The organism is Streptomyces sp. NPDC052301 (assembly GCF_044593395.1).
Classification (GTDB): domain Bacteria; phylum Actinomycetota; class Actinomycetes; order Streptomycetales; family Streptomycetaceae; genus Streptomyces.
The window spans coordinates 173,681-229,202 of the sequence record NZ_JBIUBE010000013.1; the positions used below are offsets into that span (position 1 = coordinate 173,681).

Here is a 55,522-nt window from a genome sequence, read left to right on the forward strand (position 1 = left end):
CTCGCCAACGGCAACGAGATCAAGGTGATCTACGCCGACGACCCGTCGCACGTGGACTACACCGAGTACGGCATCCGCGACGCCATCCTCATCGACAACACGGGCAAGTGGCGTGACCGCGAGGGCCTGTCGAAGCACCTGCGCCCCGGCATCGAGAAGGTCGTCCTGACCGCGCCGGGCAAGGGCGACGTCCCGAACATCGTGCACGGCGTCAACCACGACACCATCAAGCCGGACGAGCAGATCCTGTCCTGCGCCTCCTGCACCACCAACGCGATCGTGCCCCCGCTGAAGGCGATGGACGACGAGTACGGCGTGCTGCGCGGCCACGTGGAGACCGTCCACTCGTTCACCAACGACCAGAACCTGCTGGACAATTACCACAAGTCCGAGCGCCGTGGCCGTTCCGCGCCGCTCAACATGGTCATCACCGAGACCGGTGCCGCGTCCGCCGTGGCGAAGGCGCTGCCCGACCTGAAGGCGAAGATCAGCGGCAGCTCGATCCGCGTCCCGGTGCCGGACGTCTCGATCGCGATCCTCAATCTGCAGCTGGCCCGTGAGGCCACCCGCGAGGAGGTCCACGACTACCTCCGTGAGGTGTCGCTGACCTCGCCGCTCAAGCGCCAGATCGACTTCATCACGACGCCCGACGCGGTCTCCAGCGACTTCATCGGCTCGCGCCACGCCTCGATCGTGGACGCCGGCGCGCTGAAGGTCGACGGCGACAACGCGATCCTCTACCTCTGGTACGACAACGAGTTCGGCTACTCCTGCCAGGTCGTCCGGGTCGTCCAGCACGTCTCGGGCGTGGAGTACCCGACGTTCCCGGCCACGGCGGTCTGACGCCGGCCACGGGCACGAGGACGGCCGCCGACCGGGGTTCCGGTCGGCGGCCGTCTCGTCGGGCGCGTGCGGTCAGGCCCTGGCAGGCCTGGCGCAGGCGCCCGCGGCGCACGCCGTGAGCCACTGGTCGAAGTCGGCGTCGTAGCGGGAGCCGATGCCGTCGTGGTAGACGGCGTATCCGCCGGCGTAGTCACCGGCGCGGAAGCGGGCGAGCATGCGCTGGACGTCGTCGGGGTGGCGCTCGGTCATGTAGCGCACGGCGAGGTAGCCCCACGGGTAGGTGCGGGTCGTGTCGCTGTTGTCGTAGGTGTTCTCGAAGAGAGTGCTCAGTCTGTACGTGTGCCGGGCCGCCTCCTGGACCGCCTGGCCGTCGGCGAGGCCGCGGTAGCTGTAGGAGACGTACTCGGCCACGCCCTCGATCCACCACACGTCGGGCACGGTCATCTCCTGGGCGAAGTCGCCCTTCATGTCGTCCCGGCCGTCGAGGAAGTGCGTGTACTCGTGGTTGAGGTTCCAGATCCGGGCCGGGAAGCCGTCGTCCGCGGGCTTCTGGTACATGATCGACGTGACGTGGTTCGCCGGGTCGGAGGGGTCGCCGTCCAGGGTCATGCCACCGTTGTCGGTGTCGATGCCGTAGATCGGGCCGGCGTACGTCTGGTAGTCGCTGCGGGCGGCGAAGACCACCAGCTGGATCGTGGACACGTACTGGCCGGGTATCGGTCCGCCGGCCTTGACCAGGCCGCGGAACCAGGAACTCTGGTTCAGCACGCTGGCGCAGGCGGCGTCGAGGTCGGCGGCGGTGAGGGCCTGGGCCCGGACGGTGACGTTCGCGTCGCACTGGCGGGTGACGGGCAGCACCGCCCTGGTGAGCTTGCCGGGCAGGTCACAGACGTCGTAGTAGGAGCAGTCGGCGCCGTCGTAGGCGCTCGCCTGCGTGGCCACCGCGACCCACAGTCCGGCCGTCGGGCCGGTCATCGCGGTCTCGTCCAGCAGCTCCTTGGCCAACGGCCGTACCATGTCCTGGAGTTCGGGGTGCTCCACGTAACGGGCCAGGTTCATGCCGGCGTTGGAGTCCAGGAAGGCCAGATCGGTGCCGAGCTGGTCGGTGTTGGCCAGCGCGAAGTCGTACAGGGTGTCGATGATGCGCGGGTCGGCCTCGACCGCCCGCACGTAGTCGGGGTTCCAGTTGCCGCGCCACAGCGGGGTGTAGACGTCGTTGACGGCGCCGACCATGCTGGGGATCGGGTCGTAGGAGCTGTCGTAGGCGTCGAGCAGCCGCCGGTAGACGGACAGGTAGCGGCCCTGCTGGTCGGCGCTGTCGGTGAGTATGACCGTCTCGCCGAGGATGTCGCCGTTGGCCGCGGTGACGTCGCGGGAGTGGGAGCGGGCGAAGAAGGTGTCGAGGCCGGCCGTGACGGCGGAGGTGAGGCGGGAGGTGTACGACCCCACGTCTCCCGGGTGGTTGAACTGCACGTAGTAGCCGGCCCGCAGGAAGAGGACCAGCTGCTCCAGGCCGGCGGAGTTGTCGCCGCGGTACTGGCCCGCGGTGGTCCGGTACGCGTTCGCGACGGTGAGCATCTGGGACTGGCGGAAGACGTCGTACGCGTCCTTGCCGGTGACCGCGAAGAGGGTGTTGACGCAGTCCGTGGACGCCGCCTTCAGATACGCGACCAGGGCGGACCCGGTGCGCGAGCCGAAGTCGGCCGGGGTGCAGGAGGCCGCTCGTCTCTCTCGCTGAATGAACGCGGGCTTTTGCGGCGGGAGTTGGGCCGGGCTGAGCCGGTGAGGCCGGGTCGCGGGGCGCTCGGTGGCGGCGGTGGTCGCTCCGGTGGGCGACGGCGTGGGCACCTGGGCGTGGGGGGCGGCGACCGTACCGGTGCGCGGTGGCGGTGCGGCCAGGGCCGGTGTGGACAGCAGGCCGGCCACGGTGACGCAGACGGCCGCGGCGCCGGCCAGGCGTCCGGGCAGCGCGAAGCGATAGCGCATCTGGGATTCCTCCACGAAGGGATGCGCCTCTGTGGGGAGTTGAGGCGTGTGAGGCACTGTCTCAGCGGGTCATCCACGCCCACAATGCCGTGTGACATAGCACATGACACCGGCCGCTCATAACATCGCGGCACGCCGTCGGCCTGCGGCTACGCCCCCGCGACGCTCCAGGTCCGCGAGGCCCAGGCCCGCAGGTGCGGTGCCTGGGCGACGAGGTCACGGTAGGCGGCCGTGGCGGACTGGACCAGGGTGTCCACCATGTCGTCGGTGACGGTGTCCGGCCGCCACGCCAGCACGTAGCGGCACCACAGCGGGGAGCCGGCCAGCGGCTTGACGACGACGTGCGGGGTCGGCCGCAGCGTCGGCTGCACGAGCGACACCCCGAGCCCGTCCGCGATCATGCTCTGCAGCTGGGTCTGGTCGCCGAGGAACTCGTGGACGGTGACCGGTGTGAAGCCGGCCGCCGCGCAGGCGTCGTAGAACACCCCGGGCCAGCCGGCCCCGTCGTCCGGGGTGACGAACCACGCGTCATCGGCCAGTTCGGCGAGCTGGACCTGGGCGCACTGCCGCAGCCGGTGCCGGGAGGGCAGGGCGACGAACGTCGGCTCGGTGACGATCCCGCGGTGCCGCACCGCGCCCGAGTGGCGCAGCTCCATGCCCGGGTAGTCGGCGGCGATGGCGGCGTCCACCGCCCCTTCCTCCAGCAACTCCACGATCCGCGAGGAGGCGTAGACGCTGGTGACCGCCACGGACAGCTCGGGCAGCCGGGAGCGGACGCGGGAGACCGTGCCGGAGAGCATGGGCGAGTTGGTCGCCGCCACGCGCAGCGGACGGCCGGGTCGCGCTGCGGGCCTGCGGTGGCCGATGGCGTCCGCGCGGGCCAGTACGTCGCGGGCCTGGGCGACGACCTCGGCGCCGTACCGCGTCGGCCGTACTCCGCTCGCCCCGCGCTCGAAGAGCGGCTCCCCCAGGTGCCGCTCTATGCGCCGCAGCTGGGTGCTGACGGCGGGCTGGGAGTAACCGAGCTGAGCCGCGGCGCGGCCCACACTGCCCGCGTCCGCGATCGCGCACAGCACTCTCAGGTGCCGCAGCTCCAGCTCCATCGCTCCACTCCCCGTCCCACCGCCCGCACCGGCCCTGGTCCCGACCGGCGGACCGAAGCGTTCCATTCTGCGGCGACCTGCACAAGTCACAGACCCGCCGACCGCGCGGCCCCTGTCCGGGAGCGGCTTGGAGGGCCGGGAGAGGTGGAGCGCCCGGGACGGGCTCCGCCGCCTGACTCCTGCGGCTCCACCGACAGCCCCCTACAGCTCATTCTCATTTGCCTAAAACATTTAGGAAGCTGCATAATCCGTTACGGCAGATGGGAGAAGGCTGATGGTTCGCGCAGGGCTCACGACCGAGCGCCTGGTCCGTGCGGGCGCGGAGCTCGCCGACGAGGTCGGCTTCGAGCAGGTGACGGTGTCCGCACTGGCCCGGCGGTTCGACGTCAAGGTCGCGAGCCTCTACTCGCACCTGAAGAACTCCCAGGACCTCAAGACCCGGATCGCGCTGCTCGCCCTGGAGGAGCTGGCCGACCGCGCCGCCGAGGCGCTCGCCGGCCGGGCGGGCCACGACGCGCTGCGGGCCTTCGCCGACGTCTACCGCGACTACGCCCGCGCGCACCCCGGCCGCTGGGCGGCGACCCGCCACCCGCTGGACCCCGAGGCGGCGGCCCGCAGCGCGGGGGGCCGGCATGCGCAGATGACCCGGGCGATCCTGCGCGGCTACGACCTGTCCGAACCCGACCAGACCCATGCGGTCCGGCTGCTCGGCAGCGTCTTCCACGGCTACGTCGGCCTGGAGCTCGCCGGCGGGTTCAGCCACAGCGCCCCCGACTCGCAGGAGTCCTGGACACGGATCCTGGACGCCCTCGACTCCCTGCTGCGCCACTGGCCCACCCCCTGACCTTCCGACCTCCCTGACCGCGTACCGCGCAGGGACTCTTCCGAGACACAGGCCCGACCATGCAGACCATCCCCCTCGTCCCCGCCCTCGTACGCGGCGCCCTCGACCTGGAACGCACCGCCCACGGCCTGCTGCCGCACCGGCTGCCCGCCCGGGCCCGCGCCCAGTGCGCCGACCCGCAGCTGCGCATGGCCGAGTCGCAGCCCTCCGGCGTACGGCTGGCCCTCCGCACCCGCGCCACCACGGTCGAACTGGACACCCTGCCGACCAAGCGGGTCTACGCGGGGGCACCGCCGCGCCCGGACGGGGTGTACGACCTGCTCGTCGACGGGCGTCCGGCCGGCAGCGCCACGGTCACCGGCGGCAACACGCTGACCATCGACATGCGCACCGGTTCGGTCGAGCACCGGCCCGGTCCCGTCGGCACCGTGCGCTTCGCCGGCCTGTCCGACGCGGTCAAGGACGTCGAGATATGGCTGCCGCACAACGAGACGACGGAACTCGTCGCGCTGCGCACCGACGCCCCTGTGGAAGCCGTACCGGACGCGGGCCGCAGGGTGTGGCTGCACCACGGCAGTTCGATCAGCCACGGCTCCGACGCCGCGTCCCCGACCACCACCTGGCCGGCGCTCGCCGCGGCCCTCGGCGGGGTGGAGCTGATCAACCTGGGGCTGGGCGGCAGCGCGCTGCTCGACCCGTTCACCGCCCGGGCGCTGCGCGACACGCCCGCCGACGTGATCAGCGTCAAACTCGGAATCAACCTGGTCAACGCCGACCTGATGCGGCTGCGCGCCTTCGGCCCCGCCGTCCACGGCTTCCTCGATACCGTCCGCGACGGCCACCCGGACATCCCGCTGCTCGTCGTCTCGCCGATCCTGTGCCCCATCCATGAGGACACACCGGGCCCCAGCGCCCCGGACCTCTCCGCCCTGGGTGAGGGCCGGCTGCGGTTCCGGGCCGTCGGGGACCCGGCGGAGAAGGCCGCGGGGAAGCTCACCCTGGGAGTGATCCGGGAGGAGCTGGCCCGGATCGTGCGCGAGCGGGCCGCCGAGGACCCGCACCTGCATCTGCTCGACGGCCGCGAGCTGTACGGCGAGGCCGACTTCGACGAACTGCCGCTGCCCGACGGCCTCCACCCGGACGCGGCCACGCACCGCCGGATCGGTGAGCGGTTCGCGGCGCTGGCGTTCCCCGCAGGCGGCCCCTTCGCGGACCGCGCCGCCTGACCCGTACCGTCCGGGTCACACCAGGTGGGCGAAGACCACCAGGTTGTCGGTGTAGTCCCGCACCGAGTGGTCATAGTCCCCGGCACAGGTGATCAGGCGGACCTCGGGGCGCGAGGCGTCGGCGTAGACGCGCTCGCTGGGGAAGTCGTCCTTGGCGAAGGTGTCGGCGCTGTCCACGACGAAGTCCGCCGTGCGGCCGTCGACGCGCTCCACGCTGAACCGGTCACCGCTCTGCAACTCGCCGAGGTTCGCGAAGACGGCGGCCGAGGTCACCGTGTCGACGTGCCCGGCGATGATCGCGGTGCCCTTCTCGCCGGGCGAGACGCCCCCCGGGTACCAGCCGACGAGGTTGGTGTCGGCCGCCGGCGGGGGCTGGAGCTCGCCGGTGTCGGCGAGTGTGAGGGTGGTGAAGGGCGCGTCCACGCCGATCTTCGGGATGAGCAGGCGGGTCGGGGTGGACCGGGGCAGCGCGATGTCGTCGGACTGCTGCGGATCGGCCGGCGCGGGGGTGCTCGCGCGCGCCGCACGCGACGTCGGCCTCGCGTCGTCCGACCCGTGGTGGCCACCGAACACGCTCATGGTGAGGAGGACGATCGCCACGCCCCAGAGGGTCAGCCGTCCGCCGCGGCCGTGGTTCTGCTCACGTGCCGCCGGTTCCGCGGGGGGCGAGGAGGACGGGTCTGCTGCCATCGGTCACCACCTCGCTCGGGCACGGCAGCACGGGGATCGGAACAGGAGCACCGGTGCACGAGAACCGGTGGACGGGGTCTGCGGGGGCGTGGGCCGCCGACACGCCGGGCGCGTCGGCGGCGGCCGCGTCCGTGGGTCGTACCGAAGCGTCAGGCCGCCGCCCCCGAGGCCCTTCTGCGGCGGAGCATGTACGCCCCGGCGGCACCCACGCCCAGCACGGCCAGTCCGCCCGCGGTGACACCGGGAGCGGCGAGCGCGCCGCCGCCGGTGTGCATGCCCCCGCGAGGCTTGTCGCGGCCCCCGTCGCCGCCGCCCTGACCACGGCCGCCGCTGTCCTCGTCCTCACCCCGGTCGCTCTGGCCACGGCCGCCGCCGTCCTGGTCCTTGCCGCCCTCGCCCTTCTCCCCGCCCTGGCCCTTGTCCCGGGAGCTCTCGGGGTCGAAGCCACCGTCGTCGCGGCCCGAATCCGAACCGGAGCTCCAGGCGTCGCCGCGCACCAGCGTGGCGAGCGCTCCGCCACCCGTGTGCATTCCGCCGCGCGGCCTGTCGTGTCCTCCCCCGCTGTCCCGCTCGTTGCCGTAGTCCTTGTCGTGGTCACCGCCGGACTCTTCGCCCCCGTCCCGGTCGGAGCCTTTGCCGTGGTCACCGCCGGAGCTCCCGCCCTGGCTGCTGTAGGAAGAGCCGCCGTGGCCACCGCCGTCGCCGCCCGCGGGGACGGCGAGGGCGGCGCCGGGTGTGGCGAAGGCGAGGGCGGCGCCGGCGGCCGCCGTGGCCAGAAGCATGCGCGCAGAACGCATAGTGATGTCCTTCCGCCGTGGCCGGGCAGCGGATACCTCATCAGCTGGATGGACCCGGCTCCGACATGAACCACCGTCAATGAGGGCTCCGGCTCTCACCATCCGGGCCGCCCAGCCGGGTCACCCCGCCACCCGTCTGCCCCAGTGATTCCGCCGCATGGACCCTCGTCCGGGTCAATCGGCCGGTGTCTCGGCCGCCGGCAGGCGGCCGAGCACCACGCGTCCCGCCCTCCCCCCGGGGGCAGCCGGCCAGGCAGCCCCACAGGTGGCGACGACCCAGGGTGGGGGGAAGCGGTCGGCGGGTGCGCCCGGTGCCGGTACCGGCGGAGACAGCCGTACGGCCAACGGGTGACAGCCGCACCGCAGTTGGCCGACCCAGCCGCCCGGCACCGGGCGCAGCGGCAGGCCGGCTCCTCGGCCCGTGCGACGCAACCCCTCAGCCCAATCCGACAAACCATCACATTCGGGCGGTACCCTCGTGGCTCAGCCTGCCGAGAAGGGGCCGCCCCATGCTCGAGACCACCCTGCTCGCACGCGGAGTCCGTCGACTGATCACGGCGTCGGCGGGTGCGCTGATCGGCGTCGCCGCCGTCGCCGCACCGGCCCGGGCCGACGTCGGCCAGGTGACGGAGTATCCGGTCACCACCGCTGCCGACAGTGTCCCCGCCGGCATCACCGGCGGACCGGACCGCGCGCTGTGGTTCGCTGAGAACGGCGCGGGCCGGATCGGGCGGATCGCGCTCGACGGCTCCGTGACCGACTTCCCCACCTCCGGTCCGGACACCGGTCCCACCGAGATCGTCACCGGTCCCGACGGCGCCCTGTGGTTCACCGAGACCAGCACGGGCAGGATCGGCCGCATGACCACCTCCGGCCGCTACCGCACGTTCCGGGTGCCCACGGCCGACAGCGCGCCGTCCGGGATCACGGTCGGACCGGACCGGGCCCTGTGGTTCACCGAGGGGAACACGAACAAGATCGGCAGGCTCACCACCTCCGGCCGGTTCACGGAGTACCGCGTGCCGACGCCGCTGGCAGGGCCGTACTCCATCACGCCGGGCGCGGACGGGGCCCTGTGGTTCACCGAGATCGACAGCGGCAAGGTCGGGCGCATCACCCTCTCGGGCCGGATCACCGAGTACGCGCTGGGCGGCGCGTCCGACTTCCCCGACGACATCGTCGCCGGTCCGGGCGGCCTGTGGGTCACCGCGTCCGGCTCGAACTCGGTGGACCGGATCACGTACGCCGGACGCGTCACCCGCTTCCCGCTGCCCGATCCGGGCAGCGGCCCGAGCGGCATCACGCGCGGGCCCGACGGCCGGATCTGGTACGCCGACCAGGCCGGGCGCATCGGCCGGGTCGCCGCGGACGGCAGGATCACCACCTTCACGGTGCCCGGCGGCGCCGACAAGGTGCCGTTCCGGCTGACGACGGGTGCCGACCGGGCCGTGTGGTTCACGGAGCTGATCGGCAACGCGATCGGCCGGATCCAGGCACTCCCCCACTGACCTCTGCCCCGGGCGGATCCCGCCGCCGCCTTGTTATGACGGCGGTCATAACGCAGGCTGGTGCCGACAGCACGGCAGGCCGACGCGGTGGGAGGAAGCAGTGGCGGACGGGATGGCGCGGGCCCTGTGGGAGCGGTACGAGCCGGTGCACGATCTCGTGTACTTCGCCCCCGAGGCACACCGGGCGGCGGACGCGCTCGGCATGCGCGGTTTCTGGATGGGGTACTTCGCGCTGCGCGCCGCGCCGCTCGGCCCCGTGGCACCGTCGGTGGTGACCGGCTGCTTCCACGTCTTCCACCCGGCCCGGGTGGCCCGGGCGCTGCCCGACGCCTGGGGGCACGCGGCTCCCGCGGAGGTGCTGGCAGCCCGTGCGGAGGCCATGGACGCGGCGATGACGCGGCTGTTCGGCCAGGACGTCACCGGCTCGGCCGAGTTCGCGGAGGCCGCGGACCTCGCCTGGGAGGCGGCGGCAGCGGCGGACACCGCGGGCCGGGTGCTGGCCGCCGCCAACCAGGCGCTCCGGCGCCCGGACCGGCCCGCCGCGCGCCTGTGGCAGGCGCTGACGACCCTGCGCGAGCACCGGGGCGACGGACATGTCGCGGTACTGGTGAGTCAGGGGATCGGGCCGGTCGAGGCCATGGTGCTCAAGGCGGCGGCCGGCGAGTCCGACGGACCGTTCCTGCGGGAGACACGGAAGTGGGACCCGGTGGACTGGGCGGCGGCCGGCGCACGGCTGCGGGAACACGGACTGCTCGCGTCCGACGGGACGCTCACCCCGGCCGGGACGGCCCTGCGCGCGGAGGTCGAGGCGCTGACCGACGCGGCGGCCGAACGACCGTGGACCGCGCTCGGCACCGACCGTGCCGGGCGCCTCGCGGGTTTGCTGGAGCCGCTGGCCCGTACGGTGGAGGGGTCGGGGCTGCTGCCGGCCGGCAATCCGGTGGGACTGACCCGGGGCGCGCAGCCCGTCGGCGGCTGACGCCCCCGGGCACGCCCGTACGGCGCCCCGCCCCTGGGCGCCGTACGGCGGGCGGAGGCGGGCGCCGGGCTACCAGGTCACCGGCAGCCGCTCCGGGATCCGTTTCATGAAGCCGGTACGCCACACCAGTTGCCCGGACGGCACGGCGAGCGCGAGATCCGGCAGGCGCTCGAGCAGGACTTCCAGGGCGATCCGGGCGTGGGCGCGGCCGAGCCCGGTCGCGGGGCAGTAGTGGGCGCCGCCGCCGAAGGAGAGGTGGTCGGCGGCGTTGTCGCGGTGGACGTCGAAGCGGTGCGGGTCGGGGAACTTCTCCGGGTCGAGGTTGGCTCCCTCGACCAGGACCAGCACGAGTTCTCCCTCGCGCACCTCCACGTCGCCGAGCCGGACGTCCTCCAGGGCGAGCCGGGGCAGGGCGTCGCCGATGGACAGGTTCACCCGCAGCAGCTCCTCCACGCCCGGACCGATCAGGTCCGGGCGGTCCCTGAGCAGGTCCCGGGCGATGGGGTGGGTGAGCAGGTGGACCAGGGCCATGGTGAGGAAGCCGGAGGTGGAGATCACGCCGGCGCCGAACATCGTGACACCGACGGTCGCCAGCATCTCGTCGGTGAGGTGGGCGTAGTCCGGGTCGCCGCGCAGGGCGGCGAGTTCGCCCATCAGGCCGTGCGTCGCGGGGTCGTCGAGCAGGGCCGTCATGCGGGAGATGTCCCGGTCCCAGTTGATCTTCGCACCGGCGATCGGGCAGGGCGCGTTCATGAAGGCGATGTCGAGGCTGCGCAGGAAGGCCGGGGCCTCGGTCTGCGGGATGCCGAGGATGCGGCAGTGCATGCCCGCCGAGTACGGGTCGCAGAACGCGCCGCGCAGATCGCCGATCGGGCCGTCGGCCGCCATCCGGTCCACCAGCCGGTGCGCCTCCTCGCGCAGCCAGTCCGTCAGGCCCGGTGACTTCGGGTTGAGCGCCTTCAGCACCGCGCGGCGCAGCCCGGCCCCGGTGATGTTGCCCATGTTGTTCACCACCTCGGGCGGGATCGTGAGCGCGTACTGCCGGGGCGCCCCGGGGGCGGAGGTGTCCTTGAGGGAGAACCGGTCGTCCTTCAGGACCTGCGCGCACAGGTCGTACGACGAGACCAGCCAGGCCTCATCGCCGGCGATGGTCCGCACACGCCGCACGGGGGTGGCGGCACGCAGGGCCTCGACCTCGGCGGGCACCCGGGTGCCGTCCCAGGAGAACGGGAAGTCGAGCAAGGGCGGGTGGTCGGTGCGGGTGTCGGGCACGGTGGTCATGCGACGGCTCCTTCCAGGGCTACGGGGGTGACGATGGCGTGGCCCTGGTTGCGCGAGGCGCGCAGGCCGGCACCGCGGGAGTACAACAGCTCGGCCATCGGAAGCAGTTGGTGGTAGCAGTTGAGCGAGGACGGCACCTTGAGGACGGCCGGGGTGTCCAGGAACAGCGGAGCCTCGGCGCACACGTACTCCAGGCACACGGCGCGCTGCCGCTCGGTCGGAGTCTCCCCGCGCGCACTGAGGAAACGATTCACCAGAGAGTTGCAGACGGTCCGGAAGGCGCTGTCGCCCTCCAGGCGCGCCTGCAGGTGCCGGTGGATCTCCTGGTAGGCGGGGTTGGTGCGGAATTCCGACATCGGGTGCCAGTCCAGCCGCAGACCCTCGGGATCGGCCGCCGACACCGCGTCACGGACCTTGGCGCGGACCCCGCGCAGGTTCTTCACGGCCTTGCGGCGGGCCTCGTCCGGCGGATAGCCGGACGCCTCGTACATCTCGGCGACGTACAGGTCGGTGTAGACGAAGTCGACCCTCTCGAAGTGGTCCAGTCCCCAGCGGGCGAGGTCGTGCAGGCGTCGGGCGGAAAAGTAGCTGTTGCCCGGGGACACGCCGATCACGGCGTGAGCGCCCTCGCCGAGAATGACTTCGCAGTGGGAGGTGTAGGGCTGGACTTCGAAGACGTCGGCCATCAGCACGGATGCTGTGGTCACGGGGGTGATCCTCCGCCGCGCGCTAGTCCCTGCGGGGCCCAGTGCCCCCGGTGTGGCGACGCGACGCCCTCACGCTAGCGGTACGGAATCAGCACGGGTAGTAACCGCCGAGGTTTGGCCGGAAACAGTCGTAGTAACGGTCGAAGTGCCGTACTGAGGGCCTGCGTTGCGGGTCGTACCCTGAGGTCGTGACCAACCGAGACGAGGATCCGGGACAGGTGGCGTCCCGGCTCACCGGGCGCCGGGTCGCCGGGGCGCGTGCGGCGTCCGGGTCGCCCGCTGAAGTGACGCTGGACGGCGGGACGCCGGTCATGGTCAAGCGCGGCGACGCCCCCGGGGCCGTACACGCCGAGGTGGCCGGCCTGCGCTGGCTGGCCGCGGCCGACGCGGTCCGGGTGCCGGCGGTGCTCGGTCACGACGAGCACTGGATGGTGACCGAGCGGGTCCCGACCGGGCGTCCCGACCCCGAGGGGGCACTGCGTTTCGGCCACGCGCTGGCGGCCCTCCACGCAGCAGGCGCACCCCACTTCGGCGCTCCGCCGCCCGGCGGCCCCGAGGACGCGTACATCGGCCTCGCCCCCATGCGCAACGCGCCGGGCACCGACTGGGCCGCCTGGTACGCCGAGCACCGCGTGCTGCCGTACGTACGCGGCGCGGTGGACCGCGGCACCCTGCGGCCGGCCGAGGCGGCCCTGTTCGAACGGGTCTGCGCCCGGCTGCCCGACCTGGCGGGGCCGGCCGAGCCGCCCGCCCGGCTGCACGGCGACCTGTGGAGCGGGAACGTGCTGTGGGGCGCCGACGGCGAGGTCCGGCTCATCGACCCGGCCGCGCACGGCGGACACCGCGAGACCGATCTGGCGATGCTCCAGCTCTTCGGCTGCCCCCATCTGGACCGGGTGCTCGCCGGGTACGAGGAGGCGGCACCGACGGCCGACGGGCGGCGGGAACGGGTGGGCGTGCACCAACTCTTCCCGCTCCTGGTGCACGCGGTGCTGTTCGGACGCGGGTACGCGGAGCAGGCCCTCTCCGTGGCCCGCGGCGCCCTGGCGGGATGAGAACCGCCGGCCTCGCCACGCAGCCGCCCGGGCCCTTTCGGCGTCCTCCTACCTGACACCGAACGGCCCTGCTCCGGACCCCGGTTACGCAGCGTAAGGAAACCAATCACCCGTTCGATTCGTATAAGGACGTGAAAGCCGAATCAGGGAGAGAACCATGCAACCGTTCACGCTCAACTACGCGCGCCCAGCTGTGCAGTTGGACGTCACCACTCCGTACGCGTACGACTCCGGACTGCAGTTGAACGTCCTCCCGGACGGACGGATCGCCGCGACGGACCACGGAGTGCTCAGGGCGCTGGGGACCACGACCTCGACCGCCGGCTCCAAGACGCACTTCGACGACTGAACCACGGGCTTCGAAAGATGACCGTGCTCATTCTGACCAGTGAAGAGGACGTGACGGCGGACATGGTGGTCCTCCGGCTGGGCGAGACGGGCGTGCCCGTGGTCCGGCTCGATCCCGCCGATCTCACCCGAGGGGTGGCGCTTTCGGGCGAGTACATCCAGGGCGACCGCCGTGGACATCTGTCCGTCGGCGGGCGCCTGGTGAGCATGAACGGCCTGCGCTCCGTCTGGGTGCGCAGGCCCGGGGCGCCGGCCTCGCGCGCCCCGCAGCCGTCCGCCTGGCTGACGGAGGAGTCGTCGCAGGCGCTGTACGGCATGCTACGCTGCACGGACGCACGCTGGATGAACCATCCGGACGCCGCCGTCCGGGCCCGCCACAAGCCGTGGCAGCTCCACCTCGCCCAGCGCTGCGGGCTGGCCGTGCCGGCGACCCTGATCACGACGTTCCCGCAGGCGGCGCGGGAGTTCGCGGAACGCTTCCCGGACCTGGTGGTCAAGCCGGTCTCCGGCGCGCATCCGCAGGAGCCGCCGCGTGCGGTGCCGACCAGCCGGGTCGCGCCGGACACCGACTTCGCGGCGGTCGCCTTCGGGCCGACGCTGCTGCAGCGGCGGATCACCAAGCGGGCCGACATCCGGCTCACCGTCGTCGGCGACACGCTGCTGGCCGCGCGCAAGCCCTCCGATCCGGACGCCCACCCCGACGACGTGGACGTCCGTTTCGCCCCGTCGGTCTCGCCGTGGCTGCCCGCGCAGGTGCCCCCGCGCGTCGCCGAGGCCGTGCTGCGTTACATGGCGGGGGCAGAACTGGCCTACGGTGCCTTCGACTTCGCGGAGGACGCCGACGGCATCTGGTGGTTCCTGGAGTGCAACCAGTCCGGGCAGTTCGGGTTCGTGGAGATGGACACCGGCCAGCCGATCGCCGCCACGATCGCCGACTGGCTCGCGGGGAAGGGCGATCCGGGGCGCAGGTGTGCGGCGGGCGACCGGAGCGCGGCCTCTTGAGGGTGCGGGGAAGGGCTCGGAGAAAGGAACGCTGTATGCGCATCGGACTGCTGGGAACCGGCCCGTGGGCCCGGGCGGCGTACGCGCCCGCCCTGGCCGGGCACACCGGCCTGGAGTTCGCCGGGGTGTGGGGGCGCCGGCCGCAGGCCGCCACGGCGCTGGCGGAGCAGTACGGGGTCGCCGCGTACGCCGACGTGGAGGCCCTGCTGGCCGACGTGGACGCGGTCGCGGTGGCCCTGCCGCCTTCCGTGCAGGCGGAGTTGGCGGTCCGCGCGGCGCGGGCGGGCCGGCATCTGCTGCTCGACAAGCCGCTCGCCCTGTCGGTCGCCGAGGGACGGGCCGTCGCGGAGGCGGTGGAGCGGGCCGGAGTGGCGTCGGTGGTGTTCTTCACCGCGCGCTTCCAGAAGGAGCCGGAGGCCTGGATCGAGGAACAGGCCGCCGTCTCCGGGTGGTTCACGGCGCGGGCGCAGTGGCTGGGGGCGGTGTTCACGGGCGACAGCCCGTTCGCGGACTCTCCGTGGCGACGCGAGAAGGGCGCGCTGTGGGACGTCGGCCCGCACGCCCTGTCGGTCCTGCTGCCGGTGCTCGGTGACGTACGGCAGGTGGTGGCGGCGGCGCACGGTCCCGGGGACACCGTCCACCTGGTCCTCGACCACCTCACCGGGGCGTCGAGCATGCTCACGCTGAGCCTGACGGCTCCACCGGCGGCGGCCGGGGCCGATGTGGAGCTCCGTGGCGAGTCGGGGGTGACGGTGCTTCCGGGCAGTTCCGAGGGAGCGGTCCCGGCGCTCACCCGCGCCGCCGACGCCCTGCATCAGGCCGCCCGCACGGGCCGCCGCCACCCCTGCGACATCGTCTTCGGCCTCCGCGTCACCGAGATCCTGGCCATGGCGGAGGAGCGGTTGGCGAACGGCGGGCAATAGGGGCGCTGCCGGCTGGGACGGTGGGTACGCGCAGGACAGCCGTCCGGGGCGCCTGCGAGGCCGTCTGCCGGCCGGGCCGGGCACAGGGCGGTGCGGGCCCGGTCGGCGGGATGTCGGCCGGTGCGGCTCTCGGCCGAGGGCCGGGATCGGCTTGCCGGTGAGCGCCAGCGGGACGAACAGGCTGAGGTGGCCCAGCGCCGCGGTGAGGTCTCGGAGCTCCTCGTCGCCGTTGTGCCGGGGCGTCCTGGCGAGCGGTTCGTCGCAGACGCGCACCCCGAACGGGTCTCCTGCCCTGCCGAGGCCGTCGATTCCCCCGGCGGACGACGGTCGCGTCCGCCTCGACCAGGCCGGCTCCGCACGAGCGCGGCGGGAGCACCGTGTGGGCCCCTTCGCCGACGTCGCCGCGATCGTCGGCCGTACACCGGCCGTGTGCCGTGTGCAGTGAGCCGGCGTCGGCCTGCTGGACCCGGAGGCCACGGCGGCCGGCGGCCTGGTCGACACCCTGCGCCCTCGGTCCGAGGCAGCGAGAGGACCGCACATCACCTGCTCCGCGTCCCGGTCCTGCGCGGCGGGGCCCGTGGTGCGACCCGGAGAAGGCGGTGAGGGCCGGTTCGTCGGCGGGCCCGGGTGAGGGCGGCGGCGTAGCGTGGGGACGTGGGATCGGTGCGCGGCCGGTGGTCGCGTGGCAGGCAGGAGGATCGCGGCTGGCTGCGGGGCGCGCCACCGCCGTGGTGGGTGCGGGCGCTGCCCGTGGTGCTGCTCGTGGCCGTCACCGTGGCCACGCTGATCACTCCCGACGCGCGGGACGCCGGGTTCCTGCTGGGCGCGATCCCGCCGCTGGCCGTCCTGTCGTACGGCCCGGTGGCCACCGCGCTCCTCGGTCTATCGGTGATCGTGGTGCTGAACGTGCCGGCCACGCATCTGGACCGGCCCGGCAACACCGATCTGCTCACCGTCGTGTTCGTGGCCGCCCTGAGTGTGTTCGTGTCCTACGTGCGCAGCCGCCGGGACGCCCAGCTGGACACCGAGCGGGAGATCGGCGAGGCCGTGCAGCGGGCGGTGATGCCGCCGCTGCCGGAGCGGGTCGGGCGGATCGGGTGCGCGGGCCTCTACCGGGCCGCGCAGGACGGGACCCTGGTGGGCGGGGACTTCTACGACGTGCGCGAGGGGCCGTACGGCGTGCGGGCCGTGATGGGCGACGTGCAGGGGCACGGGCTGGCGGCGGTCGCGACGGTGGTGGCGCTGCTGGGGGCGTTCCGGGAGGCGGTGCTGGACCAGCCGGACCTCGAGTCGGTGGTGGCGCGGATGGACCGCAGGCTGGCGGTGGACTCGGCCGGCGTGCGGCACCCGGAGCTGTTCGCCACCGGGGTGCTGCTGGAGTTCTCGCCCGACGCGCGTGCGGTCCGGGTGGTGGCCTGTGGTCATCCGGCGCCCGTCCTGCTGCAGGCGGGGCAGGCCGTGGAGGTGACGGTCACGCCCGGTCCGCCGCTGGGGCTCGGGATGGTCGGGGTCGATCCGCCGAAGGGGGCCACGGTGGCGCTCGGCCCGGGCGACCGGCTGTTCCTGGCCTCCGACGGCGTGTGGGAGGCGCGGGACGCCTCGGGCTCCTTCTATCCGCTGCCCGACCGGCTGGTCGCCCTGACCGGGACCGCGCCCGCCGAGCTGCCCGGTGCGGTGTGGGCGGACCTGCTGCAACGGCGCTACATGGTCCGCGACGACGCCACCATCCTGGTGCTCGCGCCCGAGTCCACGGGCCCCTGACCCGGCCCCTCCGGCCTGCGCCCTGGGGCCGTGCCCGCCCCGCGCCGACCTCCCGCGCCTGCGCGTCCCCGGTGCCGACGCCCGGCAGCGCCCGTCAGCCCACGTCCCACAGGAAGCGGTGGGTGTGGATGCCGAAGTAGGGGAAGGACTGGATCTCGCGGACGCCCTCCAGGGGACGGACGGCGTCGTTGACGAAGTCCAGCAGGGCCTTCGGGCCGGGCGCGACCACCTCGGCGAACAGGTCGAATCCGCCCGAGGTCAGGACCGAGTAGACGACCTCGGGCCGTTCGGCGAGCGCGTCGGCGACGGTGCGGGGATCCCCGTCGACACCGATGCCGAGCAGCGCCATGGCCTGACCGCCCATGGCCATCGGGTCGGTGACGCCGACCACCTGAACGGTCTTGGACTCCAGCAGGCGCTGCAGCCGCTGCCGGGCCGCGGAGGCGGACAGGCCGACCTTCGGGCCGAGGTCGGCGTAGGCGATGCGGCCGTCGGTCTGCAGCTCGCGCAGGATGGCCCGGTCGATCTCGTCCATGGGCACGGGTGATCCCTTCTCAGCCGGCCAGTTCGGACAGGGCGGCGGCGAAGACCTCGGTGTGCCTGTCGACGTCCTGCTCGGTGGTGTCGGGGCACATGAGCGCCATGTTGTGGAACGGGGTGAGGAGGATGCCCCGGTTGGCGAGGTACAGGTGCAGGAAGTCCTCCAGCTCCGGGTCGGAGGCCGCCGCGGACTCGGTGCCGGTGCGCGGCGCCGGGGAGGTGAAGCGGTACTCGGTGCGGGCGCCGAGGCGGCTGACGGACCAGGGCAGGCCGTGCGCCTCGACACCGGCCCGGACACCGGCCTCGAAGCGTTCGGAGAGCTTGGCCATGCCGACGAACGCCTCGTCCGTCAGCACGTGCTCGAGGGTGGCCCGCATCGCCGCGACCGACAGCGCGTTGCCCGCCAGGGTGCCGCCCACGCCGCCCATGTCGACGAGGTCCAGGTCGGTACGGGCGAGCAGCCGCTCGGCCAGCTCGGCGGAGAGCCCGTAGGCGCCGGCCGGGATGCCGCCCCCGATGGCCTTGCCGATGGTCAGCAGGTCCGGCTCCAGGTCCCACGCGGCGGTGCAGCCCCCGGGCCCGGCGGAGAAGGTGTGCGTCTCGTCGTTGATCAGCAGCACGCCGTACCGCCGGGTCAGCTCGCGGACGCCCGCGAGATGGCCGGGCTCGGGCAGGACGATGCCGATGTTGGTGAGAGCGGGCTCCATGAGGACGGCGGCGACGTCGCCGTGGGCCAGCTCGCGCTCCAGTCCCACCAGGTCGTTGAACTCCGCGACCCGGCTGGTCAGCGTCACGTCGCACGGGGCGCCGACGTTGCCGGGGCGGGCCGCGCCCTCGCCGTCCGGGCCGACCACGATCAGGGACTCGTCGACGCTGCCGTGGTAGCAGTAGCTGTTCACCAGGATCTTCTGCCGGCCGGTGACGGCGCGGGCGAGCCGGATCGCCCAGCGGTTGGCGTCGGTCGCGGTCAGCGAGAAGCTCCAGCGCGCCAGGCCGAACCGGCGGGTCAGTTCGGCGCCGACCCACTCGGCGTCCTCGGTGGGCAGCATGGCGGTGGCGCCGCCCAGGTCGCCGTACCGCCGCTGCACCGCCTCGGTGACGGGGGCGGGCGAGTGACCGGCCATCGCGCCGGTGTCGCCGAGGCAGAAGTCGATGTACTCGTGCCCGTCCACGTCGGTGACCCGGGCACCGCGCGCACCGGCCAGGTAGCGGGGGAAGGCACCGGCCGTCTTGTTCATCCATGTCATCGGCACCCGGCCGAAGAGGTGGTCGGCCCGCGCATAAGCCGCGCGCGAGCGCGGGTTGCGCCGCTCGGCCTCGCTGCTCTCGCGGGCCATGAGGGTGTGCAGACGGGTGCGGTCCATGAAATGCCTCGCCGGATACGGTGACGGATGACGTGAGACTACGACCGAAACAATGACTCCAGCAAGGGTTGACGCATGATTCGGTTGCCTTGACGCTTGAATCAAGCGTGAGCCGTCTCCGCTGCCGACCTCAAGGGGCGACGCGTCCCCCGTCCTCAACTGACGAACCCGCGCGCGGAGTTCGAACGTCCCGGCGCAAACGCCAGGGCGCGCCACCCCTTCCGCCAGGTAGAAATATCTACCAGCATGCATATGCCGAGTTGGTGTGCAGGCGCACGAAGTGCCCGGCCCTGGCCGTTTCCTGCGCCCAGGGGGCGGCGAGCGAGGACATCCGGAGCAGTGCATGACGAACACGATGTGGATGCGTGGCGTGGAGTGGCTGGCCGCTGCGGCGGCGGACCCGCGCGCCTGCAAATGGGAGTGGGATCACGGGGAGGGCGTCGCGCTGCTGGAGGCGGGCCGCTTCTGGGACGTGCTGAGCGTCCCCGACCGGCTGGGACTGCTCGCCCTGGACCTGCTGTGGCGGCCGTCGCTGCCGGTGCCGGGGCCCACCCTGGTGGACACCACCGCCGGACGCGTCGGCTTCTTCCTGCCGCCGGACCCGTCCGGCGGCTGGGTGGGCGCCGGACTGCGGTACGCGACCAAGGGGTCCTGGGTGGCCGTTCCGCCGCCGTACCGGCCGTCCCGCTCCCTGGAGTGGCTCGTGCCGCCCGACGGCAACGGCACGCTCCATGCGCCCGGCACCCTCGAAGAGGCGCTGCGACACGCCAACGGCACCCTCGCCGTACTGGCGCCGATGGCCGGGCGGTAGGGGGATCAGGGGCGGCCGCGCTCGGGCCGCCCACCCGGGGCGAGGCCGAGGAAGGGCGCCCACACCACCTCCGGCTGCGCGGGAACCGCCCGGCCATCGGCCCGCCACTCCGCGACGAGCCGCGCGTAGATCGGCTCCCGCGTCCGGTCCACCCTGCCGAGCCGGTGCCTCCGGTCGCCCCCGGGCGTCTGCTCCGTCCGGTGCTGGTGGTCCACACGGTCCAAGCGCTTCATGCCGGGGCAACGCCCTGTGACCGCCGCCGGTTCGCCCCGGGCCGATCCGCTCACCGGGTCGGGTGAGGGCGTCGCTCGAACGATGCGTTCCGCCCGTCGGACAACCATCCCGCCCCGGACCGGGCGCTCCTGACCTCCCGCCCCCTGCCACTGCTCCCGGCCTCGGCTCCCCGTTCCGCGCTCCGGCTCCCGGCCCTCGTCCCGTTCCGCGCCCCCGTTCCCTGCCCGCCGCGCCCGGCTCCACGAGCAGTGGCGGCCCCGGCCCGCGCGCACCGAGGCGCGGGTGCCGTCGGTCCGAGGGGCGGCGCGAGACGTCCACTCCTATGCTGTGAATCGTGAAGGTCCGGGCCACGACGTGCCGCTCACCGCACGTTCGCCTCTCCCGTGCTTGGAGTCCAGGCCATGTCGCACTCATCCGCGCCTCTGCGCAGGGGGACGGTGATCGCCGTCGCGGCGGGGACGCTGCTGACACCGGTCGCCGCCGAACCCGTACGGGCAGCGTCCTCCCCCGTGCCTGCCGGGCTCTCCGCCGGCTCGTCCCCCGCCGCGCCGCAGGTCCGCGCGATGACGCCTCAGGTGGCCCGCCGGCTCGACGCCGCGGTCCAGCGGGTGATGCACGAGGCACAGGTGCCCGGCGTGACCGTCGGCATCTGGACCCCGGGACAGCCGAGTTACGTCCGCTCGTTCGGTGTCGCCGACAGGAGCACCGGCCGCACGATGGCGCCGGACCTGTACATGCGCATCGGCAGCGAGACCAAGACGTTCACCGTGACCGCCCTGCTGCAGCTGGTGGACCAGGGGAAGGCGCACCTGGACGACCCGATCGGCAGGTACGTCGACGGCGTGCCCAACGGTGACGAGATCACGCTGCGTCAGCTCGCGGGGATGCGTAGCGGGCTGTTCAACTACTCCGCGGACCCGGGGTTCTTCAAGGCGCTCACCTCCGACCCGCAACGGAGCTTCACGCCCCGGCAGTTGCTCGCCTACTCCTTCAAGCACCCGGTGATGTTCCGGCCGGGGGAGAAGTTCTTCTACTCCAACACCAACCTGATCCTGCTCGGCCTGGTGGTGGAGAAGCAGAGCGGCCGGCACCTCGGGGACTACATCAAGCAGCACATCCTCGATCCGGCCGGGATGAAGGACACGCTCTTCCCGGCCGGGAACGAGTTCCCCGCCCCGCACGCGCAGGGGTACACCGAGCAGACGGCGAACGGCACCCAGGCCGACGCGACCGACTGGAATCCGTCCTGGGGCTGGGCGGCCGGCGCGATGATCTCCACGCTCGAGGATCTGCACACCTGGGCGCCCACGGTCGCCACGGGCCGCTTCCCGGACGGCAAGCGGATGGTCGGTGCCGCCACGCAGCAGCAGCGGCTGGTCACGCCGCCGACCGGCTCGATCGCGGGAGCGGGCTACGGCCTCGGGATCTTCCACGTGCAGGGCTGGATCGGGCACAACGGCTCCCTGCCGGGCTACGAGTCGCTCACGATCCACCTGCCGTCGACCCGGACGACGCTCGTCGCGCTCCTCAACACCGACACCGACTACCGGGGTCAGGAGCCCAGCACCGTGCTGGGCGAGGCGATCACGCGGATCATCTCCCCGCAGCACGTCTACGATCTCCCGGTCTCACCGACCGGGTGAGGCACGAACTCGGCCAGATCCGTGGCCGGGAGAGTTCGCGCGGTGTGCTTTCCGCCGAGGACGGCGTCTACTGAAGGACGACCGCCTCGTGAGAGGGCCGCTCACCCAGGAGATCCGTCGTGACCGTCACCGACCGCATCGCCCTCGACCCCTTCGGATCCGACATCGTGGCGGAGAGCGCCCGGCTGCGCACCCTCGGCCCCGTCGTACCCGTCGAACTGCCCGGCGGCATCCCCGCGTGGGCGCCCACCGGCTACGACACCCTGAAAGACCTCGTCCTCGACCCTCGGGTCAGCAAGGACGCGCGCCTGCACTGGCGGCTGTGGCCGGAGCTGGAGCAGCACCCGTCCTGGAGCTGGATGGCGAACTGGGTGGGCGTGGTCAACATGCTCTCCACCTACGGCACCGACCACGCCCGGCTGCGCAAGCTGGTGGCGCCGAGTTTCACGCACCGGCGCACCGAGGCGATGCGCCCGCGCGTGGCGGCCCTGACCGCCGAACTGCTGGACGCGCTGGAGACCGAGGGCGCGGACGGCCGCGTGATCGATCTGCGGACGGGGCTCGCGCATCCGCTGCCGATGCGCATGATCTGCGAACTGCTCGGTGTGCCGGAGGAGTTGCGGCCCGATGCGGCACGCCTCATCGCCGACATCATGGACACCTCCGACCCGAGCCCCGAGTTCGCGGCCTCCGTGCACGAGCGGATCGGCTCGGTGCTGGGCGCGCTGGTCGACCACCGGCGCACGCACCCGGGCGACGACATCACCACGGAGCTGATCCGGGTCCGTGACGACGACGGCGACCGGCTCTCCGACCAGGAGCTGCTGCACACGCTGCTGCTGGTGGTCGGCGCCGGGTTCGAGACCACCGTCAACCTCATCGGCAACGCGGTGGTCGCGCTGCTGACGGATCCGGCGCAGCTGGCGGCGGTGCGCTCCGGGGCGGTCGGCTGGGAGCAGGTGGTCGACGAGACGCTGCGGGTGCATCCGTCCATCGCCGCACTGCCGCTGCGGTTCGCGGTGGACGATCTGAAGGTGGGGGACGTGACGATCCCGGCCGGGGACGCGATCATCACCACGTACGCGGCGGCCGGTCTGGACCCGGCGCACTACGGCGCGGACGCGGCCGTCTTCGACGCGGCGCGGGGCGCCGAGGACCACCTGGCGTTCGGTGCAGGGGTGCACCGCTGCATCGGGGCGCCGCTGGCCCGGCTGGAGGCGCTCACGGCACTGCCCGCCCTGTTCTCCCGTTTCCCGGGGCTGCGCCTGGCCGTCGGGCCCGAGGAGCTGCGGCACGTGCCGTCGTTCATCGCGCACGGCTGGCAGGAGATCCCGGTGCTGGCCGGGTGAGCGGGGCACGGGGCCGCGACCGGTCCCCCGTTCCGGTCGTGCCCCGCGCGGACTGCCGAACTTAACCGCAGTGCCGGGCCGGCGGTAGCGCACCGATGCCCTGAGCGGCCCGGACGGCACTCACCGGTGCACAGGCCGGTCCGGTTGGTCCCGGTTCGCCGGACCCAGCGCGGGCAGGGTCAGCTCGCCGGTGACGAGATGGGCGAGGACCACCTCGTACAGATCGGTGCCGCCGGCCGTCAGCCGGCGTTCCAGGACGGGTTCGGCGGCCCTGACGTGTTCGCGCACGGTCTGGGCGTGCACGCCCAGCGCCTCGGCCGCGCGTTCGGCGTGTGCGTCGGCCGCGAGCCAGGCGCGCAGGGTGCCGCGCAGGTCCCGGCCGTCCGTGTCGAGGCGGCCGAGGAGGCGCTCGGCCCAGCTCCGCAGCGCGCTGGTGCGCAACAGGTCGGCGAGCTGTGCCGCGGCGGGCCGGCGGGGTGCCGTGCCGCCGGGGTCGCAGGGGCCGTGCGCCGCCTCGGTGTTGAGTGCCATCTGGGCGACGGCGCGGACGGTCAGGGCGGACAGATCGGCGTCGAGCAGTGCCGCGAGGCGGTCCATGCGGGCGCGGACCGTGTTGCGGCTGACACCGAGCACCTTGGCGGTGCTGACGGCGGTGAACTCCAGGCCGAGGCGGGTGGTGGCGAGCAGTTCGGCGCGCACATGGTGCGCCAGCGTGTCGAGCGGCCGCAGCACCTGCGCCGACCAGGCGCGCAGCGCGTCCGGATGCATGAGCTGTGCGGGGCGGGTGCGTTCGGCGTAGATGGCGGCCCGGTCCGGCCGGAACCGGGCGACGGCGAGCGCGCTGACGGCCTGACCGTAGGCGGTGGCGGTCAGGGCGAGGCGCTGCCGGGGGCTGCCGCCGAGGAAGGTGCCGGGCCGGCCGACGACGAGGGAGCGCAGCCGCTCCTCCACCTCGGCCGACGGGCCGAGGACGATGACGTGTCCGTCCATCGCGGGGCAGCGCACGACGAGCGCCCCGCCCTCGGTGACGTCCAGGCAGGCGTCGGCGAGCCGGTCGCGTTCGGCCGCGGCGGACTCGACGACGTACACCCGGGCGGTGTCGTCCTCCAGCAGCCCCGGCCACAGCCCCGCGGCGACGCGGCGGGCGGAGACGGTGTCCTCCACCATCAGCAGTTGCAGGATCGCCAGCCGCAGGTCGGCCGTGGCCCGCCGCAGCCGACCTGCGGCCTCCGTCAGCTCCCGCTCGCGCAGGACGAGTTCCAGTGCCCCCGCGGTGTGGTTGAGGATCTCCGCGGTGTGCCGGTCGAAGGCGGCCGGGCGGGCCGCGGCCAGGACGGCACCGGGGGCGGGGGCCGGGCCTTGGTGACGTATCCCGACCAGGCGCGCATGCCCTTCACCGTCCTCGAGGGCGGCGGCGGAGAGCCGGCCGCCGGCGATGTCGGCGACCACGGCGGCGTCGAGCGGCAGCCGCTCCCCGGCGAGCAGGTGGCCGTGGGCGTCCAGGAGGCACACCCTGGCACGGGTGGTCCGGGCGAGCCAGGCGACGAGGCGGCGCGGATCGCGTCCGGCGGGCCGCAGCTGGCCGAGCAACTGCTGTGCCCAGGCGGTCTCACCGTCGTACGGCCGCGGGATCGCGCTGTCCTCGTCCGGTCGGCCGGTCACGTGCCCCTCTCCTCGTCTCCGCGTTGACCTGGGCGTACGCAGGGGCACGTTACCCGACGTGCCGGGCACCCGTCCCGCGCCGCACATGGCTCCGCCGGCGGCCTGGGGGGACGGGCCGCCGGCGGAGACGCCGCGTCCGGAGTGGGGGGACAGCCCCGGACGGCTCGAAAGTTCGTGTGCCCGGGAATCCACCGGCTACACCAGGGGATCTCAGGCCGGTCCGACGGCGGCACCGGACCGGCCGGCCCGCGCGCCACCCGGACCCGGCCGCCGCCACGACGACCGCGTCCGGCAGCCGGACCACGCCGACGATCCGGCACAGCCGTGCGCCGTTCACGAAGACCCGCCCAGGGCCCCAGACCACGGCCGACCGCAAAGCCCGGCGCATACCCGGACACCGGCGCCACACCACGGCGACGGCGCCCGCCTGGGCCGACCGGACCCAGGGACACGACGAGCGGTCCGACAGCGGCACCGGACCGGCCGGCCCGCGCGCCACCCGGGCCCCGCCCGCCCGCGCCCGGGCCGGTCGTCCGGCGCGACAGCCACGGTGGCGGCGTCCTCCACCTCGGCCGGCCGGGGCCTGGGGCACGCCGACGCCGGTCGGCGCCGTACCTGCGCGCACTGCCTCCGGTGACGGCATAAGCTCGGCGGATGGCGAAGTACTTCGACGTGCACCCCGAGAACCCGCAGTCGCGCAGCATCGGCCAGATCGCCGACGCGGTGCGTGAGGGGGCGCTCATCGCATACCCGACGGACTCCTGTTACGCGCTCGGCTGCCGGCTGGGCAGCCGGGACGGCATGGACCGGATCCGCTCGATCCGCCGACTCGACGACCGGCATCACTTCACGCTGATGTGCCGGGACTTCGCGCAGCTCGGCCAGTTCGTCCGGGTGGACAACGACGTGTTCCGGGCGGTGAAGGCGTCGACGCCCGGCAGCTACACCTTCATCCTGCCGGCCACCCGCGAGGTGCCGCGCAAGCTGCTGCACCCGAAGAAGAAGACCGTGGGCGTGCGCATCCCGGACCACGTGGTGACCCAGGCGCTGCTGGCGGAGCTGGGCGAGCCGCTGCTGTCCAGCACGCTGTTGCTGCCGGACGAGGAGGAGCCGATGACCCAGGGATGGGAGATCAAGGACCTGCTCGACCATGCGGTGGACGCGGTGGTCGACTCGGGCGACTGCGGCACCGAGCCGACGACGGTGGTCGACTTCTCGGGCGGCGAGGCGGAGATCGTCCGCCGGGGCGCCGGAGACACCAGCCGCTTCGAGTGACCGGACGGTACGCCGGGTGCGGCGGCCGGGGATCTCGCGTGACAGCATGGCCGTGGCGGGGGCGTCGAGAGGTACCGCCGCCCGGCGCCCGTTCCCTGAGGAAGGGCCGTGTGACCATGACCGACGTACGAGGCGCCACCGTCGACATCCCGACCGGTGACGGCGTGTGCGACGCCTATCTCGTCCATCCCGCCGACGGGCGCCCCCATCCGGCCGTGCTGTTCTACCAGGACGCCTACGGGATGCGCCCGCACCTGAGGTCGATGGCCGACCGGCTCGCCGCGGCCGGCTACACGGTGCTGGTGCCGAACGTCTTCTACCGCCTCGGCCGGACGCCGGTCGTGGACCTTCCCGAGTTCATCGACCCGTCCGCCGACCCGACGATCTGGGAGCGGCTCGGCCCGGTGGTGGGATCGCTGACGCCCGACCTGATCGAGCGCGACGCGGACGCCTATCTGCGCCGGCTGGCCGACAGCCCGTCGGCGGCCGACGGCCCGGCCGCGGTGACCGGCTACTGCATGGGCGCGCGACTGGCCGTGTGGACGGCGGCCGGCCATCCGGACCGGGTCGCGGCGGCGGCCGGGTTCCACGCCGGAGGTCTCGTCGTCGACGGTCCGGACAGTCCGCACCTGTCGGCCCCGCGGATCACCGCGGAGCTGTACTTCGGTCACGCCGGTGACGACCCGTCGCTGCCTCCGGAGCAGGCAGCGCGTTTCGAGGAGGCGCTGACCGCGGCCGGGGTCCGGCACATCTGCGAGATCTACGAGGGTGCCCGCCACGGCTACACACAGGCCGACACCCCCGCCTACGACCGGGCGGCCGACGAGCGCCACTGGGCGGCGCTGCTCGACCTGCTCGAGCGCGCGTTCTGACCCCACGGCCCGCTGCCCACCCTGGGCCGGGGCAGCGGGCCGGCTCCGCCCGCCACCGCCCGACTCCGTCCAAGTCATTGACATGCACGCGCCCCGGCGGGAATCTGAGAGCGCTCTCAGACAGGTACGGACCAAGTTCCGTACGACCCCGACCCCACACGGAGGCAGAGAGTGCCACTCAGTTTCATACGCCCCGCGCTGCCCCTCACGACCGCCGCCGCTCTGGTCAGCGGGCTGCTCGCCCTCGGCGCGCCGGAGCAGGCCGGTGCCGCCGTGCCGGACACGGTCCCGCTGAAGATCACCAACAACTCGGGCCGTTCGGGCCCGCTCTACGTCTACGACCTGGGCACCCAGCTGTCCTCGGGCCGGCAGGGCTGGGCCGACGCCAACGGCACCTTCCATGCCTGGCCGGCGGGTGGCAATCCCCCCACCCCGGCACCGGACGCGGCGATCACCGGCCCGGCCGCCGGACAGTCGACGACGATCCGTCTGCCGAAGTTCTCCGGCCGCGTCTACTTCTCCTACGGCCAGAAGCTCGTCTTCAAGCTCACCACCGGCGGGCTGGTGCAGCCGGCCGTGCAGAACCCGTCCGACCCCAACCGGGACATCCTGTTCAACTGGTCCGAGTACACGCTGAACGACTCCGGGCTGTGGCTCAACAGCACCCAGGTGGACATGTTCTCGGCCCCGTACGCGGTCGGGGTGCAACGCGCCGACGGCAGCGTGAGCAGCACCGGGCACCTGAAGCCGGGTGGTTACACGGGCTTCTTCGACGCACTGCGCGGCCAGTCCGGCGGCTGGCCCGGGCTGATCCAGAAGCGTTCCGACGGCACGGTGCTGCGCGCCTTGTCCCCGCTGTACGGCGTGGAGACCGGCGCCCTGCCGGCGAACGTGATGGACGACTACGTCAACCGGGTCTGGCAGAAGTACACGACGTCGACGCTGACGGTCACGCCGTTCGCCGACCAGCCGAACACCAAGTACTACGGCCGCGTCTCGGGCAACGTCATGAACTTCACCAACGCCTCGGGCGCCGTCGTCACCAGCTTCCAGAAGCCCGACGCGGACAGCGTCTTCGGCTGCCACAAGCTGCTCGACGCGCCCAACGACAACGTCCGCGGCCCCATCTCCCGCACTCTGTGCGCGGGTTTCAACCGCTCGACGCTGCTGAGCAACCCCAACCAGCCGGACACCACGACGGCCGGCTACTACCAGGACGCCGTGACGAATCAGTACGCGCGTGCCGTGCATGCCCGGATGGCCGACGGCAAGGCCTACGCGTTCGCCTTCGACGACGTCGGCAACCAGGAGTCGCTGGTCCACGACGGCAGCCCGCAGCAGGCGTATCTGACACTGGATCCGCTGAGCTGACATGCCGCGGCCCCGCACCCCGGCCGGCTGCCGGGGTGCGGGGCTGCGGTCGTACGGGTCAGCCGGTCGTCAGGGCGGTGTCGTCCACGACGAAGCTGGTCTGCAGCGAGGAGTCCTCCACGCCGTTGAACTTCAGGGTGACCGTCGAGCCCGCCAGCGAGGACAGGTCGAAGGACTTCTGGCTGTAGCCGGAGGCCTTGTTGAGGTTCGAGTAGGTCGCGAGGGTCTTCGAACCGGCGGTGACCGTCAGCTTGTCGTACTGGGTGCTGGTGGTCGTCTCCGCGCTGTCGATGTGCAGGTAGAAGGTCAGGGTCGCCTTGCAGCCCGCGGGGATCGTCACCGACTGGGACAGGGTGTCGGTGTGCGAGGAACCGTAGCCGTCGAGCCAGGCCTTGTAGGAGCCGCCGTGGGCCGCCTCACCGCTGTCGTTGGTGATGACACCGCTGGTCGCGGTCCAGCTGGTGGCACCGGACTCGAAGCCGGGGTTCTGCAGCAGCTGGGTCGAGGTGCAGCCGCCGCCACCACTGGAGTTGACCGTCCACGTGAAGTTCGCGGTGCCGGTCGCACCGGTGGAGTCGGTCACCGTCACCGTGGTGTTGGACGTCCCCGCCGTGGTCGGCGTGCCGCTGATCAGACCGGTGGAGCTGTTGATCGACAGGCCGGCCGGCAGACCGGAGGCGCTGTAGCTCAGCGCACCGCTGTTGGTGCTGCTCGCCTGCACCTGGAGGCTGACGGCGGTACCGACGGTGGAGGTCTGGTTGCCCGGGTTGGTGACCGTCACGCCGTTACCCGGCGGGGTGACGTGGCTGCCGACGTTGATGCCGGCGAAGGCGTTGGCGACCCCGGCGTACTGGGCGGAGTTGGCGCCGTACAGCGCGGTCGCCGCGTTCAGGGCGGCGGTGCGGGCAGCGGCGTAGTTGGTGCTGGACGTCATGTACGTCGTCAGCGCCTTGTACCAGATCTGCAGCGCGGCGGCGCGGCCGATGCCGGTGACGGCGACGCCGTCCGAGGTCGGGCTGTTGTAGGTCACGCCGTTGATGACCTTGGTGCCGCTGCCCTCGGACAGCAGGTAGAACATGTGGTTCGCCGGGCCCGAGGAGTAGTGCACGTCCAGGCCGCCGACACCGGAGTACCAGCTGTCGGCGGAGCCGCCGTCCTTGCTGGGCTTGTCCATGTAGCGCAGCGGGGTGCCGTCGCCGTTGATGTCGATCTTCTCGCCGATGAGGTAGTCGCCCGGGTCGGACGCGTTGTTGGCGTAGAACTCCACGCCGGTGCCGAAGATGTCGGAGGTGGCCTCGTTCAGGCCGCCGGACTCGCCGCTGTACTCCAGCCCCGCGGTGTTGGAGGTGACGCCGTGGCTCATCTCGTGGCCGGCCACGTCCAGCGAGGTCAGCGGGTCGTTGTTCCCTGAGCCGTCGCCGTAGGTCATGCAGAAGCAGCCGTCGTCCCAGAAGGCGTTCACGTACGAATTGCCGTAGTGGACGCGGGAGTAGGCGCCGACACCGTCGTTCTTGATGCCGCTGCGGCCGAAGGTGTTCTTGTAGAAGTCCCAGGTCTCCTGCGCGCCGTAGTGCGCGTCGGCGCCCGCGGTGGCGGCGTTGGAGTTGGTGCCGTCCCCCCAGGTGTCGCTGGACTGCGAGAACAGCGTCCCGGTCCCCGAGGATCCGTGGTTCAGGTTGTACGTCTTGTGGCCGCCGCGTGCGCCGTCGGTCAGCGTGTACGTCGAACCCGACTGGGTCGTGGTCAGCGTGACCTGCCCGCTGTACCGGGTGTTGCCGGTACCGGTCTTGACCGCCTGGTACCGGTACAGCTCCTTGCCGGTGCCGGCGTCGGTGATGACGTGCAGCTGGCTGGGCGTGCCGTCGTCCTGGAAGCCGCCGATCACCGTCTCCCAGGCGAGCTTCGGGGTGCCGGTGCCGGCCCAGATCACCTTGCGGGCGCTGTCGGCGGTGGCCTTCGTGGCGTCGAGGGACCTGGCGGTCTTCAGCGCCTTGGTCTCCGCGGCCGACTTGGTGAAGGTCGCGGTGGTCGAGGCGACCTTGATCGTGTGCTTGTTGTTGTACGTGGTGCTCACGGTTCCCGCGGCCAGCGAGGCGGGCGGGGTGTGCACGACGAGGTCGCCGCCGAGGACGGGCAGACCGGCGTAGGTGCGCTCGTAACGCGTGTGCACCGTACCGTCGTTGTCCTTCACGACGTCCCTGACGACCAGCTTCTCCTTCGCGCCGAGCCCCAGCGTGCGGGCGGTCGCGGCGGTGCTCTGCTGGGCGCTCTTCATCAGGGCGCGGTGCTGGGCCGGGCTGAGCTTGGCCTCCAGACCGCCGGTGCGCAGCGGGCTGGGGTGGGCGGCGGCGGGGTGGGCGGTCGCCGGGACCGCCTGGAGGCCGACGGCGAGGAAGGCCGCGGTGGAGACCAGGGCGGCTCCGACCGTGGCCCGCTTGTGGGGAAGGGGTCTGTGGGGTCTCACTCGTACTCCTCATGCTGCGGCCGCCGGGTCGCGGCCGGTGACAGACCGGGCAGACGGGTCTGCTGCCCGGCTGAGTTGAGCTGTGCGGGACCGTGATCCGTGAACGGGTGGGGAGAACCGATGTGCGCAGGGAGAATGACAGGATTGACCAGTCCATGCCACCCAATGGGGTGGCAATCGAGGGTTTTCCCTATGAGACGGGGGGACGGACACCGGACGAACGGCCGGAAGTCGCCGGGTCGATTCCCGGCGTCGTCCTCACAGCCGCACGGTCATCTCCACGGCAACGGGATCGCCGGCCGTGAGCCCCTGCGGTGTCCGCACCGCGCTCTTGAGCGGCAGCAGATAGCCGCCGTCCTTGGGGAAGAGGGAGGTGGTGAAGGCGACGCCGCCGATCGTCGCCTCGACGGGGATCACGCCCCAGCCGTACGTCGCCAGGGCGGCCACCTCGCGGATGTCGGCGGATTCCGCGTCCGGCACGGCGACGAAGTAGTACGGCGACGGGCCCCGCCACTCCATCACGCGGCCGGTGAAGTCCAGTTGCATGCTTGCGACCCGCTTCCTGGAGGAGGGCCGGGGGTGTTCAGCCTATCGGGTCCCCGGCGCAGGGGCCGAGGCCCCGGCAACCCCCTGCGAGCGGTGCGTTGTTACCGTTCACGGCGTGTCTGACTCCTCACGCGATACCGCTCAGGGCGCCGGCTGGGGCTCGGCCGAGCGCGGCGCCTACCAGCAGCTGATGCCGGAACACGTCGAGAAGCTGTCGTGGCTGAATCCGCGGACCCTGTGGGCCGCCCGCAACGGCGTGCTGGCGTCCTGGTTCGGCGATCCCACCGGCCGCACCCGCAGCCGGTGGGTGGCGCAGCGGCGGGCGGCGGGAGCACCGGCCGACAAGGTGATCCGGCGGGAGGTACCCGAGCGGTTCTCCTTCCTGGTCATCGGCGACACCGGCGAGGGCGACGCCTCCCAGTACGCCGTCGTACCGGGTTTCCTGAAAGTCGGTCAGGACACGGAGTTCGCGGTGCTCGCCAGCGACGTGATCTATCCGGTGGGCAGCGCGGGCGACTACGGCACCAAGTTCTTCCGGCCCTACCAGGACTATCCCGCGCCGATCTTCGCGATACCGGGCAACCACGACTGGTACGAGGACCTCGGCGCCTTCATGCGCGTCTTCTGCGCCGACTCCCCGCCGCTCGCCCCCGAGCCCCGGCCCCGCCCGCTCGGCCGCGCCTGGTGGCGCACCCTGCTCTGGCACCGCCCCGGTCCCACCGACGAGCAACGACTCGCGCAGGCAAGGGCGTTGCGGTCGGCGCCGGGCCAGCGGGCCGAGCAGCCGGGGCCGTACTGGGCGATCGACGCGGGCCCGGTGCGGATCGTCGGCATCGACACCGGTCTGCTGGGCACGGTCGACGCCGAACAGGGCGCCTGGCTGCGGGAGGTGTCGAAGGGGCCGAAGCCGAAGATCCTCGTCACCGGGTCACCGCTGTACGTCGACGGCGAGCACCACCCGTGCGCCATCGAGGGCGGCGGCACGGTGGACGAGATCGTCCGCGCCCCCGAGCACCACTACGTGGCCGCGATCGGCGGCGACATCCACAACTACCAGCGCTACCCGGTCGACGTGGACGGCCGCACCGTCCAGTACGTGGTCGCGGGTGGCGGCGGGGCGTTCATGCACGCCACGCACACCATCCCGCGGGTGGCCGTCGGCGGTGTCACCGAGCGCGACTTCCGCTGCTATCCGCTGCGCGGCGACTCGCTCGCCTTCTACAGCCGTCTGTACGGCCGCCGGCTGCGGCTGCGCCGCCTGTTCCGGCTCACCGAGGCCGAGGCGACCGCGGTCGTCGCCGAACGCCTCGGCATCGAACCGGGCCGCGCGCCCGGCCCCGACGCCCGGGTCACCCGGCGTACCCGGCTCGTCGCGAGCCTCCTGGGCACCGGCAGCCGCCCCGACCGCGGCTCCCGGTTCCGGCTGCCCGTGAAGAAGATGTACACCCAGCTGTTCTCGCCGTCCTCCACCACCTACGACCCGCCGTTCTTCAAGTGCTTCCTGCGGCTGGACGTCACCCCGGACGCGGTCCGGCTGCGCTGCTTCGCCGCCACCGGCAACCGGGCGCAGGAACTCGATCCGCCGGTCGAGGACGAGGTCACGATCCCGCTGGAGTGAGCCACGGATCGCATCACACGGTCGTCACACTCGCCTGCCAGAATCGAGGTGGAGTCGTCTCACGACCGCTGGAGGAGCCCGTGCCGTCCACTCCCCGCCCGCTGCGCAAGCTGGGCTTCCTCACCATCGGGCTGTTCGACGCGGCGGACCCGGCCCGGGGTCACGAGTCCACGCTGGGGATCATCGAGCTGGGTGAGCGGCTCGGCTTCGACAGCGCCTGGGTCCGCCACCGGCATCTTCAGTACGGCATCTCGTCCCCGGTCGCCGTCCTGGCCGCCGCCTCGCAGCGGACCCGCCGGATCGAGCTGGGCACCGCGGTCATACCGCTCGGCTGGGAGAACCCGTTGCGGCTCGCCGAGGACCTGGCGACCGTCGACGTGCTGTCCGGCGGCCGGCTGAACCCGGGGGTCAGCGTGGGCCCGCCGATGCACTACGACCACGTCAAGGGCGCCCTCTATCCCGACACCGCCGACGCGGAGGACTTCGGCCACGAGCGGGTGCGGCGGCTGCTGGACCTGGTGCGCGGCAAGCCCGCCACCGACTTCAGCGGGGTGGAGGGGTTCGAGATCTACTCGGACGTGGTGCAGCCGCACTCCCCCGGGCTCGGGCGGCGGCTGTGGTACGGCGGCGGCAGCCTCGGGTCGGCGCGCTGGGCCGGCGAGCACGGCATGAACTTCCTGACCAGCAGTGTCGTCAAGGCGAAGGGCCGGGAAGGGCCGCTCGACTTCGCCGAGATCCAGCTGTCCCACGTCCGGGAGTTCCGCGCCCACCACCCGGACGGTGAGGCGGCCCGGGTCTCGCAAGGCCTGGTGGTGATCCCCACGGACTCGGCGACACCGCGACAGCGCGCCACGTACGAGGAGTACGCGGCCGGGCGGCTGCCGCGCACGGCCTCCCCGCAGGGCCCGGCGCGGCTGCTGTTCGCGCCGGACCTGGTCGGCACCTCGGCGGAGCTCGCCGAACGGCTGCATGCGCACGCCGCGTTCCGCGAGATCGACGAGGTGGCGTTCGCGCTGCCGTTCACCTTCGAGCACGAGGACTACGTGCAGATCCTCACGGACATGGCGACGAAGCTGGGCCCGGCGCTCGGGTGGCGGCCGGCGCGCTGACTCACCAACGGCCCGCCTCCGTCCCGGTGATCGGCTCCGACGGCCTGCCGTCCACCCCCACCGGTACGTCGCCCGCGAGCATCACCCGGTGCATGATCCGGGGGAAGCCCAGGTGGGCGTTGTCACCGGGGGCCAGGTGGATGGTGGCCCGGTTGTCCCAGAAGGCGACGCTGCCGGGCTCCCAGCGGAAGCGCACCGTGTACTCGGGGCGGACCGCCTGCTCCAGCAGCATCTCCAGCAGCGCCGCGCTCTCCGGGCGGGAGACGCCGGTGATCTGCTCCAGGTAGTAGCCGTTGACGAACAGCACCCGCTCCCCCGTCTCCGGGTGCACCCGCACCAACGGGTGCACGGACGCGACCTGGTGGTCCAGCAGATGGCGCAGGTAGGCGTCGTCGCCGGGGCGTGGCTGGTAGCCGACGCCCAGCCGGTGCTCGGCGCGCAGGCCGTCCACGAAGGCGCGCACCGGCGCGGACAGCCCGGCGTAGGCGGCGGCCAGGTTGGCCCAGGTGGTGTCGCCGCCGTAGGGCGGGACGGTCTCGGCGCGCAGGACGGTCGCGGCCGGCGGGTCGATCCGGGCGCCGTGGTCGCAGTGCCAGCCGCGCAGCAGGGTGTGCCGGCGACGCTGCAGCCACTCCTCGTGCTCCATGCCGTACCGGCCGCCCAGCTCCAGCCGGTCCGCGGTGGTCTCGACCTCGGGGTGGCCGGCGGGTGAGGCGCTGCCCCGCCGGCCGAGGACGACCGGCTCGCCGAACCGGCGGGCGAAGGCGACGTGCCCGGTGTGGTCCAGCTCCTGCCCGCGGAAGAACACCACCTTCCAGCGCAGCACGGCCTGCCGGATCAGGGCCACCACCGCCTCGTCGAGCGGTCGGGCGAGGTCGACGCCGGTGATCTCGGCGCCGATGTGCCCGGCGGCCGGCCGCACGGTCACGTCCGCGACCTGCGCCGAACCGCCCTGCGTGGCCCTGTGCGTCGTCATGCGCCCTCCGCTGCTGAGTCGGTGCCGGCCGGGCCCCGCGGGCTGCGGCGCGCTACGGCTCCTCGATCCGTTCCCGCTGATTCTGCCCCGGCTCCCGCGCGGTGCCGTGCTGCGGTGCGGCGAGGCTGCCGAGGATGTCCAGCAGCTCGGCGCTGCGGCTGCCGGGCTCGGCGTGGAAGACGACCAGGGTGAGTCCGGCGGCGCCCTCCACGGACAGCTTGTTCGAGTGCAGGTCGAGATCGCCGACCTGGGGATGGGTGAGGTGGCTGACCCGGCCGCGCCGGGGCCGTACCTCGTGCCGGGCCCACAGCGTGCGGAAGCGTTCGCTGCGCAGGGACAGCTCGCCCACCAGGTCGCGCAGCCTCGGGTCGTCGGCGTCCGCCCCCGCCTCGGCCCTGAGGGCGGCCACCCCCTCGGCGGTGAGGTCCTCCCAGTCGCGGCGCAGTTCGCGTTCGCCGGGGTCGAGGAGGACGGCCCGCAGCAGGTTGACGCCGGGCCGGTAGTTCGGGCTGAGGGCGGCGGCGAGGGCGTTGGCGGCCAGGCAGTCGGTGTAGCGGTTCTGGACGTAGGCGGGGTTGCGCGGCCAGCCGTCGATGAGCTGGAGGATGCTCGCCGGCACGTGCTGTGCGCGGCGGCCGGCCCGGGTGCCGGATGCGGGCCGCTCCTGGGCGAGGCCCACGAGGTGGGCGGTGGCGTCGGCGTCCAGCCGCAGCACCCGGGCGACGGCCTCGAGGACCTGCACGGACGGGTTGCGGTCGCGGCCCTGCTCGAGCCTCAGGTAGTAGTCGGAGCTGATGCCGGCCAGCAGCGCGACCTCCTCCCGGCGCAGCCCCGGCACCCGGCGCAGGCCACCGCCGGGCAGCCCCACGTCCTCGGGACGCACCCGCGCCCGGCGGGCGCGCAGGAACTCGCCGAGCGCGTTCGATCCGTCCATGTCACCACCGTACGGCCGCCCGGCCCGCGGTGACTGGCCCTGTCGCTACCAGGAACATCCGGGCCCTGCCACGGGCGGCGCGGACGGCGCAGGGTGGAGAGCGGGGTTCCGGAAGGGGTCCGGGGCCCGGACTTCTCGAGAGGTACGACATGACTGCACAGCTCGGCGGCACCATCAGCCCGGCCGACGGCCTCACCCTGACCCGGGTCGGCTACGGCGCCATGCAGCTGGCGGGGCCGCACGTCTTCGGCCCGCCGAAGGACCGCGACCGGGCCGTGTCGGTGCTCCGCGCGGCGGTGGACGCGGGCATCACCCACATCGACACGGCCGACTTCTACGGACCCGTGGTCGTCAACGAGATCATCAAGGAGGCCCTGCACCCCTACCCCGAGGACCTGCACATCGTGACCAAGGTCGGTGCCCGGCGGGGAGCCGACGGCAGCTGGATCATGTCGCGGCATCCCGAGGACCTGAAGGCACAGGTGCACGACAACCTCCGGCATCTGGGTGTGGAGGCCCTGGACGTGGTCAACCTGCGGCTGGGCGATGTGGACACCCCGAACGAGGACTCCCTCGCCGAGCAGTTCGGCGCCCTCGTGGAGCTGCGCGAGCGGGGGCTGATCCGGCACCTGGGCCTGAGTTCCGTGTCCGCCGCGCAGCTGGACGAGGCCCTGGCGATCGCACCCGTGGTGACGGTGCAGAACCTGTACAACCTGGCCGACCGGCAGGACGGCACGCTGGTGGAGCGGACGGCGGCCGAGAACATCGCGTTCGTGCCGTACTTTCCGCTCGGCGGCTTCACCCCGCTGCAGTCCGAGACGCTGTCGAAGGTCGCCGCCCGTCTGGAGGCCTCCCCGCAGCAGGTGGCGCTGGCCTGGCTGCTGCGCCGGTCGCCGAACATCGCGCTCATCCCGGGCACGTCCTCCCCGGAGCACCTGCGGGAGAACATCGCCGCCGCGAGTCTGACGCTGCCGGACGAGGCGGTCGCCGAGCTGGACGGCATCGTGGGCTGAACCGGCCCGCCGCTGGGTACCCGGGGGCGCGTGAGGCGTACGCACGGAAGGAGCCGGACGTGGCAGCGCAGGACCGGTTGCGGACCTACCGCGGCAAGCGCGACTTCGAGCGGACCCGCGAGCCGTCGGGGCGGGGCGCACCGTCCGGGGAGGAGGAGCCCCGGTTCGTGGTGCAGATCCACGACGCCAGCCGGATGCACTTCGACTTCCGGCTCCAGGTCGAGGACGTCCTGAAGTCCTGGTCGATCCCGAAGGGCCCGTCCTGCGATCCCGGGGACAAGCGGCTGGCGGTGCCGACGGAGGACCATCCGCTGGAGTACGAGGAGTTCGAGGGAGTCATCCCGAAGGGCGAGTACGGCGGCGGCACGGTGATCGTGTGGGACCACGGGACGTACGAGCCGCTGAGCCACGACCGCCGGGGCCGCCCGGTGGGGTTCGCCGAGTCCCTGGAGCGGGGGCACGCCACGTTCCGGCTGCACGGCGCCAAGCTGCACGGCGAGTACGCGCTCACCCGTTTCCGCGGCGGAGCCGACGAGGAGGAGGCCTGGCTGCTGGTGCGCAAGGGGCCGGCGCGGTCCGACGGGCACGGCACCCCGGATCCCCGGCGGGCCCGCTCGGTGCGGACCGGACGCACCCTCGCCCAGGTCGCGGCGGCCGACGGCGAGGAGTGAGCGGCCGTGTCCGGGCTGCTGGACGCGCTGCCCGACGGCCCGCGGCGGCTGCTGCGCCCGGCGCCGCCGGGTGCCGAACTGGCCGCCTCCCCGATGCTCGCCACGCTCAGCGACCGGCGAGACTTCGGCACGGACTGGCTGTTCGAGCGGAAGCTGGACGGCGTGCGGCTGCCGGCGGTGCGCGAGGGCGGCCGGGTGCGGCTGCTGTCGCGTACGGGGCAGCGGCTGGACGACAGCTATCCGGGGATCGTGGAGGCGCTCGCCGCGCAGGAGTGCGCCGACTTCACCGTCGACGGGGAGGTCGTGGCGTTCACCGAGGGCCGCACCGACTTGGCGCGGCTGCAGCGGCGGATGGGGCTGACCCGGCGCCGGGACATCGAGGCGTCCGGGGTCGCGGTGACGTACTACGTCTTCGATCTGCTGCGGCTGGAGGGCACCGACACCCGGGCGCTGCCGTTGCGGGTGCGCAAGTCGCTGTTGCGGCGGGCGCTCGCCTCCGGTGCCCCGCTGCGGCTGACCCCGCACCGCAACGCGGGCGGCGCCGAGTTGCTCGCCGACGCCTGCGGCCGGGGCTGGGAGGGGCTGATCGCCAAGCGGGCCGACGGGCCGTACCGGACGCGCCGGTCCACGGACTGGCTGAAGCTCAAGTGCGAGCAGGGACAGGAGCTGGTGATCGGCGGGTTCACCGAACCGGCGGGCAGCCGGGTGGGGTTGGGGGCGCTGATGCCCGGTCACTACGAGGGCGACCGCCTGCGCTACGCCGGGAAGGTCGGCACCGGCTTCGACCGGCGGACGCTGCTGGCACTGCGCGGGCGGCTGGACGGACTGCTCCGGGACTCCTCGCCGTTCACCGGTGTGGTGCGCGAGGGCCGGGCCCGCTGGGTGGAGCCGCGGCTGGTCGCGCAGATCGCGTTCACGGAGTGGACGCGGGACGGGATGCTGCGGCACCCGCGGTTCCTCGGGCTGCGCGAGGACAAGCAGCCGCGGGATGTGGTGCGGGAGCGGCCGGCCTGAACCGCCGGCAGGCGGCCCGTCGGTCAGGGGCGGCCCTTCAGTGAGGGGGCGGGCCGTCGGTCAGGGGTCGGGCAGCGGCTGTTCGGCCCAGATGGTCTTGCCGGCGCCGGTCTGCCGGCTGCCCCAGCGCTGGGTGAGCTGGGCGACCAGCAGCAGTCCGCGTCCGCCCTCGTCGTAGACGTGCGCCCGGCGCAGGTGCGGGGAGGTGGAGCTGGCGTCGGAGACCTCGCAGATGAGCGCGCGGTCGCGGATCAGACGGAGCTGGATGGGTGGTTCGCCGTAGCGGATGGCGTTGGTGACGAGTTCGCTGACGACGAGTTCGGTGATGAAGGCGGATTCCTCCAGCCCCCAGGCGGTCACTCGCTCGCCGGCGGCCTGCCGGACGACGGCGACCTCGGCGGGGTCGGGCGGCACGTCCCAGGTGGCGACCCGGTCGGCGCCGAGGGCGCGGGTGCGGGCGAGCAGCAGGGCGACGTCGTCGCCGGGCTGGCCGGGCATGACCGCCTTGAGCACGCTGTCGCACAGGGCGTCGAGGGAGTCGGCGGACGCGGTCAGGGCCCGGCGCAAGTCGTCGACGGCGCTGTCGCGGTCCCGGTCGCGGTCCTCGACCAGGCCGTCGGTGTACAGGGCGACGACGGAGCCCTCGGGCAGTTCCACTTCCGCCGCCTCGAACGGCAGTCCGCCGACGCCGAGGGGCGGTCCCGCGGTCATGGGCACGAACTCGGCGCGGTCACCGGGCAGCACGACGGCCGGGGCCGGGTGGCCGGCGGCGGCCAGCGTGAGCCGGCGGGAGATGGGGTCGTAGACCGCGTACAGGCAGGTGGCGCCGAGTTCGGCGACCTCCTCGCCGCTGTCGTCGGAGGCCAGGTGGGTGACCAGGTCGTCGAGGTGGGTGAGGAGTTCGTCCGGGGGCAGGTCGACGTCGGCGAGAGTGCGCACAGCGGTGCGCAGCCGGCCCATGGTGGCGGAGGACTGGATCCCGTGACCCACCACGTCACCGACGACGAGGCCGACCCGGCCGCCCGAGAGCGGGATGACGTCGAACCAGTCGCCGCCGATGCCGGCGAGCGATCCGCAGGGCAGATAGCGGTGGGCCACCTCGACCGCGGCCTGTCCGGGCAGGCCGCGTGGGAGCAGGCTGTGCTGGAGGGCCAGGGCGGTGGCGCGTTCGCGGGTGAAGCGGCGGGCGTTGTCGATGCAGACGGCGGCGCGGCTGGCGAGCTCCTCGGCGAAGACGGCGTCGTCGGGGCCGTAGTCGTCGGGGTGGGCCATGCGGACGCAGACGGCGACGCCGAGGGTGGTGCCGCGGGCCAGCAGGGGCACCGCGATCAGTGAGTGGACGCCCTGCCGGTAGGGGCGTCCCTCGGGCGAGCGGGCGTTGCGTTCCGCGAGCCACTGGACGAACTCCGGCTCCCCGGCCTGGCTGAGCACGGCACGGCCCTCGCGCAGGGCCCGGGCCGGTGCGGAGGGCGGCTCGTGGACGTGGGTGTCGCCGATGGGTACGGCCGCACCGGGGTTGCCCGGGCGGGTGGAGCCGTGGGCGACACGCCGCAACTCGACGTCGCCGTTCGGGACCATCGGCGGCTCGTCCGCTCCGAGCACCCAGTCGAGCAGGTCGACGCTGGCGAAGTCGGCGTAGCGCGGGACCAGGAGATCGACCAGTTCCTCGGCGGTGCGCACGACGTCCAGGGTGGTGCCGATGCCGGCGGACGCCTCGTTCAGCAGGGCGAGCCGGCGCCGGGCCCAGTACTGCTCGCTGCTGTCGAAGGCCGCCATGGCGACCCCCGTCAGCTCACCGGAGTCGGTGCGCAGCGGCCACATCTCCAGGCTCCACAGATGCTCCCGGTTCAGTGCGGGCGCGCCGGCGAAGGCCTCGTAGCGGACGGGCCGGCCGGTCTCGACGACCTCGCGGAGGTGGCGCAGGAAGCCCCGGTGGTACTCGGCGTCCGCGACGGTGTCCGGGAAGAACCGGCCCGTCAGCGCGGCCTCGGGGACGCCCATCACCTTGCAGGCGGCGTCGTTCAGGCGCAGGTAGCGCTGCTGGAGGTCGAAGACGGACATGGACATGGAGGCCTGCTCGAAGGCCTGGGCGGCCAGGGCGGCGCCGGGCGGGTCGACGGTGACGACGAAGCCGGCGGGCCGTCCTTCGGCACCGTCGACCGGGTGCGCGGTGAGGCACAGCTCGATGCGGTGGCCGTCACGGTGGCGCAGGACGGCGGTGCCGGTACGCGCGGCGAGCGCGTCGGCGGGGACGGCCGCGGCCAGCAGCTCGGCCGCCCGCCGGCCCACGACGTCCCCGGCCGGGTGGCCCGTGAGCAGCCGCGCGCCCTCGCTCCACCCGGTCACCCTGCCCTGGACGTCGATCACCGCCACCGCGGCGACAGGCTTCATACACCCCAGGATGGTGCGATCGTTCCCATGCCTCAAGCGCGGGGCCGGCCGGGCTCAGCGCTTGTGGGCGCGCAGGGCGGCGAGCGCCCGGTCGGCGTGGGTGTTCATGCGCAGCTCGCTGCGGACGACCTCCAGGACCGTGCGGTCCTCGGCGATGACGAAGGTGACGCGCCTGGTGGGAGCGAGGGAGAAGCCGCGCCGCACGCCGAACCGCTCACGGACCGTGCCGACGGCGTCGGAGAGCAGCGGCATGCCCAGGGTGTGCCGGCCCGCGAACTCCTGCTGCTTGTCGACGCTGTCGCCGCTGATCCCGACGGGGCGGGCGCCGACGGCGGCGAATTCCGCGGCGAGGTCACGGAAGTGGCAGGCCTCCGCGGTGCAGCCGGCGGTGAGGGCGGCCGGGTAGAAGAAGAGGACCACCGGTCCGTCGGCCAGCAGGTCGGTGAGCCGGCGGGTGGTGCCGGTCTCGTCGGGCAGCGCGAAGTCCTCGACCGTGTCGCCGGCCTCGATGCGGTCCGTCATGACCGTCCCTCCCCGCTGCGGGCGAGGCCGCGGGCCCACATCACCAGGGGCAGCTGGAGGGGCAGCCGGGCGAGGGCGGCCGCCTTCAGGGGCGCGGGCCGGTTGCGCCAGTCCACGGCCATCTGCACATTGGCGGGGAAGACCCCGACGAAGAAGGCGGCTGCGGCCTTCGCGGACACCGCGCGGGTCCGGGGCGCGGCCACCCCGGCCGCGAGGGCCAGCTCCACGGCCCCGCTGCCGTACGTCCAGGCCCTGGGGGAGCCCGGCAGCGCGCGGGGGATCATCGCGTCGAACTGGCGTGGTGCGGCGAAGTGGGCCACGCCGACCGCGGCCAAGAGGCCGGCGAGCAGCAGGGGTGAGCGTTCGGACCGGGACACGGTTCCTCCTCTGATGACCTGCCGCCGGATATTACTGGACGGTAGAGGTCCGGGTTCACCCGTCACGGAGAACGGGGTGACGTTCACCGACACGGGAAGGACGGCGGAACACCTCTCCCCCCGCACCAGGTGGCTCCACCTGCGACAGCACCGTGCGTCCCGGGGGACGTCCCGGGCGTTCCCCGGGACGCGGGGACGGCATTCTGACGGCTCGTCACGGCAAGGCTGGCCTCGTGATCACTACTCGTGGTCACGAGAACGACAGCCGGAGGTTTTCATGATCCGACGGACTCTCCAGAGCGGCCTGCTGGCCACGGTGGCGGTGCTCGCGCTCCTGCCCACGGCGGCCGCGGCCGGCCCCGCGAACGCCGGTGCCCCGCGCACGGCACCCGGCGTCACGGTCCCGCAGCACACCCATCGCGTCCACCACACCGGCCACAGCGCGTACCCCGCGCACCGCGTCCACCACCGCGTCCACCTCCGCAAGCACCCCACGCGCCGCGTCCACCGCCTGCACCGCTACACCGTGCGGGGAACGGCGTACCGCCTCGACATGCGCACGGCGACCTACCGCTTCACCCCGCAGGGCATGACGTACCGCGTCACCGCGCGCCGCGCGCCGTACCGCTACACCGCGCCGGCCGTCGGGCGTGTCGCCACGCACCGGGCCCGGCTCAACGTCCGCTCCGGGCCGGGCACCGGCTACCGGGTGGTCGGGCACCGGTCCCGGAACCGGCACGTGACGCTGATCTGCAAGGCGTACGGCTCCTCGGTCTACGGCAACCGCCTCTGGTACCGGCTGCCGTGGCACCGGGGCTACGTCTCCGCCCGCTACGTGCGGCCCGACCGCACCGTCCGCTGGTGCTGACGACCCGCCGCTGACGGCCCCGCGCCGTCGTACTCCCCAGCAGCCGAAGGCCCGTTCGGCGACCCCCGAACGGGCCTTCGGTGCATCCGTGTTTCACCGATCTCATACCTCCCCGGGCGTTGCTGGGGCCGCCTCCCCGGGAATCCATCCCGACAACAGGGGCGAAACAGCCCATAGCGGAACGGGAGTCGAGGGACGCACGATGCGGCACCCCCAAGGATCGACCACGCCGGACGAGCCGCTGGTGGCGGAACTGCGCGAGCTGAAGGACGGCACGGGGCTGAGCCTGGCGGCGCTGGCCGCCCGCACCCCCTACAGCAAGTCCGCCTGGCACCGCTATCTGTCCGGCGGCACACTGCCGCCCCGCCAGGCGGTGGAGGCGCTCTGCGGGCTGGCCGGCACCGACCCGGAGGCCGTGCTGGCCCTGTGGGACGCGGCCGAGGCGGCCGCGCCCGCGGACCCGCCCGAGGAGGCCGCCGCCCGGGGCCGACGGCCCCGCGCGCTCCGCCGCTTTCCGCCGTGGCTGCCGTTGTCGGCCCTGGGGCTGCTCGGCGTGGCCACCACGGTGGCCGCCGCCGTCGCGCTGTCCGGGCGCCCGGCGACCGCGCCGGCCGGGCAGCCCCTGTCGGCGGTGCCGCACTGTCACGGCCGGTCCTGCCAGGGCGAGTCGGCGGACGCCTCGGTCTGCGCCCGGGACGCGCGGACCGCCGCCACGGTCACCGCCCCGGGCTACGCGGTGCTGCTGCGCCACTCGCCGGCCTGCGGCACGGCCTGGGCGGAGGTGCGGCTGCGGTCGGCGCGGGCCCGTGAGGTGTCGGTGCGCAAGGGCGAGGACGTCCTGTCGGCCGGCTACCCGGCGGACGACTCCGCCGGGAACTGCAGCCCGATGCTCTCGGCGTCCTCCCCCCGGGGCGTGGAGGCCTGTGCCGAGGTGGACGGGATGCTGGCGTGCACCGGCCTGGACGTGGAGCCGGACGGCCAGGGCTGACCGCCGGGGACAGGCCGGCGCCGCACCCGGGTGGCGGGTGCGGCGTCGCGGGGCGGTGCGGGATCAGCCCGCGGCGACCGGCCGCTGTTCCGTGCCGCTGGACTCGGGACGCCGGGCCGAGCGCAGGGCGGCGATGCCGATGAACACCATGGACGACACACCGGCGAGGGCGAAGGCGGTGAAGCCCCGGTCGCCGTTGCCCGTCGCGAGCAACTGGCCACCGAGCCAGGGCGGTGGCGCGGTTGTCCGGGGTCGAGCGGAAATTTGGCCAGACAAGATCGTCAACAATTCTGTCTGCGCTCTTCCGGACGGCCGCACCGGCCGCCTCACCCCGTGCGGTACAGCTCGGTGAGCAGTTCGAGCACCGCCTGCAGGGCCGGATGCGGGTCGTCGCGCCACCAGGCGAGCCGTACGGCGACTGGTTCGGCGTCCCGCACCGGCCGGTAGACGATGCCGGGCCTCGGGTACTGGTTCGCGGTGGACTCGGCCGTCACCCCGATGCCGCGTCCGGCGGCGATCACGGTGAGCCAGTCGTCGACGTCGTGCGTCTCCTCGGTGGCCGGCCGGGCGTCCGGCGGCCACAGATCGGGGGTGGCGGTGCCGGTGCGGCGGTCCACGAGAAGGGTGCGGTCGGTGAGGTCGGCGAGCCGGACCGAACGGCGCCGGGCGAGCGGGTCGTCGGCGGCCAGCGCGCACAGCCGCCGCTCCAGCCCGACGATGGCGGTGTCGAAGCGCCGGTCGTCCAGCGGCCTGCGCACCACGGCGAGGTCGCAGGCGCCCTCGGCGAGTCCGGCCGAGGGCGAGTTGACGCGCACCAGGTGCAGGTCGGTGTCCGGGTGGGCCGCGGTCCAGCGCCGCTGGAAGGCGACCGTGTGCCGGCCCACCGCCGACCAGGCGTAGCCGACGCGCAGCCGGGTGTGCCCCGAGGTGGCCTCCCGGACCAGGGCGGAGACGTCGGCGAGCACCCGGCGGGCCTGCGCCACCACGCGCAGTCCGGTCGCGGTGGGGCTCACCTCCCGGGAGGTGCGGCGCAACAGCCGTACGCCCAGAGCCTTTTCCAGGGAGGCCAGGGCGCGGGAGACGGCGGCCTGGGAGACGCCGAGGGCGATCGCGGCGTCGGTGAAGGTGCCCTCGTCGACGATGGCGACGAGACAGCGCAGCTGCCGCAGGTCGATGTCGTGCATACGATCAGCGTATAGATCGACTGTCGCATGCATTTTGCGCAAGCGCGTGAGGGGCGCACGCTCCGGGCATGCGACGAGCTCTCGACCGCCCGGCGGCGGCCCTCCCCGCGGCGCCGGCCATCCCCCTGCCGAAGGCACGGCGACTGGCCGGCGTGGCCACCATGTTCGGCAGCGGGCTGTCCAACCAGACCGGCGCCGCCGTCGGCGCCCTGGCCTTCCCCGTCCTCGGTCCGCTCGGGGTCGTGGCGGTACGTCAGTACGTCGCCGCCCTCGTGCTGTTCGCCGTCGGCCGGCCGCGGCTGCGGAGCTTCACCTGGCGGCAGTGGTGGCCGGTGCTGCTGCTGGGCGCGGTGTTCGGCACGATGAACCTCAGCCTGTACAGCGCCGTCGACCGGATCGGCCTGGGCCTGGCCGTGACCCTGGAGTTCCTGGGACCGCTGACGATCGCGCTGGCCGCGTCGCGGCGACGGCTGGACGCGGGGTGCGCGGTGCTGGCCGCGGCCGGGGTCGTCGTCCTGATGCGTCCGCGCCCCTCGGCCGACTACTCCGGGATGGCGCTGGGGCTGGTCGCCGCCTGTTGCTGGGCGTCGTACATCCTGCTCAACCGCCTGGTCGGGCAGCGCCTTCCCGGCGCGCAGGGCGCCGCGGCGGCGGCCACGGTCTCCGCGCTGGCCTTCCTGCCGCCCGGGGTCGTCGTGGCGCTGCGTCATCCGCCGGCGGCCGGGGCCGTGCTGTGCGCCGTGACGGCGGGTCTGCTCTCCTCCGCCGTGCCCTACCTGGCCGACCTGCTGACCCTGCGCCATGTGCCCGCGCAGACGTTCGGCCTGTTCATGAGCGTCAATCCGGTGCTCGCGGCCGTGGTGGGCCGGGTGGTGCTCGACCAGCACCTGGGCGGGGCCGAGTGGGCGGGCATCGGGGCGGTGGTGGTGGCCAACGGGGTGAGCATCGCGACCAGCCGGACCTGACCGCGGGGACGGCCGGTCAGCGCGCCCGCGACACCGGTGCCAGCCACAGACCCACGATCGCGTCGGCGAGGCCCGTGGCGACCTCGTCCCAGGTGGCGCGCGGGGCCGGGGCGCCCTCGGCCAGGGCCCGCTCGCTCAGCGACGCGCTGGTCCCGGTGAGGCGCGGTCCCGCCGTCCGAGACGGCCGCCGCGAACAGCCTCAACACGCTGGTGCGGTCCATCGGCACGTCGGTGGCCGGCGCGGTCGCCGGGGTGATCCTGGCGCAGCTGACGGTCAGCCTCGGCGGCCACGCGCTGCCGTCGGAGAACGGCTTCAAGGTCGTCATGGCGCTCGGCGCGGACGCGGCCGCCCTCGCCTTCGTCCTCGCCGCGTTCCTCCCCCGCCACCGCCCGGCCGCCCCGGACTCGACGCCGACGGCGACCGAGCCCTCGGCGAAGACGGTGGACTGAGGGGGCCGACCCGGCGAGGGGAGGGGGCAGGGAACGGCGGCGGAGGCACCGGGCGCGTGCCCGGGAGGCCGACTCCGGGGGGCCAGGATGCCTCCGGGCCGGCCGGAGGGGTCGGGAGCCGGGAGGGACGGGGCCCAGAGCCGGAGGGGCAGGTCCCGGAGCCCGGACGGACAGGCCCCAGAGCCCGGACGGACAGGCCCCGGAGCCCGGACGGACAGGCCCCGGAGCCCGGACGGACAGGCCCCGGAGCCCGGACGGACAGGCCCCGGAGTCTGGAGGGGCGGGTCACGGGAACGGGGATGGGCGGGCCGGGGCGGTTTCATGAGCCGCGAGGGTCGGGCCCCGGAAACCGGACGCGCGGGATCCGGAGCCTGGAGAGGCAGACCCCGGAACCCGGAAGGGCGGGTCACGGAACGGGGAATGGGCGGGCCGGGGCGGTTTCATGTAGCCGCGAGGGTCGGGCCCCGGAGACCGGACGCGCGGGATCCGGAGCCTGGAGAGGCAGACCCCGGAACCCGGAAGGGCGGGTCACGGAACGGGGAATGGGCGGGTCACGGAACGTGGACGGGCGAGCCGGGGGCGCTCCTCCTACAGCACCCTCCGGGCCAGCACCTGGCCCGGCCACTCGTCCTCGCCGACGGCGAAGGGCTCGGTAGGCTCTCGGGTTCGCGGTGCGGGACCGTTCAGGGGAACCGGGCGGTGAAGGGGCGTGAGGGCGGGGGGAGCGGTCGAGACCTTCTGCCGTGACCGCCGTGACCCTGCCGCTCATCGCGCCGATGCTCGCCACCCCCGGCACACTGCCGCCGCGGGCCCAGGACGCGCGGTGGGCGTACGAGACCAAGCAGGACGGCCAGCGGGTGATGGTCTACCTGCCCGGCGACGGCAGCGTGCTGCTGCGCGCCCGCTCCGGCGAGGACATCACCGCGGCCTATCCCGAGCTGCGACCGCTGGGCGGCGCCCTGGGCACCACGCCCGCAGTCCTGGACGGCGAGGTGCTGGCCCTGGACGCGCAGGGGCGGGCCGACTTCCAGCTGCTGCAGAGCCGGATGGGCCTCGCGCACGCCCCCGCCCGTGCGGCCCGCCGGGCCGCGCAGGTGCCGGTGCACCTGGTGTTGTTCGACGTGCCGTACCTGGAGGAGCCCCTGGTCCGGCTGCCGTACGTACGGCGGCGGGTGCGCCTGACGGAGCTGGAGCTGGCCGGGCCGCACTGGTCGACGCCGGGCGCGGTGACCGGGCACGGCGCCGAGGCGCTGCGCGTCACCCGGGAACACGGTCTGGAGGGCCTGGTGTGCAAGCGGCTGGACTCGGTGTACGAGGCCGGCGTGCGCTCCCGCGCCTGGATCAAGATCCGGAACATGCGCGCCGAGGATGTGATCGTAGGCGGCTGGCTGCCCGGCAAGGGGCGGCTGCGCGGACTGCCCGGCGCGGTGCTGGTCGGGCAGCGTGACGCGGGCGGCCGGCTGCGGTACGTCGGCGGGATCGGCACCGGCTGGAGCGAGGCGGAGCGGACGGAGCTGGCGGCGCTGCTGCGGGACACGGCGGCCGACCGGTGTCCCTTCGATCCGGCGCCCCGGGTCCCGGACGCGCACTGGGTGCAGCCCCGCCTGGTCGGCGAGGTCAGCTACAGCACCCGTACCCGGGCCGGGATGCTGCGCCAGCCCTCCTGGCTGCGGCTGCGCCCGGATCTGACGCCGCAGGAGTCGGCGGCCGACCTGCCCGAGGAGTTCGGCTGAGCCCCGAAGGTCTATCGTGTGCCCATGCCGGTTCCCGAACTGATCCGAATCGTCTCCCGCGACTCGCCCATGGCCCTGGCCCAAGTCGAGCGGGTGCGTGCCGAGTTGGCCGTGCTGCACCCGGGTGTGCGCACCGAGGTCGTGCCGGTGAAGACCACCGGCGACAAGTGGCTCGGCGACCTGTCCAAGGTCGAGGGCAAGGGGGCGTTCACCAAGGAGGTCGACGCCGCTCTGCTCGCCGGGGAGGCGGATCTCGCGGTGCACTGCGTCAAGGACGTGCCCGCCGACCGGCCGCTGCCCGCCGGGACGGTGTTCGCCGCGTTCCTGAAGAGGGACGACATCCGGGACGCGCTGGTGCACCCGGGCGGGCTCACCCTGGACGAGCTGCCGGCCGGTACCCGGATCGGCACCTCCTCGGTGCGCCGCGTCGCCCAACTGGCCGCCGCGCACCCGCACCTGGAGTGCGTGCCGTTCCGCGGCAACGCCAACCGCCGGCTGGAGAAGCTCGCCGCCGGGGAGGCGGACGCGCTGCTGCTGGCCGTGTCGGGACTGGAGCGGATCGGCCGGACCGACGTGATCAGCGAGGTGCTGTCGCCGGAGGCGATGATGCCGCCGATCGGCGCGGGCATCCTCGCCCTGCAGTGCCGCGAGGACGACACCGACGTGATCGACGCGGTCAGCGGGCTCGGCGACCCGGACACCCACCGGGAGGCGACGGCCGAGCGGATGTTCCTGCATGTGCTGCAGGGACACTGCAACAGCCCGATCGCCGGCTACGCGCGCATGGACCGCGGCGGAGAACTGTCCCTGCGGGCCTGTGTGTTCACCCCGGACGGCAAGACCCGGCTGAACGCCCACGAGTGGGCGGGGCGGCTCGATCCGGCGACCCTCGGCACCTCGGTCGCGGTGGCGCTGCTGCGGCAGGGCGCCCGGGAGATCATCGACGGCATCCCGCACTGACCGGCGTCAGGCGGTGTTGCCGGGCTCCGTCTGGTCCCGCAGGAAGGCGCTGACCTGGTAGGCCAGACTGCCCTGCCCGGTGCTCGCGGGGGCGGCCGTCGCGGTCGCCTCCAGGGTGCCGATGCCACCCGCCCACAGCCGGCGCTCGGTCCACTCCTCGTCCACCCGCAGCTGCACCTGGACGTCCACGTGGGTCAGGGCGGCTTCGGGCGCGGCGGCGTAGAGCACGGCGGTGGCCCGGCGCAGCGGGTAGACGTCGAAGCCCTCGATGAACTGGGAATTGCGCCAGTCGATGAACGCGCCCTCGCCGTCGGGTCCCACCCGGACGTCGAGCTGGCCGTCCTCCAGATGGATGCCGTAGTGCCGCGCGCCGCGGTTCTCCACCGTCACCCGGACGCAGAAGTACGTCAGCCCGGCGGCGGCGTCATCGCGTCCGCGTGGCGGCTCGGCAGCCTCCAGGCGGTGGACGCGGACCCGCAGACCGGCGTGCTCGTCGTACTCGTGCCAGTCCCCGACCACGTTCGGCTCGTACACAGTGCCCCTCTCGACCCTCGAGAGGTGCTGTCTATCTGTGTGCTCAGCGCACTGTCAAATGAGCAGAATGCGCTGTGGCCAGGGGATTCACCCGCTTTGATCGGTGATCAAGCGCTGCCCAGGAAGAATCCGTTCGCGGCGGTCCGCGAAGGGGTACGCGTGCGTGCCGCACATCACGTCCGCGGCAAGATCAGCGGGCGAGCCGGCCGAGCAGTGAGGAGGCCGCGGTGATGCCGAGCGCGGCGGCCACCGCCAGCACCCCGAAGTCGGCGCCGAGATGCGCCGGGGCGCCGAGGAGAAGGCCGCGGAGGGCGTCGACCTGATAGCTCAGCGGGTTGACCTTGCTGACGGCCTGCAGCCAGCCCGGCATCACCGACACGGGGTAGAGGGCGTTGGAGCCGAAGAACAGGGGCATGGTGATCGCCTGGCCGAAGCCCATCAGCCGGTCGCGGCTGAGCACGACGCCCGCGATGGTCATCGACAGGCAGGAGAAGAACACCGAGGCGAGGACCACCGCGACGGCGACGCCGAGCAGCTTCAGCGGGTTCCAGGTGAGGGCGACACCGAGCACGGCGGCGATGACGATCACGACGATCGCCTGGACCAGTGACTTCACCCCGGCGGCGAACGCCTTGCCGGTGATCAGCGCCGAGCGCGGTGTGGGGGTGACGAGGAGCTTGTTGAGGATGCCCGCGTCGCGCTCCCAGATGATCTGGATGCCGTAGAAGATGGCGATGAACATCGCGGACTGGGCGATGATGCCGGGCGCCATGTAGTCGATGTACGGGATGCCTCCCGTGGGTATCGCGCGGATCCGGGTGAAGGTCTGGCCGAAGATCAGCAGCCACAGGGCGGGCTGCACCGCACGGGTGTACAGCTCGGTGCGGTCGTGGCGCAGCTTCTGCAGCTCGACGGCGCACAGGGCGACGACCCGGGTGGGCAGCAGCCGCCAGCCGGAGCGGGGCCGGGGCGGGGTGAGCAGCAGCTCCGTGCCCTCAGCCGACGCGGTGCGCGGTACGGCGGGTGCTTCGGACATCGCGGAAACCTCCTCCGGAGGGGGCGTCGAGGCCACTGCCGGCAACGGCGCGGAAGACGTCCTCCAGCGTGGGCAGGGTGGCGGTGCCCCGGCGTTCGGCGAGGCCGCGCCGCAGCTCGGCCGGGGTACCCAGGGCGCGGACACGGCCGCGGTGCATCAGGCCGACCCGGTCGCAGTACTGGTCGGCCTCGTCCATGTAGTGGGTGGTGACGAGGACGGTCATGCCGGTGACGGCGCGTACGGCGTTGATGTGCTCCCAGACACCGGTGCGGGCGATCGGGTCCAGACCGATGGTGGGCTCGTCGAGGATCAGCAGCCGGGGGGCGCTGACCAGGGCCTGGGCGAGTTCCAGCCGGCGGACCATGCCGCCGGAGTAGGTGCCGGCGAGCCGGTCGGCGGCCTCGGTGAGGCCGACGGCGGCGAGGGCCTGGGCGACGCGTGCGGTCCGCTCGCGCCGGGGCACGTCGAAGACGCGGGCGAAGAGGGCGACGTTCTCCCGGCCGGTGAGCCCGCTGTCGGCGGACAGCTGCTGCGGGACGTATCCGAGCAGCCGCCGGACCGCCATCCGCTCCTTCGCGGCGTCGTGCCCGAAGACGCGGACCGTGCCGGCGGGCACCGGGAGGAGGGTGGTGATGCACCGGATGGCGGTGGTCTTCCCCGCCCCGTTGGGCCCGAGAAGCCCGAACACCTCCCCCTCGCGGACGCCCAGCTCGAGCCCGTCGACGGCCCGCGTGTCCCCGAAGGAGTAGCCCAGCCGGGCACAGGTGACGGCCTCGGCGGGGGTGGGCTCGGGCGTGACCGGGACGCCTGCGGGACCGGTGGCGGGGCCGGCTGCGGCCTCGGCGGAGGCGTCCGAGGTGTCCGAGCGGGCGGCGGTTCCGTCGGGGGCGCCGGAGCGGACGGTGGCCTCGGCGGGACGTCGCGGAGCGTCCACCGCGTCGGCGGGGCCACCCGGCGACCCGGTCACCCCGGCGGAGTCCGGGGGCCCGGACCGGTCGGCATCGTCCGTGGCGGCGTCCGGGAGTTCGGCCGTGGTGTCCGGCCCGGGTGTGGGGTCGCTCGTCATGGTTCCTCCGCCTTCGGCGTGAAGCTCGGTGCCGTCGTGGCCCGTGCTCACGGTTCGTCGAGGTCGTCGTGCAGGGAGGCGGCGAGCCTGCGCAGGGCCGGGAGGGCCGCGCGCAGGGCCTCGCGGTCGGGCTCGGGGAGCCGGGCGACATGGCGGCCGACCAGGTCGGCACGGCGGCGCTGCCAGTCCTCGAGCCGTCTCTCGGCGGCCCCGGTCAGCAGCAGGCGGGCGGCGCGCCGGTCGGCGGGGTCGGTCTCCCGGATCAGATGGCCGGCCCGGACCAGTTGGTTGACCAGCGTCGACACCGAGTTGCCCGCCAGGTGCAGCTCCCTGGCCGCGTCCGAGATGCCGACGCCGGGCCGGGACTCGACCAGCCGCAGCAGCTCCACCTCCGCGCCCCGCAGCCGGGGCCCGGTGAGCCCGCCGCGCAGCCGGCGCCGGACCAGCCGCTGCAGGCGTACGAGTGCGTCGGCCAGCTCCTGCGGAAAGCTCCCGGTGTCCGCCGGAACCACGCGCGCCGCTTCACGTTCCACGGATGAAGATTACCTCTGTTACAGAGGTGACGCCCAGGAGGCCACCGCAAGGGACAGCCCTTATGTACATAATTGTTTTGAGATGTCCGCAGCGGGGAATGCGACTCACAGTGCTTCGGACAGGAGGCACGTCCGTGGGAACCGGCATCGCCGGACGCCCCGGTGTCCTATCCATGGTCCGAGTGCACCTCCCACGGTGTCTGTCCATCCAGCACCTGCTGAGAGAGGTGCGCCACGATGCGTGTCACCGGCAGCACGAAGCCCCATCCCCATGACGACGCCCCGGACACGGGTGAGTCCTTCGAGCGGCTGGCACAGCTGCCCGACGGCCCCGAGCGGCAGGCTCTCCGGGACGAACTGGTCGAACTGTGGCTGCCCATGGCAGAGCGGATCGCCGTCAGGTTCCGCGGCCGTGGCGAGGCCCTGGAGGACCTGTACCAGGTGGCCGCGCTGGGACTGGTCAAGGCCGTCGACCACTACGACCCGGACCGCGGCCGGGCCTTCGAGGCGTACGCCGTTCCCACCATCACCGGCGAGATCAAGCGCCACTTCCGCGACCACATGTGGACCCTGCACGTCCCCCGCCGGGTGCAGGATCTGCGCAACCGGGTCCGCAGCGCCGTGAAGGAGCTGGCGCAGACCACCTCCGGCCGTCCCCCCACCGTCGCCGAGATCGCCGCGTACACCCGGCTCAGCGAGGACGAGGTGCGGACCGGCATGGAGGCGCTGGAATGCTTCTCGGCGCTGTCCCTGGACGCCGAGGTGGTCGGCACGGACGGCTATGCGCTCGGGGACTCGCTGGGCGGGCCAGACCCGGGGTTCGATCTCGTCGTCGACCGGGCGGCGGTCAAACCGTGCCTCGAGGCGCTGCCCGAGCGCGAGCGCACCATCCTCTACCTGCGATTCTTCGGCGGGATGACCCAGAGCCACATCGCGGAACAGCTCGGCATCTCGCAGATGCACGTGTCCCGGCTGCTCAGCGGCTGCTTCGACCGACTGCGGGAGGAACTGCTCGCGGAGGCCCGTTGAGCCTCGTCCTCTCCGCCCCCCGGGCCTCCGCCCCTCCCCCGGGCCTCACGCCGTCGTCCCGGGCACCTGCGTCGGCCCGTAGCGGTCCAGGGCGTCCTCCAGCTCGGCGCGGACGTCGTCCGGTATGTCGCCCCGGCGCCCCCAGATCAGGATCAGCTCCGCGACGTTGCGCAGCTTGATGTTGGTGTGCTGGGAGACTTCCTTGAGCACCTGCCAGCCCAGGTCCGGGGGCACCCTGCCGAGGGCCACCATCATGCCGATCGCCTGGTCGACGACCGCGTGGGAGGTCACCGCCTCCTTCAACTGGTCGACCTGCGCCTGCAACTCGACGACGCGGTCCGCATCGGTCTCTCCCATGCTTCCCATCGTCCTCGGTGGCCTGTCCGCCTGCCACCGGGGGTACTCGACAGGCACCCGAGCCCCTTCCGGTCGGACACTGGTGGAAGAGCGGTGGCCGCCGGGCCCCGAGAGCAGGACGCGACTGCCATGAACCAACACACCCCTGTCAGCGGCGGACCGAGTGCCGGTGGCGGCCCGAGACGCAGAGACGTCATGTCGACGCAGTCCGTCTTCGGCGCCCCGTGCTGGGTCAGTCTGACCAGCCGCGACCTGGAGGCCACGCAGGACTTCTACACGGCCGTGCTGGGCTGGCGCTGGCGCGGTGCCAAGCTCGGTGAGCACTTCCGGATCGCGCTCGCGGACGGTGTGCCGGTCGCGGGCATCGCCGCCGTCGCCGCGATGTGGCAGATGGCGGTGGCGTGGACGCCGTACTTCGCCGTGCAGGACGCCGACGTGGCCGTGGCACGGGCCCGGGAGCGCGGGGGTACGGCGGCGGTCGGGCCGTTGTCCTTCCCGCCCGGCAGGGCCGCGCTGCTCGCCGACCGGGACGGGGCCACCTTCGGGATCTGGCAGGGGGAACTGGTCTCCAACTGGGAGGTGTGGCGGCGGGCGGCACCGACCTTCGTGCGGCTGCACACCCGCGACGCCTTCGACTCGGCGATCTTCTACGGCGAGATCCTCGACTGGGCGACGGGCGGCTGCGAGGTCCAGTACGAGGGCGGCGAGGTGGTGCTGCGCAGCCAGGGCGACATCGTGGCGCAGATCGACTCGGGCGCGGTGGAGGCTGCCCCGGACCCGTCGCTACGGCCGCACTGGCAGATCCACTTCTCCGTGAACGACGTGGCGGGGTGTGCCCGCGCGGCGGAGAAGCACGGCGGCAGCGTGCTGAGCGAGGACGAGAACGAGGCCATCCTGCGGGACGCCGACGGGGCCCAGTTCACGGTGACACGCCGGACTCGCTGAGCAGCGCGGCACCGCGGGTCCCCGGGGCGCGGGAACCCGCGGTGCCGGCGGCCACGACGGACCCGCGGGCAGTCAGCTACTTCTTCGCCGCACGAGTCCTCCGGGACCCGCGGGACCCGCCCGACCCACGCGACTGACGTGCGGGAGGCGACGGTTGCGACGGGCGCGACAGCAGGATCAGGCTGCGTGCCTCCACGCGGAGCCGGGTGCCCGCCTTGCGTTCGCGTTCGTCGGGGATGCCGTCCGGGTCGGCGGTGTCGACGAGAGTGCTCCAGCGCTCACCGAAGGAGTCGTCGGGCAGCCGGAAGTCGACCGGCTCCCAGTAGCCGTTGACGAGCAGCAGGAACGAGTCGTCGACCATGGGGCGCCCGTAGGAGTCGCGTTCGGCGATGGCGTCGCCGTTGAGGAACACCCCGACCGAGTGCGCGTCGCCGCGCTGCCAGTCCCGGTCGGTCATCTCGCGCGCGTCGGGCCTGAGCCACATCAGGTCCGCCAGCGGCTGGTCGGCCTTGGTCACGGTCTCGCCGCGGAAGAAGCGGCGGCGGCGCAGCACCGGGTGGGCCGCGCGCAGGGCGATCAGGTGCCGGGTGAAATCCGTGAGGGCCTGCTGCTCCTGCGTCGTTTCCCAGTGGATCCAGGAGAGTTCGTTGTCCTGGCAGTAGGCGTTGTTGTTGCCCTGTTGCGTGCGGCCGAGTTCGTCGCCGTGACAGAGCATGGGGATGCCCTGCGACAGCAGCAGCGTGGCCAGCAGGTTGCGCTGCTGGCGGGTGCGGAGTTCGAGGACGGCGGGGTCACGGGTCTCCCCCTCCGCGCCGCAGTTCCAGGACCGGTTGTGGCTCTCGCCGTCCCGGTTGTCCTCGCCGTTGGCCTCGTTGTGCTTGTCGTTGTACGACACCAGGTCGCGCAGGGTGAAACCGTCGTGCGCGGTGACGAAGTTGACGCTCGCGCGCGGCCGGCGCCGGCTGTGCTGATAGATGTCGGCGGAGCCGGTCAGCCGGGAGGCGAACTCGCCGAGCGAGCCGGGCTCGCCCCGCCAGAAGTCCCGCACGGCGTCCCGGTACTTGC

53 protein-coding genes and 2 pseudogenes (2 of these 55 cut by a window edge) are annotated in these 55,522 nt (G+C 73.2%); 29 read left to right on the plus strand and 26 right to left on the minus strand.

All coding sequences use genetic code 11. The features are described from left to right. A protein-coding gene (locus ACIHEJ_RS31140; protein ID WP_400140423.1) for a glyceraldehyde-3-phosphate dehydrogenase crosses the window boundary here: on the plus strand, window positions 1-843 show its 3' portion. 603 nt of this gene lie to the left of the window's left edge; the window shows 843 of its 1,446 coding nt (coding positions 604-1,446); its start codon lies off the left edge, out of view; its stop codon occupies window positions 841-843. Between the two features lie 72 nt (window positions 844-915). Here the strand turns inward: ACIHEJ_RS31140 and ACIHEJ_RS31145 are convergent, their stop codons facing one another. Together ACIHEJ_RS31145 and ACIHEJ_RS31150 are read right to left on the minus strand one after the other, a co-directional pair. Then, window positions 916-2,829 (minus strand): collagenase, encoded by a 1,914-nt coding sequence (locus ACIHEJ_RS31145; protein WP_400140424.1) that lies wholly within the window; start codon window positions 2,827-2,829, stop codon window positions 916-918. 149 nt (window positions 2,830-2,978) lie between these two features. After that, window positions 2,979-3,932, minus strand: coding sequence for a LysR family transcriptional regulator (locus ACIHEJ_RS31150; RefSeq protein ID WP_400140425.1), 954 nt, complete (start codon window positions 3,930-3,932; stop codon window positions 2,979-2,981). 274 nt (window positions 3,933-4,206) lie between these two features. On the opposite strand from ACIHEJ_RS31150, the gene ACIHEJ_RS31155 reads away from it, so the two are divergent. Together ACIHEJ_RS31155 and ACIHEJ_RS31160 are read left to right on the plus strand one after the other, a co-directional pair. Next, complete coding sequence (locus ACIHEJ_RS31155) at window positions 4,207-4,776, plus strand: TetR/AcrR family transcriptional regulator (RefSeq protein ID WP_400140426.1); 570 nt, start codon at window positions 4,207-4,209, stop codon at window positions 4,774-4,776. Between the two features lie 59 nt (window positions 4,777-4,835). Beyond that, complete coding sequence (locus ACIHEJ_RS31160) at window positions 4,836-6,002, plus strand: GDSL-type esterase/lipase family protein (protein ID WP_400140427.1); 1,167 nt, start codon at window positions 4,836-4,838, stop codon at window positions 6,000-6,002. A 15-nt stretch (window positions 6,003-6,017) separates the two neighbouring features. Here the strand turns inward: ACIHEJ_RS31160 and ACIHEJ_RS31165 are convergent, their stop codons facing one another. Both ACIHEJ_RS31165 and ACIHEJ_RS31170 read right to left on the minus strand, forming a co-directional pair. Beyond that, window positions 6,018-6,692, minus strand: coding sequence for a class F sortase (locus ACIHEJ_RS31165; protein WP_400140428.1), 675 nt, complete (start codon window positions 6,690-6,692; stop codon window positions 6,018-6,020). A gap of 149 nt (window positions 6,693-6,841) precedes the next feature. After that, window positions 6,842-7,489: a hypothetical protein gene (locus ACIHEJ_RS31170; protein ID WP_400140429.1), complete on the minus strand. Its 648-nt coding sequence runs from the start codon at window positions 7,487-7,489 to the stop codon at window positions 6,842-6,844. 509 nt (window positions 7,490-7,998) lie between these two features. On the opposite strand from ACIHEJ_RS31170, the gene ACIHEJ_RS31175 reads away from it, so the two are divergent. Continuing rightward, window positions 7,999-8,997: a hypothetical protein gene (locus tag ACIHEJ_RS31175; protein WP_400140430.1), complete on the plus strand. Its 999-nt coding sequence runs from the start codon at window positions 7,999-8,001 to the stop codon at window positions 8,995-8,997. 100 nt (window positions 8,998-9,097) lie between these two features. After that, window positions 9,098-9,976, plus strand: coding sequence for a hypothetical protein (locus ACIHEJ_RS31180; RefSeq protein ID WP_400140431.1), 879 nt, complete (start codon window positions 9,098-9,100; stop codon window positions 9,974-9,976). A 69-nt stretch (window positions 9,977-10,045) separates the two neighbouring features. Here the strand turns inward: ACIHEJ_RS31180 and ACIHEJ_RS31185 are convergent, their stop codons facing one another. Together ACIHEJ_RS31185 and ACIHEJ_RS31190 are read right to left on the minus strand one after the other, a co-directional pair. Next, window positions 10,046-11,257 carry a cytochrome P450 gene (locus ACIHEJ_RS31185; RefSeq protein WP_400140432.1) on the minus strand — a complete coding sequence of 404 codons (1,212 nt, stop codon included), beginning with the start codon at window positions 11,255-11,257 and terminating at the stop codon, window positions 10,046-10,048. Continuing rightward, a complete protein-coding gene (locus tag ACIHEJ_RS31190) occupies window positions 11,254-11,964 on the minus strand; it encodes a tRNA-dependent cyclodipeptide synthase (protein WP_400140433.1) in 711 nt (236 codons plus the stop codon). The genes ACIHEJ_RS31185 and ACIHEJ_RS31190 overlap by 4 nt, the downstream gene beginning before the upstream one ends. A 218-nt stretch (window positions 11,965-12,182) precedes the next feature. Between ACIHEJ_RS31190 and ACIHEJ_RS31195 the strand changes: the two genes are divergently transcribed. The 5 genes from ACIHEJ_RS31195 (at window position 12,183) to ACIHEJ_RS31215 (ending at window position 17,053) form a co-directional block, all read left to right on the plus strand. After that, complete coding sequence (locus tag ACIHEJ_RS31195) at window positions 12,183-13,019, plus strand: fructosamine kinase family protein (RefSeq protein ID WP_400140480.1); 837 nt, start codon at window positions 12,183-12,185, stop codon at window positions 13,017-13,019. 157 nt (window positions 13,020-13,176) lie between these two features. Further along, the gene (tgmA, locus tag ACIHEJ_RS31200; protein ID WP_366015288.1) at window positions 13,177-13,368 is read left to right on the plus strand and encodes a putative ATP-grasp-modified RiPP; all 192 of its coding nucleotides are present in this window, start codon (window positions 13,177-13,179) and stop codon (window positions 13,366-13,368) included. A gap of 17 nt (window positions 13,369-13,385) precedes the next feature. Continuing rightward, window positions 13,386-14,369: an ATP-grasp ribosomal peptide maturase gene (gene tgmB / locus ACIHEJ_RS31205; RefSeq protein WP_400140434.1), complete on the plus strand. Its 984-nt coding sequence runs from the start codon at window positions 13,386-13,388 to the stop codon at window positions 14,367-14,369. A gap of 35 nt (window positions 14,370-14,404) precedes the next feature. Then, the gene (locus ACIHEJ_RS31210; RefSeq protein WP_400140435.1) at window positions 14,405-15,292 is read left to right on the plus strand and encodes a Gfo/Idh/MocA family protein; all 888 of its coding nucleotides are present in this window, start codon (window positions 14,405-14,407) and stop codon (window positions 15,290-15,292) included. Between the two features lie 654 nt (window positions 15,293-15,946). After that, on the plus strand, window positions 15,947-17,053 hold the full coding sequence (locus ACIHEJ_RS31215) for a PP2C family protein-serine/threonine phosphatase (protein WP_400140436.1): 1,107 nt from the start codon (window positions 15,947-15,949) through the stop codon (window positions 17,051-17,053). A 94-nt stretch (window positions 17,054-17,147) separates the two neighbouring features. Here ACIHEJ_RS31215 and ACIHEJ_RS31220 read toward each other — a convergent pair whose 3' ends face one another. Beyond that, window positions 17,148-17,588, minus strand: coding sequence for an Lrp/AsnC family transcriptional regulator (locus ACIHEJ_RS31220; RefSeq protein WP_400140437.1), 441 nt, complete (start codon window positions 17,586-17,588; stop codon window positions 17,148-17,150). Window positions 17,589-17,607: 19 nt separating this feature from the next. Further along, window positions 17,608-18,957 (minus strand): transaminase, encoded by a 1,350-nt coding sequence (locus ACIHEJ_RS31225; RefSeq protein ID WP_400140438.1) that lies wholly within the window; start codon window positions 18,955-18,957, stop codon window positions 17,608-17,610. A 343-nt stretch (window positions 18,958-19,300) separates the two neighbouring features. Between ACIHEJ_RS31225 and ACIHEJ_RS31230 the strand changes: the two genes are divergently transcribed. After that, on the plus strand, window positions 19,301-19,768 hold the full coding sequence (locus ACIHEJ_RS31230; RefSeq protein WP_400140439.1) for a hypothetical protein: 468 nt from the start codon (window positions 19,301-19,303) through the stop codon (window positions 19,766-19,768). Window positions 19,769-19,773: 5 nt separating this feature from the next. On the opposite strand, the gene ACIHEJ_RS31235 is transcribed toward ACIHEJ_RS31230, so the two are convergent. Further along, window positions 19,774-20,001, minus strand: coding sequence for a hypothetical protein (locus ACIHEJ_RS31235; RefSeq protein ID WP_400140440.1), 228 nt, complete (start codon window positions 19,999-20,001; stop codon window positions 19,774-19,776). A 402-nt stretch (window positions 20,002-20,403) separates the two neighbouring features. Here ACIHEJ_RS31235 and ACIHEJ_RS31240 point away from each other — a divergent pair, with 402 nt between their 5' ends. Continuing rightward, window positions 20,404-21,645, plus strand: a complete 1,242-nt coding sequence (locus ACIHEJ_RS31240) for a serine hydrolase domain-containing protein (protein ID WP_400140441.1) — start codon at window positions 20,404-20,406, stop codon at window positions 21,643-21,645. Window positions 21,646-21,764: 119 nt separating this feature from the next. Further along, a complete protein-coding gene (locus tag ACIHEJ_RS31245) occupies window positions 21,765-22,994 on the plus strand; it encodes a cytochrome P450 (RefSeq protein ID WP_400140442.1) in 1,230 nt (409 codons plus the stop codon). A 120-nt stretch (window positions 22,995-23,114) separates the two neighbouring features. Here the strand turns inward: ACIHEJ_RS31245 and ACIHEJ_RS31250 are convergent, their stop codons facing one another. After that, a complete protein-coding gene (locus ACIHEJ_RS31250) occupies window positions 23,115-24,656 on the minus strand; it encodes a helix-turn-helix domain-containing protein (protein ID WP_400140443.1) in 1,542 nt (513 codons plus the stop codon). 654 nt (window positions 24,657-25,310) lie between these two features. On the opposite strand from ACIHEJ_RS31250, the gene ACIHEJ_RS31255 reads away from it, so the two are divergent. The 3 genes from ACIHEJ_RS31255 to ACIHEJ_RS31265 all read left to right on the plus strand — a co-directional run bounded on the left by ACIHEJ_RS31255 (window position 25,311) and on the right by ACIHEJ_RS31265 (window position 28,174). Then, window positions 25,311-25,931, plus strand: coding sequence for an L-threonylcarbamoyladenylate synthase (locus ACIHEJ_RS31255; RefSeq protein WP_400140444.1), 621 nt, complete (start codon window positions 25,311-25,313; stop codon window positions 25,929-25,931). Window positions 25,932-26,047: 116 nt separating this feature from the next. Next, window positions 26,048-26,803 (plus strand): dienelactone hydrolase family protein, encoded by a 756-nt coding sequence (locus tag ACIHEJ_RS31260; RefSeq protein WP_400140445.1) that lies wholly within the window; start codon window positions 26,048-26,050, stop codon window positions 26,801-26,803. A 171-nt stretch (window positions 26,804-26,974) separates the two neighbouring features. After that, window positions 26,975-28,174: a glycoside hydrolase family 64 protein gene (locus ACIHEJ_RS31265; RefSeq protein WP_400140446.1), complete on the plus strand. Its 1,200-nt coding sequence runs from the start codon at window positions 26,975-26,977 to the stop codon at window positions 28,172-28,174. 58 nt (window positions 28,175-28,232) lie between these two features. Here the strand turns inward: ACIHEJ_RS31265 and ACIHEJ_RS31270 are convergent, their stop codons facing one another. Together ACIHEJ_RS31270 and ACIHEJ_RS31275 are read right to left on the minus strand one after the other, a co-directional pair. Next, window positions 28,233-30,638 (minus strand): M4 family metallopeptidase, encoded by a 2,406-nt coding sequence (locus tag ACIHEJ_RS31270; protein WP_400140447.1) that lies wholly within the window; start codon window positions 30,636-30,638, stop codon window positions 28,233-28,235. Window positions 30,639-30,896: 258 nt separating this feature from the next. Continuing rightward, window positions 30,897-31,184, minus strand: a complete 288-nt coding sequence (locus ACIHEJ_RS31275; protein WP_400140448.1) for a DUF1905 domain-containing protein — start codon at window positions 31,182-31,184, stop codon at window positions 30,897-30,899. 115 nt (window positions 31,185-31,299) lie between these two features. Here ACIHEJ_RS31275 and ACIHEJ_RS31280 point away from each other — a divergent pair, with 115 nt between their 5' ends. Both ACIHEJ_RS31280 and ACIHEJ_RS31285 read left to right on the plus strand, forming a co-directional pair. After that, window positions 31,300-32,802, plus strand: a complete 1,503-nt coding sequence (locus ACIHEJ_RS31280) for a metallophosphoesterase family protein (protein WP_400140449.1) — start codon at window positions 31,300-31,302, stop codon at window positions 32,800-32,802. A gap of 80 nt (window positions 32,803-32,882) precedes the next feature. Next, entirely contained in the window at window positions 32,883-33,911 is a 1,029-nt protein-coding gene (locus ACIHEJ_RS31285; RefSeq protein ID WP_400140450.1) for an LLM class flavin-dependent oxidoreductase, read from the plus strand. 1 nt (window position 33,912) lies between these two features. Here the strand turns inward: ACIHEJ_RS31285 and ACIHEJ_RS31290 are convergent, their stop codons facing one another. Both ACIHEJ_RS31290 and ACIHEJ_RS31295 read right to left on the minus strand, forming a co-directional pair. Then, the gene (locus ACIHEJ_RS31290; RefSeq protein WP_400140451.1) at window positions 33,913-34,887 is read right to left on the minus strand and encodes a TauD/TfdA dioxygenase family protein; all 975 of its coding nucleotides are present in this window, start codon (window positions 34,885-34,887) and stop codon (window positions 33,913-33,915) included. 52 nt (window positions 34,888-34,939) lie between these two features. Next, window positions 34,940-35,821 carry a helix-turn-helix domain-containing protein gene (locus ACIHEJ_RS31295; protein ID WP_400140452.1) on the minus strand — a complete coding sequence of 294 codons (882 nt, stop codon included), beginning with the start codon at window positions 35,819-35,821 and terminating at the stop codon, window positions 34,940-34,942. 149 nt (window positions 35,822-35,970) lie between these two features. Here ACIHEJ_RS31295 and ACIHEJ_RS31300 point away from each other — a divergent pair, with 149 nt between their 5' ends. From ACIHEJ_RS31300 to ligD, 3 genes are read left to right on the plus strand one after another with little or no spacing between them, the layout of a single operon-like run. Continuing rightward, on the plus strand, window positions 35,971-36,834 hold the full coding sequence (locus ACIHEJ_RS31300) for an oxidoreductase (protein ID WP_400140453.1): 864 nt from the start codon (window positions 35,971-35,973) through the stop codon (window positions 36,832-36,834). A gap of 59 nt (window positions 36,835-36,893) precedes the next feature. Then, on the plus strand, window positions 36,894-37,505 hold the full coding sequence (locus ACIHEJ_RS31305; RefSeq protein WP_400140454.1) for a DNA polymerase ligase N-terminal domain-containing protein: 612 nt from the start codon (window positions 36,894-36,896) through the stop codon (window positions 37,503-37,505). Between the two features lie 6 nt (window positions 37,506-37,511). Then, window positions 37,512-38,519, plus strand: a complete 1,008-nt coding sequence (gene ligD, locus ACIHEJ_RS31310; RefSeq protein WP_400140455.1) for a non-homologous end-joining DNA ligase — start codon at window positions 37,512-37,514, stop codon at window positions 38,517-38,519. Between the two features lie 60 nt (window positions 38,520-38,579). Here the strand turns inward: ligD and ACIHEJ_RS31315 are convergent, their stop codons facing one another. The 3 genes from ACIHEJ_RS31315 to ACIHEJ_RS31325 are packed head-to-tail and all read right to left on the minus strand — an operon-like array spanning window position 38,580 to window position 41,809. Next, window positions 38,580-40,910, minus strand: coding sequence for a SpoIIE family protein phosphatase (locus tag ACIHEJ_RS31315; RefSeq protein ID WP_400140456.1), 2,331 nt, complete (start codon window positions 40,908-40,910; stop codon window positions 38,580-38,582). Window positions 40,911-40,964: 54 nt separating this feature from the next. Then, window positions 40,965-41,432 (minus strand): peroxiredoxin, encoded by a 468-nt coding sequence (locus tag ACIHEJ_RS31320; protein WP_400140457.1) that lies wholly within the window; start codon window positions 41,430-41,432, stop codon window positions 40,965-40,967. Beyond that, a complete protein-coding gene (locus tag ACIHEJ_RS31325) occupies window positions 41,429-41,809 on the minus strand; it encodes a hypothetical protein (protein ID WP_400140458.1) in 381 nt (126 codons plus the stop codon). Before ACIHEJ_RS31325 ends, ACIHEJ_RS31320 begins: the two co-directional genes overlap by 4 nt. A 277-nt stretch (window positions 41,810-42,086) precedes the next feature. Here ACIHEJ_RS31325 and ACIHEJ_RS31330 point away from each other — a divergent pair, with 277 nt between their 5' ends. Together ACIHEJ_RS31330 and ACIHEJ_RS31335 are read left to right on the plus strand one after the other, a co-directional pair. Then, entirely contained in the window at window positions 42,087-42,677 is a 591-nt protein-coding gene (locus ACIHEJ_RS31330; protein WP_400140459.1) for an SH3 domain-containing protein, read from the plus strand. 202 nt (window positions 42,678-42,879) lie between these two features. Then, on the plus strand, window positions 42,880-43,665 hold the full coding sequence (locus ACIHEJ_RS31335; RefSeq protein ID WP_400140460.1) for an XRE family transcriptional regulator: 786 nt from the start codon (window positions 42,880-42,882) through the stop codon (window positions 43,663-43,665). Between the two features lie 63 nt (window positions 43,666-43,728). Here ACIHEJ_RS31335 and ACIHEJ_RS31340 read toward each other — a convergent pair whose 3' ends face one another. Continuing rightward, window positions 43,729-43,878, minus strand: a complete 150-nt coding sequence (locus tag ACIHEJ_RS31340) for a hypothetical protein (protein ID WP_400140461.1) — start codon at window positions 43,876-43,878, stop codon at window positions 43,729-43,731. Window positions 43,879-43,991: 113 nt separating this feature from the next. Further along, window positions 43,992-44,849 (minus strand): LysR family transcriptional regulator, encoded by an 858-nt coding sequence (locus tag ACIHEJ_RS31345; protein WP_400140462.1) that lies wholly within the window; start codon window positions 44,847-44,849, stop codon window positions 43,992-43,994. Between the two features lie 152 nt (window positions 44,850-45,001). Between ACIHEJ_RS31345 and ACIHEJ_RS31350 the strand changes: the two genes are divergently transcribed. Continuing rightward, window positions 45,002-45,814: an EamA family transporter gene (locus ACIHEJ_RS31350; RefSeq protein ID WP_400140481.1), complete on the plus strand. Its 813-nt coding sequence runs from the start codon at window positions 45,002-45,004 to the stop codon at window positions 45,812-45,814. A gap of 16 nt (window positions 45,815-45,830) precedes the next feature. Here ACIHEJ_RS31350 and ACIHEJ_RS31355 read toward each other — a convergent pair. Beyond that, a pseudogene (locus ACIHEJ_RS31355) lies at window positions 45,831-45,947 on the minus strand (TetR/AcrR family transcriptional regulator); the annotation flags it as partial. A 26-nt stretch (window positions 45,948-45,973) separates the two neighbouring features. Between ACIHEJ_RS31355 and ACIHEJ_RS31360 the strand changes: the two are divergent. From ACIHEJ_RS31360 to hemC, 3 genes and pseudogenes are all read left to right on the plus strand, one after another. Continuing rightward, window positions 45,974-46,264, plus strand: a pseudogene (locus ACIHEJ_RS31360) (MFS transporter); the annotation flags it as partial. A gap of 752 nt (window positions 46,265-47,016) precedes the next feature. Next, a complete protein-coding gene (locus tag ACIHEJ_RS31365) occupies window positions 47,017-47,997 on the plus strand; it encodes an ATP-dependent DNA ligase (RefSeq protein ID WP_400140482.1) in 981 nt (326 codons plus the stop codon). 18 nt (window positions 47,998-48,015) lie between these two features. Further along, complete coding sequence (hemC, locus tag ACIHEJ_RS31370; protein ID WP_400140463.1) at window positions 48,016-48,957, plus strand: hydroxymethylbilane synthase; 942 nt, start codon at window positions 48,016-48,018, stop codon at window positions 48,955-48,957. Window positions 48,958-48,963: 6 nt separating this feature from the next. On the opposite strand, the gene ACIHEJ_RS31375 is transcribed toward hemC, so the two are convergent. The 4 genes from ACIHEJ_RS31375 to ACIHEJ_RS31390 form a co-directional block, all read right to left on the minus strand. Further along, window positions 48,964-49,491: a hypothetical protein gene (locus ACIHEJ_RS31375; RefSeq protein ID WP_400140464.1), complete on the minus strand. Its 528-nt coding sequence runs from the start codon at window positions 49,489-49,491 to the stop codon at window positions 48,964-48,966. Between the two features lie 190 nt (window positions 49,492-49,681). Next, on the minus strand, window positions 49,682-50,527 hold the full coding sequence (locus ACIHEJ_RS31380) for an ABC transporter permease (protein ID WP_400140465.1): 846 nt from the start codon (window positions 50,525-50,527) through the stop codon (window positions 49,682-49,684). Then, window positions 50,487-51,281: an ABC transporter ATP-binding protein gene (locus ACIHEJ_RS31385; protein WP_400140483.1), complete on the minus strand. Its 795-nt coding sequence runs from the start codon at window positions 51,279-51,281 to the stop codon at window positions 50,487-50,489. Before ACIHEJ_RS31385 ends, ACIHEJ_RS31380 begins: the two co-directional genes overlap by 41 nt. 359 nt (window positions 51,282-51,640) lie before the next feature. After that, a complete protein-coding gene (locus tag ACIHEJ_RS31390; protein WP_400140466.1) occupies window positions 51,641-52,126 on the minus strand; it encodes a MarR family winged helix-turn-helix transcriptional regulator in 486 nt (161 codons plus the stop codon). Between the two features lie 237 nt (window positions 52,127-52,363). Here ACIHEJ_RS31390 and ACIHEJ_RS31395 point away from each other — a divergent pair, with 237 nt between their 5' ends. Then, window positions 52,364-53,155, plus strand: a complete 792-nt coding sequence (locus tag ACIHEJ_RS31395; protein ID WP_400140467.1) for an RNA polymerase sigma factor SigF — start codon at window positions 52,364-52,366, stop codon at window positions 53,153-53,155. A 45-nt stretch (window positions 53,156-53,200) separates the two neighbouring features. Here ACIHEJ_RS31395 and ACIHEJ_RS31400 read toward each other — a convergent pair whose 3' ends face one another. Beyond that, window positions 53,201-53,512 (minus strand): ANTAR domain-containing protein, encoded by a 312-nt coding sequence (locus ACIHEJ_RS31400; RefSeq protein ID WP_400140468.1) that lies wholly within the window; start codon window positions 53,510-53,512, stop codon window positions 53,201-53,203. A 195-nt stretch (window positions 53,513-53,707) separates the two neighbouring features. Between ACIHEJ_RS31400 and ACIHEJ_RS31405 the strand changes: the two genes are divergently transcribed. Beyond that, on the plus strand, window positions 53,708-54,457 hold the full coding sequence (locus ACIHEJ_RS31405) for a VOC family protein (protein WP_400140469.1): 750 nt from the start codon (window positions 53,708-53,710) through the stop codon (window positions 54,455-54,457). A 76-nt stretch (window positions 54,458-54,533) separates the two neighbouring features. On the opposite strand, the gene glgX is transcribed toward ACIHEJ_RS31405, so the two are convergent. Next, window positions 54,534-55,522: the 3' end of a glycogen debranching protein GlgX gene (gene glgX / locus ACIHEJ_RS31410; protein ID WP_400140470.1), read on the minus strand. The gene runs 1,222 nt beyond the window's last position; only the last 989 of its 2,211 coding nucleotides appear in the window; its start codon lies off the right edge, out of view; the stop codon is at window positions 54,534-54,536.

Coding starts and splice junctions, on each gene's coding strand:
- ACIHEJ_RS31275 (WP_400140448.1), bottom strand. CDS start 31,184: ATGCAACTGGACTTCACCGGCCGCGTGATGGAGTGGCGGGGCCCGTCG.
- tgmA (WP_366015288.1), top strand. CDS start 13,177: ATGCAACCGTTCACGCTCAACTACGCGCGCCCAGCTGTGCAGTTGGAC.
- ACIHEJ_RS31185 (WP_400140432.1), bottom strand. CDS start 11,257: ATGACCACCGTGCCCGACACCCGCACCGACCACCCGCCCTTGCTCGAC.
- ACIHEJ_RS31155 (WP_400140426.1), top strand. CDS start 4,207: ATGGTTCGCGCAGGGCTCACGACCGAGCGCCTGGTCCGTGCGGGCGCG.
- ACIHEJ_RS31165 (WP_400140428.1), bottom strand. CDS start 6,692: ATGGCAGCAGACCCGTCCTCCTCGCCCCCCGCGGAACCGGCGGCACGT.
- ACIHEJ_RS31225 (WP_400140438.1), bottom strand. CDS start 18,957: ATGGACCGCACCCGTCTGCACACCCTCATGGCCCGCGAGAGCAGCGAG.
- ACIHEJ_RS31175 (WP_400140430.1), top strand. CDS start 7,999: ATGCTCGAGACCACCCTGCTCGCACGCGGAGTCCGTCGACTGATCACG.
- tgmB (WP_400140434.1), top strand. CDS start 13,386: ATGACCGTGCTCATTCTGACCAGTGAAGAGGACGTGACGGCGGACATG.
- ACIHEJ_RS31210 (WP_400140435.1), top strand. CDS start 14,405: ATGCGCATCGGACTGCTGGGAACCGGCCCGTGGGCCCGGGCGGCGTAC.
- ACIHEJ_RS31405 (WP_400140469.1), top strand. CDS start 53,708: ATGTCGACGCAGTCCGTCTTCGGCGCCCCGTGCTGGGTCAGTCTGACC.
- ACIHEJ_RS31330 (WP_400140459.1), top strand. CDS start 42,087: ATGATCCGACGGACTCTCCAGAGCGGCCTGCTGGCCACGGTGGCGGTG.
- ACIHEJ_RS31345 (WP_400140462.1), bottom strand. CDS start 44,849: ATGCACGACATCGACCTGCGGCAGCTGCGCTGTCTCGTCGCCATCGTC.
- ACIHEJ_RS31255 (WP_400140444.1), top strand. CDS start 25,311: ATGGCGAAGTACTTCGACGTGCACCCCGAGAACCCGCAGTCGCGCAGC.
- ACIHEJ_RS31300 (WP_400140453.1), top strand. CDS start 35,971: ATGACTGCACAGCTCGGCGGCACCATCAGCCCGGCCGACGGCCTCACC.
- ACIHEJ_RS31150 (WP_400140425.1), bottom strand. CDS start 3,932: ATGGAGCTGGAGCTGCGGCACCTGAGAGTGCTGTGCGCGATCGCGGAC.
- ACIHEJ_RS31230 (WP_400140439.1), top strand. CDS start 19,301: ATGACGAACACGATGTGGATGCGTGGCGTGGAGTGGCTGGCCGCTGCG.
- ACIHEJ_RS31240 (WP_400140441.1), top strand. CDS start 20,404: ATGTCGCACTCATCCGCGCCTCTGCGCAGGGGGACGGTGATCGCCGTC.
- ACIHEJ_RS31320 (WP_400140457.1), bottom strand. CDS start 41,432: ATGACGGACCGCATCGAGGCCGGCGACACGGTCGAGGACTTCGCGCTG.
- ACIHEJ_RS31290 (WP_400140451.1), bottom strand. CDS start 34,887: ATGACGACGCACAGGGCCACGCAGGGCGGTTCGGCGCAGGTCGCGGAC.
- ACIHEJ_RS31380 (WP_400140465.1), bottom strand. CDS start 50,527: ATGTCCGAAGCACCCGCCGTACCGCGCACCGCGTCGGCTGAGGGCACG.
- ACIHEJ_RS31145 (WP_400140424.1), bottom strand. CDS start 2,829: ATGCGCTATCGCTTCGCGCTGCCCGGACGCCTGGCCGGCGCCGCGGCC.
- ACIHEJ_RS31160 (WP_400140427.1), top strand. CDS start 4,836: ATGCAGACCATCCCCCTCGTCCCCGCCCTCGTACGCGGCGCCCTCGAC.
- ACIHEJ_RS31235 (WP_400140440.1), bottom strand. CDS start 20,001: ATGAAGCGCTTGGACCGTGTGGACCACCAGCACCGGACGGAGCAGACG.
- ACIHEJ_RS31170 (WP_400140429.1), bottom strand. CDS start 7,489: ATGCGTTCTGCGCGCATGCTTCTGGCCACGGCGGCCGCCGGCGCCGCC.
- ACIHEJ_RS31400 (WP_400140468.1), bottom strand. CDS start 53,512: ATGGGAGAGACCGATGCGGACCGCGTCGTCGAGTTGCAGGCGCAGGTC.
- ACIHEJ_RS31260 (WP_400140445.1), top strand. CDS start 26,048: ATGACCGACGTACGAGGCGCCACCGTCGACATCCCGACCGGTGACGGC.
- ACIHEJ_RS31295 (WP_400140452.1), bottom strand. CDS start 35,821: ATGGACGGATCGAACGCGCTCGGCGAGTTCCTGCGCGCCCGCCGGGCG.
- ACIHEJ_RS31220 (WP_400140437.1), bottom strand. CDS start 17,588: ATGGACGAGATCGACCGGGCCATCCTGCGCGAGCTGCAGACCGACGGC.
- ACIHEJ_RS31335 (WP_400140460.1), top strand. CDS start 42,880: ATGCGGCACCCCCAAGGATCGACCACGCCGGACGAGCCGCTGGTGGCG.
- ACIHEJ_RS31315 (WP_400140456.1), bottom strand. CDS start 40,910: ATGAAGCCTGTCGCCGCGGTGGCGGTGATCGACGTCCAGGGCAGGGTG.
- ACIHEJ_RS31395 (WP_400140467.1), top strand. CDS start 52,364: ATGCGTGTCACCGGCAGCACGAAGCCCCATCCCCATGACGACGCCCCG.